The organism is Streptomyces griseoloalbus, from assembly GCA_014650015.1.
GTDB classification, from domain to species: Bacteria; Actinomycetota; Actinomycetes; order Streptomycetales; family Streptomycetaceae; genus Streptomyces; species Streptomyces griseoloalbus.
In genome coordinates this window covers 1-57,671 of record BMUD01000028.1, presented here as the reverse complement: position 1 = coordinate 57,671, position 57,671 = coordinate 1, and the positions used below count along the sequence as shown (strand labels likewise).

Sequence of the window (57,671 nt, the reverse complement as noted above, 5' to 3'; positions counted from 1 at the left end):
GTTCGTGGCGACGGGGGCGATCTTCGGCGCCGTGGACGTGGTCACCGTGGCCTTCGCCGAGGAGCAGGGCAGCAAGGCCGCCGCCAGTTTGGTGCTGGCCGTGTACGCACTGGGTTCCTGCGCGGCCGGCGTCGTGTTCGGCCTGCTGCACTTCGCGGGGGCGGCCGAACGTCGTTGGCTGCTGGGCGTCTGCGCCATGGCCGTGAGTATGATCCCACTCCTACTGGTCGGGAACCTGCCGTTTCTGGCCGTGGCGCTGTTCGTTGCGGGTCTGTCCATCGCTCCCACGATGATCACGACGATGTCCCTCATCGAAGAGCACGTACCACGCGCGCAGCTCACCGAGGGAATGACCTGGGTGAGCACCGGGCTCGCGGTCGGGGTCGCGGTCGGCTCCTCCGTGGCCGGCTGGGTGATCGACGCGGCCGGGGCGCGTGCCGGGTACGGGGTTCCGGCGGTGTCCGGGGCCGTCGCGGTCGTGGTCGGTTTCCTCGGGTACCGCCGGCTCAAGCGGCCGGCACCGGGTCGGGGAGGCTCCGTTGGGCAGCACGGCGAGCGCGAGGAACGGCACGTGGCGTAACTGGGGAGGCACCGTCTCCGCCCGCCCCGCGCGGGAGGTCGCGCCCGCCTCCGTCGACGAGCTGGCCGCCGCCGTGCGCCGGGCCGCCGCGGACGGTCTGCCGGTGAAGGCGGTCGGCGCGGGGCACTCCTTCACCTCCATAGCCGCCACCGACGGCGTGTTGATCCGCCCTCATCTGTTGACGGGCATACGTGACATCGACCGGGTGGCCGGCACCGTCACGGTCGAGGCGGGCACCCCGCTCAAGAGGCTCAATGTGGCCCTCGCGCGGGAGGGTCTGTCGCTGACCAACATGGGCGACATCATGGAGCAGACGGTCGCCGGTGCCACCAGCACCGGCACCCACGGCACCGGCCGCGACTCCGCCTCCGTCGCCGCCCAGATCCGGGGTCTGGAGCTGGTCACCGCCGACGGTTCGGTGCTCACCTGCTCCGAGAAGGAGAACCCGGACGTCTTCGCCGCCGCCCGCATCGGCCTCGGCGCCCTCGGCATCGTCACCGCGATCACCTTCGCCGTGGAGCCGGTCTTCCTGCTCACGGCCCGCGAGGAGCCGATGCCCTTCGAGCGGGTCTGCGCCGATTTCGATCAACTGCATGCCGAGAACGAGCACTTCGAGTTCTACTGGTTCCCGCACACCGGTAACACCAACACCAAGCGCAACAACCGCAGCGCGGGTCCGCAGCGGCCGGTGCCGGGGCTCAAGGGCTGGTTCGAGGACGAGTTCCTCTCCAACGGCGTCTTCCGGGCGGTCAACTGGGTCGGCCGCGCGGCGCCCGCCACCATTCCGGCCATCGCGCGGATCTCCAGCAGGGCGCTGTCCGCGCGGACCTACACCGACATCCCCTACAAGGTGTTCACTTCGCCGCGCCGGGTGCGCTTCGTGGAGATGGAGTACGCCGTTCCGCGCGCGGCCCTGGTGGAGACGCTGCGGGAACTGAAGGCCATGGTCGACCGCTCGCCGCTGCGGGTCAGCTTCCCCGTCGAGGTACGCACCGCGCCGGCCGACGACATCACACTGTCCACGGCATCCGGCCGCGACAGCGCGTACATCGCCGTCCACATGTTCAAGGGCACCCCCTATCAGGGGTATTTCACCGCGGCCGAGCGGATCTTCACCGCGCACGAGGGGCGGCCCCACTGGGGGAAGATCCACACGCGCGACGCCGATCACCTCTCCCGGGCATATCCGCGTTTCGAGGAGTTCACGGCGCTCCGGGACCGCCTCGACCCGGAACGCCGGTTCCACAACGACTACTTGCGGAGGGTCCTGGGCGCGTAGAGGATTCGTTCCGTTTCTGGTGGTTGCGTGAAGTTCCCCACGTTCAAGATCGAGGAAGCCGGGTAACGGCGGCCAGGACCCACCTCTTGCCGGAAGTTGGGCGGCGCGCCAATCCACGCACGTGGCCCGAATGGAGTACTGTTGCGAGCCCTGGGTCCGGTCTCCCGTCAGGGTGCTCGGGACCTTTGAGGACCGCCGGGAGGGGGGCTAGTTGCACAGGGTGACACAGTTGGTCACTTAGCGTTGCGAATAGGTAACCGTGCCATAACGGCGTTCCAGGGCTCCCGCCCGACACGCCGGGCAACTCGGCAAGGTTGTGGCAGGCTGCACCCGGGCAGGCCACACTCGACTAGCGGAAGCAGCGACGCACGTGACGTCGGCAGGCACCACCCGGGAGGTCCCCATGCCCGAACTGCGTGTCGTGGCCGTCTCGAATGACGGCACACGGCTGGTGCTGAAGGCTGCGGACAGCACGGAGTACACGCTTCCGATCGACGAACGGCTCCGCGCCGCCGTGCGCGGCGACCGTCCCCGCCTCGGCCAGATCGAGATCGAGGTGGAGAGCCATCTCCGCCCCCGCGACATCCAGGCGCGTATACGAGCCGGTGCGACCGCGGAAGAGGTCGCCCAGATGGCCGGCATCCCCGTGGACCGCGTACGCCGCTTCGAGGGCCCCGTCCTCGCCGAGCGTGCCTTCATGGCCGAGCGCGCCCGCAAGACTCCGGTGCGCCGGCCCGGTGAGAACTCCGGTCCCCCGCTCGGCGAGGCCGTGCAGGAGCGGCTGTTGGTGCGCGGCGCGGAGAAGGACACCGTCCAGTGGGACTCCTGGCGCCGCGACGACGGCACCTGGGAGGTGCTGTTGGTCTACCGGGTCGCGGGCGAACCGCACTCGGCGAGCTGGACGTACGACCCGCCCCGGCGGCTCGTACAGGCCGTCGACGAGGAGGCGCGCTCGCTGATCGGCGAGTCCGACGACCTCGCCGCGCCCGAGCCCAGCTTCCCGTTCGTGCCGCGCATCGCCCGGCTGCCGCGCGACCGCCCGCTGGACCGTCCCGGCGACCGCGAGCGACCGGGCCTGCCCGCGCAGGCGTCCGAGCCCACCGAGGAGTCGGTGACGGCCACGGCGTCGAGTGAACGGGACTCGCTGACCAGCCTGCTGGAGGCGGTGCCGAGTTTCCGGGGCGACCTCGTGGTCCCGGAGCGCACGCCCGAGACCGCTGCCGAGGAGCCGGATCCCGAGCCCGAGGTGGAGGAGCCGCCGGCCCCCGCGGCCTCGGCCGGGTCCGCCTACGCGGACGTCCTCATGCCGCGTTCCGTCGGCAGCCACCGGGACCGTCTCATCGGTTCGACCGATCGTCAGGCCGAGGCGGACGGCGTCCGTCCGGGCCGTCGTGCGGCGGTGCCGAGCTGGGACGAGATCGTGTTCGGGACGCGGCGGAAGAAACAGGAGTAACTCGTTCGGGCCGTCCGCGGGATGGCCGATTGACGAGACGTGAGACGTCGAGACGTTGATGCGTTGATGCGTTGATGCGTTGATGCGGGAGGGGCGTTCGCCGCGCGGTGAACGCCCCTCCCGCGCTTCCGGAACGATCCGGCCGCCGTTCTCGCTGCCGTTCTCGCTGCCGTTCCGCTCCGGACTACTGCGGGTCCGGTCCCACCGCGACCGGCCGCTCCGGATCCCCCGACCACTCCGACCAGGAACCGACGTACAGCGCCGCGGGGATGCCCGCGACCGCGAGCGCCAGCACCTCGTGCGCGGCGGAGACACCCGAGCCGCAGTACACGCCGACCCGTGCACTCGGCGACACGCCCAGTTCCCGGAAGCGGGCGCCCAGTTCCCCGGCAGGCAGGAAGCGGCCGTCGGGGCCGACGTTCTCCGTGGTGGGCGCCGAGACCGCACCCGGGATGTGCCCGCCGACCCGGTCGATCGGCTCCACCTCACCGCGGTACCGCTCCCCCGCGCGGGCGTCCAGCAGCACCCCCGACCGCGCCAGCGCCGCCGCACCGTCGGCGTCGAGCAGCCCGTCCGCCGCCGGCACCGGCACGAAGTCGCCCTCGGCCGGCTGCGGCACCGACGTCTCCAACGGCCCTTCCCAGGACGGCAACCCGCCGTCGAGGACCCGCACGTCCGGGTGACCCGTCCAGCGCAGCAGCCACCACGCGCGGGCGGCCGCCCAGCCCATGCCTCCGTCGTACACGACCACCGGCGTCGCGGACGACACGCCCGCACGCCGCATCGCGGCGCCGAACACCGCGAGGTCCGGCAGCGGATGGCGTCCGTGCCCGCCGGGCGCGGACGCCAGCTCGCGGTCCAGGTCGACGTAGACGGCGCCGGGAAGGTGACCGGTCCGGTAGGCGGCCCGTCCGTCGAACGGCGGCTCACCGGCCGCCTTGCCGATGCTGAGCTGCCAGCGGACGTCGAGCAGGACCGGCGGCTCGGCGCCCGACAGTGCGCTCGCGAGTTCGGGTGCGGAGATGATGGCGTTCATGGTCACCATCCTCGCGCACGGGGTGGCCGAGTCGTCCGGGTCCGGTTACTCTGCTCGGCCGGGCAGGACCGCTCACAAGGCGTACGTGATCGGGCACATAGTGTGTCGGCGTCGGTACGGGGACGATCCGCCGTGCGGACGCGACGCGACCCCACAGGGGCGAGAGGACCACGGCCACCGCACGGGCGGCCGAGAAGAGAGTGACGATGACCGACGCACGGGGGAACGCCCGCCCGAACGGCGAGGCACCCGCTCGGCACACACCCGGCACACCCTGCTGGGTGAGCCTGATGGTGCACGGACTGGACGCGACCGAGGAGTTCTACGGGGCACTGTTCGGCTGGGAGTTCCGGCCCGGACCCCGGCGGCTCGGATGCTGTGTGCGTGCCCTGCTCGACGGGCGCGAGGTGGCCGGCATCGGCGTCCTGCCGCCGGACCGTCACCGGCCGGCCGCCTGGACGCCTTACTTCCCCTCGGACGACGTGGACTTGAGCGCCGCCGCGGTGCGGTCGTGCGGCGGCACGATCGGCGTGGGCCCACTGGACTCGGCCGACGCCGGACGGCTGGCGATCGGCTCCGACCCCTGCGGTGCCGTCTTCGGCATCGTGCGGGCCTCGGCGCCCCCGACGACCGCCGCCACGGGCACGCCCGGCACACCGGTCTGGAACGAACTGACGACCTACGAGGCGGCCGGCACGGCCAAGTTCTACCGGTCCGTCCTCGGTTACGAGGAGGGCTCGCCGGCCGCCGCCGGACCCGACCGCGTCACCCTGCACCTCGACGGCCGTCCCGTGGCCGGTGTACGCGGGGTGGGCAACGCCCTGCCCCGGGACCGAGGGCCCCACTGGACGACGTACTTCGCCGTGACCGACGCCGACGAGGCGGCGGACCGGGTCCGCGACCTGGGCGGCCGGGTCCTGGAGCCGGCCCGCGACGGTGACCGCGGCCGTGTCGCCACGGTGGCGGATCCGGAGGGGGCACGGTTCGCACTTCTGCGGAGCCCGCGCTGACCGCGCCCCCGGACACCTCGGCCGCGGGACAGATCGCCGCTGCCGCACCGGGCGCGCGGGGTCCTGCTCCCGCTGGGTGAGCCCGACAAGCCGTGGGGTGGGGCGGGCCGCTCCGTTCGCCGGTCGCGGGAGACACGGGCGGCCCTGGCGGTCTTGCCTTCGTCCCGTAGCGGACGGTGGCGGACAGCGCAACGGCGGCAGCCGAGGTCAGGGCCGGTGGCGATCAGGCGGGGGCCACCGGCAGGACGTCCGGCGAGAGCGCGACGGCACGTGCGGAAACGCTTGTCATCCGACGCCGGTGGTGACGTCGGCACAGCACCTCGTAGCCCACCTCCGCGGTGGGGCCGTTCACGTCACCGACGACGACCTGCTCACCCTCCACCACCATCTCGCCGCCCACCGTACGGGCGTTGTGCGTGGCGCGCGCCCCGCACCAGCACATCGCCTCGACCTGAAGGGTCTCCAGGCGGTCCGCCAGCTCGATCAGCCGCTGCGAACCCGGGAACAGCTTCGTGCGGAAGTCGGTGGTGATTCCGAAGGCGAACACGTCCAGGCCCAGGTCGTCCACCACGCGCGCCAACTGGTCGATCTGCTCCGGCGCGAGGAACTGCGCCTCGTCCACGATCACGTAATCGACCCTGCCGCCCTTCGACAGCTGGTCCACCAGGTAGGCGTGCAGATCCATGCCCGGAGCCGCCTCGATTGCCTCCGTCACCAGGCCCAGCCGCGAGGAGATCTTCCCCTCCCCCGCACGGTCGTCCCGCGTGAAGATCACACCCTGCAGTCCGCGCGCCGACCGATTGTGACCGATCTGCAGAGCAAGTGTCGACTTCCCGCAGTCCATCGTTCCGGAAAAGAACACCAGCTCGGGCATGAGGGGATGGGCACCTTTCGGCAGCGGGTCGGGGCGGGCGGATCCTGCGGATCGTCAGGAGCGTACTTCGAGCAGCGGGACCAGCTGCTCGGCAGGGGTCATCGAACCGTGGTTGCCGACCATCGCCGACTCCCTCGGCTCCCGCTCGGAGGCGATCAGCAGGACGTCGTCCCGCGCGGCCGCGACCACGTCGCCGATCCGGTGGTACACGCGTTCCTCGACTTCCGGCCCGAACCAGCCCGACTCGATCGCCTCGTCGCGTGAGGCCACCCAGAACTGCTCGCCGAGCACCTCGCGCCAGCAGGTCAGCACGTCGTTCGCGGCGCCGGGTACGGCGTAGACGTGCCGGGCGCGGCCTTCGCCGCCGAGCGCGGCGACTCCGGCGCTCAGCTCCCAGTCCTCGTCGAAGTCGATGCGGTGCTGCTCGTCGAAGGGGACGTCGATCATGCCGTGGTCGGCGGTGACGTAGAGCGCGCTGCGCGGGGGCAGTTGTTCGGCCAGGCGCTGGACCAGGCGGTCGACGTACATGAGCTGGCCGCGCCAGGTGTCGGAGTCGACGCCGAAGCGGTGGCCCGCGCCGTCGACCTCGGCGTAGTACGTGTAGACCAGGGAGCGGTCGGCGGCGGCCAGCTGCTCGGCCGCGAGGTCCACCCGCTCCTCGCCGGACAGCCGTCCGTGGAAGGCGCCGCCGCTGAGCGCGATCTTGGTCAGCGGGGTGTTGGCGAAGGTCGGGGAGGACACCTGGGCGGCGTGCACGCCGGCGCGGTGGGCCAGCTCGAACACGGTGGGGTACGGCTGCCAGGCGCCGGGCGGGGTCCAGGGCTGCCAGCGCAGCTGGTTCATCAGGTCGCCGGTGTCGGGATTGCGCACGGTGTAGCCGGGCAGGCCGTGCATTCCCGGCGGCAGACCGGTGCCGACGGAGGCCAGGGAGGTGGCGGTCGTCGCCGGGTACCCGGCGGTGATCGGACGGCCGGTGCCGCCGCGCGAGGCGGCCAGCAGGGACGTCATGAAGGGGGCTTCCTCCGGGTGCGCCCTCAGCTGCTCCCAGCCCAGCCCGTCGATCAGGAACACGCAGTTCCGGTCGGCGGCGGTCAGCTCCCCGATGCCGGCGGTCATGCCGGGGACGCCGAGGCCTGCGGCGAGGGTGGGCAGCAGGTCGGCGAGGGAACCGGTGCCGTACTCGGGCACGGGGGCGGAGGCGACGGGAAGCGGTTCCGGATATGCATCCCAGACGGCGGACTGCACCATCAGCGGGCGGAGTCCGCGGTCGCCTCGGAGAGGGCCTGCGCGAAGGTGAGCGCCTGGCGCACCGTCTCCGGCCCGTCTCCGGCCTCGCTGACGCGCAGGCTCAGGTCGTCGGCCGTCGAGTTGCCCGTGTAGCCGTGGTCGGCCTCGCAGTTCGGGTCACCGCAGGCGGCCGGCTCCAGGTCGATGCGGGAGACGGCGCCCCAGCCGATGGTGAGCACGATCTCGCGCGGCAGCGTGCCCGGCGTGTACGACTCCGGGTTGGCGACCACGCGGCTGACCACGATCGACGAGATCCGGCTGAGCTTGACCGACTCCGTGGACGTGGTGGCGTACGGCGTCGGGGAGGTGTTGTCGGCGGCCTGCTCGTCGGTGTGGCTGACGATGAACCGGTTGCCGGTGAGCACGAGCACGGTCACGTGCCGCCGCACCTCGTTCTGGTCGAACGTCGTCTCCTGGTGGACCAGGTACGACCGGACGGGCTCGCCGCCCACGGCGGCCTCCACCGCCTCGGCCACGAGGGCCGGGTAGTAGCCGCTGCGCTCGATCGCCGCCCGCAGCCCCTGGGTCGTCGTACTGGTCTTGGCCATGACGCCCATCCTACGGGGGCCCACTGACTCCGAGGCACCGCTCATCTCACTCCGCGAGCGCGACGGCGCCGTCCACGCCATCGTCCTCAGTACGCCGGAAGGGTCCGCGGGCCGAGGTCGTCGCGGGCGGGGGGCGGGGCCAGGCGTACGGAGGCGCCCAGGACGCTCACGCCGTGCGGGGCGACGACGACCGGCTCCAGGGTGACCGCGACGACCTCCGGATGGTCGTCGACCAGCCTCGACACCCTCAGCAGCAGCTCCTCCAGGGCGGGGGTGTCGACCGGTGCCGAGCCGCGCCAGCCGAACAGGAGCGGGGCCGTCCTGATCGATCGCACCAGCGAGGTCGCGTCCCGGTCGGTGACCGGGATCAGCCGGTGCGCCGTGTCCCCGAGCAGCTGCGAGGCGGCCCCGGCGAGCCCGAAGGACAGCACGGCTCCGACCGCCGGGTCGATCACCGCGCGTACGACGGTGTCGACGCCGCGCGGTGCCATGCGCTGCACCACGGGGCGCAGCTCCTGCGGCGCGCCGAACAGCTCGGTCAACTCGGCGTAACCGCGGCGCAGTTGCTCCTCGTCCGCGAGATCCAGGCGTACGCCTCCCAGGTCGGCGCGGTGCCTCAGGTGCGGGGCGGTCGCCTTGAGGGCCACGGGGTAGCCGAGGGTGCGGGCGGCTTCCGCCGCGTCGTCGGGGGTGGGTGCGGGCAGGGCCCGGTGCACGTGGATGCCGTACGTGCCGAGCAGGTCGCAGGTCTTGTCGCTGCCGAGGGTGAGGCCCTGCCCGCGCGAGAGCAGCCCGTCGATGAGGGCGGCGGCGCCCCTCACGTCGATGTCCTCGTACTCGGGCACCTTGCCGGGGTCGGCGGCATCCTGACGCCACTGCGCGTACGCGACGGCCTGCGCGAGCGCGCGCACGGCCCGTTCGGCGGCCGGGTAGGCGGGGATGAGGTGGGCGTCCTCGGGGGGTGCGACGGGGGCGAGCGGGTCGCCCCCGTCGGCCGCGGTGCGCGCGTGGGCCGGCGCGGGGCCGCCGGTGGGCGGTGTGGCTGGAGGGGTGCGGGTGGGCGGTGTGGCAGCGAAGGCGTCCGCGGGGTGGGGCGCGGAGGTGTGCGGTGGTGTGACGCCGGGCGGTCGGGGGGTCGCGCCGGCCGGTGTCCGCGGTGCGGCGGGCGGCCCGGACCGGGGCTCCGAACCCGCCGCCCCCTCCCGTGCGACATGCGACCCCGGAGCCGCCGGCTCCTCCGGTGCGGCGCTGTCTTCGGGGCGCGGTGGCGCACTCGCCCCCGCGCGGGGTACGGCGCCCGAGGCCGCCTCCGGTGCGCCGCTCGTCGGTGGCTGCGGTGCCGTGCTCGTCGCTGCGGAGAGCGCCTCCGCGAGGCCGCCCAGTTCCACGTGGACCACGAGGACCGGCTTGGAAGGGGTCGCGGCGGCGGCCGAGCGCAGGGCCCTTGCCAGTGCCGCGTCGCCCACCGACCCCTCACCCACCGCCGGGATCGCGGTCACCACCACCGCGTCGCAGGTGTCGTCGGCCAGCGCGCGCGAGAGCTCGGTATGGAAGTCCGCCGCCGATGCCGCGGTGGTGAGGTCCAGCGGGGGATGCGGGCGCAGGCCCTCGGCGAGACAGGCGTCGTAGGTGAGCAGGCCCAGGGACTCGGAGTTGCCGAGGATCGCCACCCGGGGCCCGGCCGGCAGGGGCTGGCGCGCGAGCAGCAGACCCGCGTCGACCAGTTCGGTGATGGTGTCCACCCTGATCACCCCGGCCTGCCGCAGCAGCGCGGAGACCGTCGCGTGGGGCAGCCGGGTCGCCCGTACGGCGTGTCCCCGGGGGCCTGCTCCATGGCGTGCGCCCTGGACCACGACCAGCGGCTTCGCCGCCGCGGTCCGACGGGCGAGGCGGGTGAACTTGCGGGGGTTGCCGATGGACTCCAGGTACATCAGGGCGACGTCGGTGTCGGGATCCTCGTACCAGTACTGCAGGACGTCGTTGCCGGAGACGTCGGCCCGGTTGCCGGAGGAGACGAAGGTGGACACGCCCGTGACCCCGGTCACTCCGCCACCGCGCCGGTGCAGGCGCGAGAGCAGGGCGACGCCGATGGCGCCGGACTGGGCGAACAGCCCGATGCGGCCCGGGCGGGGCATCTCGGGCGCGAGTGAGGCGTTCAGCCGTACGTCCGGGGAGGTGTTGATGACACCGAACGCGTTCGGGCCGATGATCCGCATGCCGTACGCGCGTGCGTGCCGTACGAGGGCGCGCTGGCGTTCGCGGCCTTCGGGACCGGACTCGGCGTAGCCGGCGGAGACGACGACGAGCCCCTGCACGCCGTGTTCGCCGCACTCGGTGACGATCTCGGGGACGCGCTCGGCGGGCACCGCGACGACCGCGAGGTCGACCGGCCCCTCGACGGCCCGGACGGAGCGGTACGCGGGCACCCCGTCGAGGTCCTTCAAATCCTGTGGGAACGCCTTGTTCACGGCGTGGAGCCGCCCGGTGAAGCCGGCGTCCCGGAGGTTGTCGAGGATGCTGCGGCCCACGCCGCCGGGGGTGCGGCCGGCACCGACGACGGCGACCGAGCCCGGCGCGAGCAACCGTTGCACCGAGCGTGCCTCGGCGCGCTGTTCGCGCGCGTGCTGCACGGCCAGGGAGCGGTCGGTGGGTTCGAGGTCGAACTCCAGGCGGACGACGCCGTCCTCGAAGCTGCGTTTCTGGGTGTACCCGGCGTCGGTGAACACCTTGATCATCTTGGTGTTGGCGGGCAGCACCTCGGCGGCGAAACGGCGGATGCCGCGCTCCCGCGCGACGGCACCGATGTGCTCGAGGAGGGCGGAGGCGACGCCCCGGCCCTGGTGGGCGTCCTGTACGAGGAAGGCGACCTCGGCCTCGTCGGCCGGCGCGGACGCGGGCGTCCCGCCGGCGCCGATCCGGTCGTAGCGTACGGTGGCGATGAACTCGCCGCCGACGGTGGCCGCGAGTCCCACCCGGTCCACGAAGTCGTGGTGCGTGAAGCGGTGGACGTCCTTGGCGGACAGGCGAGGGTAGGGCGCGAAGAAGCGGTAGTACTTCGACTCGTCCGACACCTGCTCGTAGAAGCTGACCAGGCGCTCGGCGTCATCAACGGTGATGGGGCGGACGCGCGCGGTGCCGCCGTCGCGCAGCACCACGTCGGCCTCCCAGTGGGCGGGATACTCGTGCCGGTCCGACGAGGTCTGCATGGGCCCCAGAGTACGGCTCGCGTCCGACAACGGCGCGAGGCAGTCTGTGGTGGACGAGAGCCGGACCGAGGCCGCGGTCCGGCGGTCACCGGGAGCGGGAGCGGATGCCGCTCCGGGCACGTTTCACGATGTGGGAAACTGGTCTAGACAACCCTGAACAGTGAAGGGCAGCAACACATGGCTGAGCGCCGCGTCAACGTCGGCTGGGCCGAGGGTCTCCACGCCCGCCCCGCCTCCATCTTCGTCCGAGCCGCCACGGCCGCAGGCGTCCCGGTGACGATCGCCAAGGCCGGGGGCGACCCCGTCAACGCGGCTTCGATGCTGGCTGTTCTGGGCCTGGGCGCCCAGGGCGGTGAGGAGATCGTCCTCGCTTCCGACGCCGAAGGTGCGGACGTCGCCCTCGACCGTCTGGCGAAGCTGGTCTCCGAGGGGCTCGAGGAGCTCCCCGAGACCGTCTGAGCCCCCGTGTGACAGCCGCGGAGCCGCGTCGTCCCTTTCGGGCGGCGCGGCTCCGTCGTTTTCGGGCGGCGCGGCTCCGTCGTTTTCGGGCGGCGCGGCTCCGTCGTTTTCCCCGGCCCACCGGGTCCGCCTGATTCATTCCCTTGCACTCTTGCCCGCTTGGCCGCGATTTCCGTGCGGGCACGCGAAAAGCATGCGGTGGCGAATTCGCCGCGCGCTTGGAAAAGGGCAGCGGAATGGCGTCGGAACCGATTGCTCTTCTTTGTATACGGCCCTTGTGTTAATGCCGCAGACTCGGCATGTTTACGGGATGTTGCGAGTTCCTCACACGATCCGTGCGGCCGGCGCGATCGGCACCCAGGGCGAAACGCAGGCGGTGCGCGGCGCTCGCGCGCTCGGTGTGCAGCGCCGTGACGGCCCGCGCGCGCTCGCCGTCGCCGCGCGCCACGGCGTCCACGATCGCGCCGTGTTCCGCCCAGTACTCGACCGGGTCGAGCGGCCCCTCGCTGGCGTACATCCAGGCGATCTTGTGCCGCAACTGGGTCAGCACCGACGCCAGCGCCGGGCTGCCGGAGGCCTGGGCGAGCGTCTCGTGGAACCAGCCGCCCAGGGAGCGCAGGTCGTCGCTGTTGCCCTGACGGGCGCGTTCCTGCCCCAGCCGGACCAGACCGCGCAGCACCTTCAGATGGGCCTCGGTGCGGCGCTGGGCCGCGCGGGAGGCGCCGAGCGGCTCGAGGAGCAGGCGCATCTCCAGCAGGTCGGCGGCCTCCTGCTCGGTGGGTTCCGCGACGCACGCCCCCGCATGCCGCCGGGTCACCACGAAACCCTCGGCCTCCAGGGTGCGCAGGGCCTCCCGGACGGGGACGCGGGAGACGCCGTACCGGCGGGCGAGGAGTTCCTCCGTGAGCCGGCTTCCGCGCTCGTAGACACCCGCGACGATGTCGTCCCGGATCGCCGTGCACACCGAGTGCGCGGGAATACGCATGACCGACCTCCGGCTTAATCCCCGTGAAACGTCGAAGATTGACGTGTGTTCCGTGACTCTATTGCAATCAGCGGGATTTTCCGACGGAGGTCCGGAATCCATGAGTATTTTTTGGACAAGCGGCCCCCTGAAACGCCGAAAGCCCCGGCTCGGGAGCCGGGGCCACGGGAAGCGAGGGCGCCCGCCACGTCGGCGGCCGGCGCCCGCATGTGTCAGAGGTTCACGCCGTGCGCGCGGAGGTAGGCGACGGGGTCGATGTCGGAGCCGTACTCGGCGGTCGTGCGGGCCTCGAAGTGCAGATGCGCGCCCGTGACGTTCCCGGTCGCGCCGGAGAGGCCTATCTGCTGGCCGGCGGTGACCTGCTGGCCCACCGAGACGCCGATGGACGACAGGTGACCGTACTGGGTGTACGTGCCGTCGTTCATCCTGATGACGACCTGGTTGCCGTACGAGCCGCCCCAGCCGGCCTCGACGACGGTGCCGATGCCGACCGACTGGACGGGGGTGCCGCTCGCGGCGTGGAAGTCGACACCGGTGTGGCTGCCGGAGGACCAGACGGCGCCGCCGCTCTTGTAGCCGGTCGACACGTAGGAGCCGGGGATCGGGGAGACGAAGGTGTTGAGGCGCTTGCGCTCGGCCTCACGCGCGGCGCGCTCCTTCTCCGCGCGGACCCTCTCGGCCTCCTCGGCGGCCTTCTCGCGCGCGGCCTCCTCGGCGGCCTTCCGCGCGGCGGCCTCGGCGGCCTCTCGTGCGGCCTCGTGCTGGGCGGCCGCCTGTGCGTCGATCCGGTCGGCGACCACGTCGCCCAGGGTGACGACGGGCGTGAGACCGGTCTGCGCGGCGGCCGGTTCGGCGGCCAGCGCGGGGGCCGTGAGGGAGCCGACGACGCCGGTGGTGGCGAGCGCCGCGACGCCCGCCGCACGGGCGGTGCCACGCTGTGTCCGGCTGGGACGGCGGTGCTTCCCGGAGGCGCGGGTGAACGCCATGTACAGGCTGGTCCTTTCCTTCCCTCTCGCCTACCGGGTTAGCTGACGGGTTCGGAGCAGGAAGGTCTCCTACGGACTCCCTCGCGACACGCGCGGGCGTCCGATTCACCCCAGGGACTACAGGTGGGTCCCCGGCTCCCCTGGCTCGCGCCGTACGGGGACTCGGCGATGGCTGTCCGCTGCCGCGGATGCGGCGCACTGCCCGACGAACAGCCCGGAAGACGCTAAGCGGGAGGTCTTCCCTTCCTCAAACAGATCCCGGTTTTTGTAGCGCATCCCACAGGGCAGACAGGCAGCCTCCGCCTCAATTCGGACATAACGAGGCCCTGATGACTCTCGTGTCACCAGGGCCCCACGCGCGCGTGCGCCCGCGCGCCTCGCTACTCGGCCGTCACGACGGTGACTTCACCGATCCCGAGGGCCTCGACGGGCGCCTTGATCTGCGCCGCGTCCCCGACGAGGACGGTGACCAGACGGTCCACCGGGAAGGCGTTCACGACCGCCGCGGTGGCCTCCACGGTGCCGGTCGCGGCCAACTGCCGGTACAGATCGGCCTGGTAGTGGTCGGGCAGGTGCTGCTCGACCTGGTCGGCCAGGGTGCTCGCGACGGCCGCGGCGGTCTCGTACTTGAGCGGCGCCACGCCGACCAGGTTCTGCACGGCGACGTCGCGTTCGGCGTCGGTGAGCCCCTCCGCGGCGAGGGTGCGCAGCACCGTCCACAAGTCGTCCAGGGCGGGGCCGGTGTTCGGGGTGTCGACGGAGCCGCTGATGGCCAGCAGTGCCGCACCCGTGCCGTCCGGGGCGGACCTGAGGACCTGCCCGAACGCCCGTACGCCGTAGGTGTAGCCCTTCTCCTCGCGCAGGACGCGGTCCAGACGCGAGGTGAGGGTTCCGCCGAGGCAGTACGTGCCGAGCACCTGGGCGGGCCACACACGGTCGTGCCGGTCGGGACCGATACGGCCGAGCAGCAGCTGCGTCTGGACGGCGCCGGGACGGTCCACGATCACGACCCGGCCGGTGTCGTCGGCGACCACGGCCGGAATGGGGCGCGGCCGGCCCGCGGAGCCGGTCCAGGTGCCCAGGGTGTCGCCGAGCAGCGCGTCCAGGTCCACGCCGGTGAGGTCACCGACGACCACCGCGGTCGCCGTGGCGGGGCGGACGTGCTGCTCGTAGAAGGCGCGTACGGTCGCGGAGTCGATGCCGGTGACCGTCTCCTCGCTGCCCTGGCGCGGGCGCGACATGCGCGAGCTCGCCGGGAACAGCTCCTTGGAGAGCTCCTTCGCGGCCCGGCGGGAGGGGTTCGCCAGCTCGTGCGGGATCTCGTCGAGACGGTTGCGGACGAGCCGTTCGACCTCGCTGTCGGCGAAGGCGGGCGCCCTGAGGGCGTCGGCGATCAGCCCGAGGCCCTTGGCGAGCCGTGAGGCCGGGACCTCCAGGCTGAGGCGGACGCCGGGGTGGTCGGCGTACGCGTCCAGGGTGCCGCCGCAGCGCTCCAGTTCGGCCGCGAACTCCTCGGCGGAGTGCTTGTCGGTGCCCTCGGAGAAGGCCCGCGCCATGATCGTGGCGACACCGTCGAGACCGGCCGGCTCGGCCTCCAGGGGCGCGTCGAGGAGCATCTCGACGGCGACGACCTGCTGGCCGGGGCGGTGGCAGCGCAGCACGGTCAGGCCGTTGTCCAGCGTGCCGCGCTCGGGGGCCGGGAAGGCCCAGGGCTTGGCCTCGCCCGCCTGCGGCTGCGGGTGGAAGTCCATCGTGGCGAGCTCGGTCACTTCGCCGCCTCCTCGTTCTCGTCGGTGCCGGCGACTGCGGCGGCTTCCTCGGTGTCCTCTGCCTCGGCGGCGACCGGCTCGTAGACGAGTACCGCGCGGTTGTCGGGGCGCAGGCGTGCCTTGGCCACCTCCTGCACCTCCTCCGCCGTCACCTCCAGGACACGCTGTACGGCGGTCAGGGCGAGCTGCGGGTCACCGAACAGCACGGCGTACCGGCACAGTTCGTCGGCGCGGCCCGCTACCGTGCCGAGCCGGTCCAGCCACTCGCGCTCCAGCTGGGCCTGGGCGCGCTCCATCTCCTCGGCCGTGGGGCCCTCCGCGGCGAACCGGGCGAGCTCCTCGTCGATGGCGGCCTCGATGACCGGGACCTCCACGTCGCCGGACGTCTTCACGTCCAGCCAGCCCAGGGAGGGCGTTCCGGCCAGCCGCAGCAGGCCGAAGCCGGCGGCCACGGCCGTGCGGTCGCGCCGTACCAGCCGGTTGTAGAGCCGGGAGGACTCGCCGCCGCCGAGGACGGTGAGGGCCAGGTCCACCGCGTCGCACGCGCGCGTGCCGTCCTCCGGCAGCCGGTAGGCGGCCATCAGCGCACGCGCGGGGACCTCCTCCTCCACGATCTCGCGCAGCTGGCCGCCCATGACGTCGGGCAGCGTTCCATCGCGCGGCGCGGGCTTGCCGTCGTGGGGCGGGATGGAGCCGAAGTACTTCTCGATCCAGGCGAGCGTCTGCTCCGGGTCGATGTCGCCGACGACGGAGAGCACGGCGTTGTTCGGCGCGTAGTACGTGCGGAAGAACGCGCGGGCGTCCTCCAGGGTGGCCGCGTCCAGGTCCGCCATCGAGCCGATGGGCGTGTGGTGGTACGGGTGGCCCTCCGGGTAGGCGAGCGCGGTCAGCTTCTCGAAGGCCGTGCCGTAGGGGACGTTGTCGTACCGCTGGCGGCGCTCGTTCTTGACGACGTCCCGCTGGTTCTCCATGGACTCGTCGTCCAGGGCGGTCAGCAGGGAGCCCATGCGGTCGGCCTCCAGCCAGAGGGCGAGCTCCAGCTGGTGGGCGGGCATGGTCTCGAAGTAGTTGGTGCGCTCGAAACTGGTGGTGCCGTTGAGGGAGCCGCCGGCGCCCTGGACCAGCTCGAAGTGGCCGTTCCCCTTCACCTGGGCGGACCCCTGGAACATGAGGTGCTCGAAAAGGTGAGCCAGGCCGGTACGTCCCTTGACTTCGTGACGCGAACCCACGTCGTACCAGAGGCACACCGCGGCGACCGGGGTCAGGTGGTCCTCGGAGAGCACCACGCGCAGGCCGTTGGCCAGGCGGTGCTCGGTCGCTGTCAGGCCGCCGGAGCCTGCCTGGGCTGTGGCCGTGTGACCCATGGGCATGTACGTCCCTTCGATCGCGGAGGCGGTCGTCGATACCGCCGTTTCTGCCGGTCCTGCCACTGTATGCAAGCGCGCGGAGCACCCGCGAAGTTCCCGGCCCGGGCCAGGTACGCCGAGAGCGAGAACCTGATGGGGGAAGTGGTGCGCGGGTGACCCATGGGTCACAGGGGGCGTCCCCGCGTCCCGCACCGGACGCCGCATCCCGGCGGGCCGCACCTCCCCCGCGGACAGCGCGGCATCCCGCGCGGGGCCTTCGCGCCACGCGCGGGGCCTCGCGTCACGCGCAGGGCACCGGGAATCAAGCTGGGAGCGCTGTGGATCAGGCGTGGAGCACCCGGGACCAGGCCCTGGGCACCGTTGATCACGTGCAGAGCACCGCGGAACGTGCGAAGAGCACCGTGGAACACGCACAGAGCACCGCGGAACGTGCGAAGAGCACCGTGGAACACGCACAGAGCACCGCGGAACGCGCGAAGAGCACCGTGGAACACGCACAGAGCACCGCGGATCACGCGAAGAGCACCGCCGATCACGCAGCGAGGACCTCGGATCACGCGCGGGACCGCTCGAAGTCCCGGCACGGGGCCTCTCGCCCCCCGGCCCGGAACCGCCGGCCTCGCGCACCCGCCCCTGGCATCCTCCGGGGCCCCCGACCACAGCGCGACCCACGCCGGTTCCACCCACCTCGGTGATGGCGTCACCCGCACGGGCCCCGAGCGCCCGCGCCGGACTCCGCGTCGTCGCACCGAACCGTCGAGCCCCCACGCGCCGGTCGCAGGGTGACTCCGCATCGGCTGTGGAACGGTCCCGCCGGTCCCGCGCGTTGGATCGGTCGCGGGTGCGCGTAGCCTGCTTCGCGCCGTGGCCACCCGGCCGCGTCGGACGGCCGGAGCCTGGTCCTGGTCCCGCTTGTCAGTGCGACGGTCCACAATGGTCCGCGTCAGATCCCGTCACATGCTTCAGCAAGGAGCCGGCAGCGATGGCCCGCCGCAGCACGAAGACCCCGCCGCCCGACGACTCGTACGAGGAGAGGATCCTCGACATCGACGTCGTCGACGAGATGCAGGGCTCCTTCCTCGAGTACGCGTACTCGGTCATCTACTCGCGCGCCCTGCCGGACGCGCGCGACGGCCTCAAGCCGGTGCACCGCCGCATCGTCTACCAGATGAACGAGATGGGGCTGCGGCCGGAGCGCGGCTACGTGAAGTGCGCCCGCGTCGTCGGCGAGGTCATGGGCAAGTTGCACCCCCATGGCGACGCGTCGATCTACGACGCCCTGGTACGCATGGCCCAGCCGTTCTCGATGCGCGTCCCGCTGGTCGACGGCCACGGCAACTTCGGCTCGTTGGGCAATGACGACCCGCCCGCCGCCATGCGGTACACCGAGTGCCGCATGGCCGAGGCCACGAGCCTGATGACGGAGTCCATCGACGAGGACACCGTCGACTTCGCGCCCAACTACGACGGCCAGGAGCAGGAACCGGTGGCGCTACCCGCCGCCTTCCCGAACCTCCTGGTCAACGGCGCTTCGGGCATCGCCGTCGGTATGGCCACCAACATGCCGCCGCACAACCTGCGCGAGGTCGTCGCGGCCGCACGCCACCTGATCAGGCACCCCAACGCCGACCTCGACGCCCTGATGAAGCACGTCCCGGGCCCCGACCTGCCCACCGGCGGGCGGATCGTCGGCCTCTCCGGCGTCCGGGACGCGTACGAGACGGGCCGCGGCACATTCAAGATCCGCGCGACGGTCACGGTGGAGGACGTGACGGCGCGCCGCAAGGGTCTGGTCGTCACCGAGCTGCCCTTCACGGTGGGCCCCGAGAAGGTGATCGCCAAGATCAAGGACCTCGTCGGATCGAAGAAGCTCCAGGGCATCGCCGACGTCAAGGACCTCACCGACCGCGAGCACGGTCTGCGTCTGGTCATCGAGATCAAGAACGGTTTCGTGCCGGAAGCGGTGCTGGAGCAGCTGTACAAGCTGACGCCGATGGAGGAGTCCTTCGGCATCAACAACGTGGCGCTGGTGGACGGCCAGCCCCTCACCCTGGGCCTCAAGGAACTCCTGGAGGTCTACCTCGACCACCGCTTCAACGTCGTACGCCGGCGTTCGGAGTTCCGCCGCACCAAGAGGCGCGACCGGCTTCACCTGGTCGAGGGTCTGCTGACGGCCCTGTTGGACATCGACGAGGTCATTCGCCTCATCCGCTCCAGCGAGAACTCCGCGCAGGCCAAGCAGCGTCTGATCGAGCACTTCTCCCTCAGCGAGGTCCAGACCCAGTACATCCTGGACACACCGCTGCGCCGCCTCACCAAGTACGACCGGATCGAGCTGGAGGCGGAGAAGGACCGGCTGAACGCGGAGATCGAGGAGCTGACCCGGATCCTGGACTCGGACGCGGAGCTGCGCAAGCTGGTCTCGGCCGAACTCGCCGCGGTGGCGAAGAAGTTCGGCAACGACCGTCGTACGCTCCTGCTGGAGTCGGCCGGGGTCCCCGCCGCCGTGCCGCTGCAGGTGGCGGACGACCCGTGCCGCGTACTGCTGTCCTCCACGGGTCTGCTGGCCCGTACGGCGACCGACGAACCGCTCGCCGATGCCGCCGGCGCCAAGCGCGTGAAGCACGACGTGATCGTCTCGGCGGTACCGGCGACGGCCCGCGGCGAGATCGGTGTCGTCACCTCGGCCGGCCGCCTGCTCCGGTTGAACGTCGTGGACCTCCCGCAGCTCCCGGAGACGATGCCGACGCCGAACCTCTCGGGCGGGGCGCCCCTGGCCGAGTTCGTGTCGCTGGAGGACGACGAGCAGGTGGTGTGTCTGACCACGCTCGACGAGTCGTCGCCCGGCCTGGCGCTCGGCACGGAACAGGGCGTCGTCAAGCGCGTGGTGCCCGATTACCCCTCCAACAAGGAGGAGCTGGAGGTCATCACGCTCAAGGAGGGCGACCGGATCGTCGGCGCGGTCGAGCTGCGCACGGGCGAGGAGGACCTGGTCTTCATCACCGACGACGCGCAGTTGCTGCGCTACCAGGCAGGGCAGGTGCGCCCGCAGGGCCGCCCCGCCGGCGGTGTGGCGGGTATCAAGCTCACCGAGGGCGCGAAGGTCATCACGTTCACGGCGGTGGATCCTGCGGCGGACGCGGTGGTGTTCACGGTCGCGGGCTCGCGCGGCACGCTGGACGACTCCGTGCAGACGACGGCCAAGGTGACCCCGTTCGACCAGTTCCCGCGCAAGGGCCGGGCCACCGGCGGCGTGCGCTGCCAGCGGTTCCTGAAGGGCGAGGACTGTCTGTCCCTGGCCTGGGCCGGCCCGACCCCGGCCCGTGCCGCGCAGAAGAACGGCGCCGCGGTGGACCTCCCGGAACCCGACCCGCGCCGGGACGGTTCGGGCGTGTCCCTGGCGAAGACGGTGTCGGTGGTGGCGGGCCCGGTCTAGGTGTGCTGTCCCGGGACGTTGGTGACACGCGTGCTGGGTGCTTGAAAGGGTGAGGGTCTTCTGGGTTCGGTGTGGATTGCGAGATCTACGCCCGACCGCAGGAGGCCCTCGTGTCCCACCGTAATGCCCCGCTGACGCCGACCGGCAGGCTGCGTCTGGCCCGGTGTGTCGTGGACGACGGATGGCCGTTGCGGCGGGCCGCGGAACGTTTCCAGGTCAGCCACACCACCGCCGCCCGCTACCGGCAGCACGGCGAGGCCGGGATGCAGGACCGCTCCAGCCGCCCGCACCGCCAGCCCCACCGCACCCCGGCCGCCATCGAGGCGCAGGTTCTGCGGCTGCGACGCCAGCACCGCATCGGTCCGCTGCGGCTGGCGGCCCGCACCGGTATCGCCGCCTCCACCGCCCACCGCATCCTCGTCCGGCACGGCCTGCCCGCCCTGGCCGCCTGCGACCGGGCCACGGGCGAACCCGTGCGCCGCTACGAGCGAGCACGGCCCGGTGAACTGATCCACATCGACGTCAAGAAGCTCGGCCGTATCCCCGACGGCGGCGGCCACAAGGTCGGCAAGGTCGAACGCTTCCACCGCACCCTGCTCGAAGAGTGGGCCTACCAGCGGCCCTACACCTCAGACCGCGAACGCCAGGCCGCGTTTCCCGACTGGCTGGACTGGTACAACTACCACCGACCCCACACCGGCATCAGCGGCCAACCACCCGCCAGCCGCGTCACCAACCTGTCCGGTCAGCACACCTAGGCCGCGGGGTCCTCGGCCTCCTGCACATAGCGCAGAACGCCCCACATACCGTGCTCGTCGGCGTGTGGGGCGCTGTCGCTCCCGCACGCCTCCAACTCCGCGCGGAGAGCGGCGGCGTCGATGCCCGTCCCGATGAGCACCAGCTGCGTGAGCCGCTCCGCGTCGGGTGTCCAGGGCTCGGGGTAGAACCGCAGGAACCGCCCCACGGCATGCACGGCGTACCGGTTGCGGACGTCGTGCGGGCCGAAGTCCACGTATCCCTTGATCCGGTACAGCCCCGCGGGCCGGCTGTCCAGGAACCGGATCAAGCGCCGTGGGTCCAGCGGGCGCCCCGAGACGAAGGAGAGGCTGTCGTACGCGGAGTGGAGATGCGCGGTGTGATCCCCCTCCTCGTGGTCGTGGCGGTGCAGGTCGTCGAACGACAACTGCCCGATACGCTCTTCGCCGGGCCTGCAGTCGAAGAGGAACTCCGGATCGACACGACCGTACGAGGCGGGCACGACCGCGGCACGGTCGACAAGTGACCGGACGAGCCCCAGCACACGCTCCGCGTCCGTCACCCGGTCGAGCTTGTTCAGGACGACGAGGTCGGCGAGGGCGAGGTGCCGGTCGATCTGCGGGTGCCTGGCCCGGGTGTCCTCGAACTCGGCGGCGTCCACGACCTCGACGAGTCCGCCGTAGACGATCCCCGGATGTTCGCTGGCGAGCACCATCCGCACGAGCTCCTGCGGTTCGGCCAGGCCGCTGGCCTCGATGACGATGACGTCGATCCCGGCGGAGGGCCGGGCCAGCCGTTCCAGGTACACGTCGAGTTCGCCGCTGTCGACCGCGCAGCACAGGCAGCCGTTGCCGAGCGACACGGTCGAGTCCCCGAGGGCACCGGCCACGGCCATGGCGTCGATCTCGATGGCCCCGAAGTCGTTGACGACGGCACCGATGCGACTGCCGCCGCTGCGGTGGAGGAGGTGGTTGAGCAGGGTGGTCTTCCCCGAGCCGAGGAATCCGGCCAGCACCACGACCGGAATCTGCCGACCGCTGCTCCGCACCACCACGCGACCCCTCTCACACCTGGGCGTACCCCGGCTCACGGCTGCGTGCGAGCCCGAGGACTGACTGACGCCCCAGGATACGAGCCGTGCGAACGGCGGCGAAGTGAACGATTGTCAGCAGCATTCGCGGGGCAGACGTCGGGCAAGGCGCCGGTTTGCGCGACCCTCGCTTCCCTCCGCGCGCCTCAAGGGACGTAACACACCAGGCGGCTCTTCCATCACCCATGAGGGTGGATTACGCGCGCGGCAGTGATACGTCCGCGCGAATCACGGAAGACCCCGAAGAAGCGATCAAGGGATCGCCCTTCAGGCCTTCGCGGCCTTCAGGCACCCGGCACCGCCACCGGCGCCCCCTCCCCGACATACCGGGCCACCGGCCTGATGATCTTCGAGTCCTCCGCCTGCTCGAGGATGTTGGCGCTCCATCCCACCACCCTCGCCGCCGCGAACGTCGGGGTGAACATCTCGCGCGGTACGCCGCAGAGTTCCATGACGACGCCGGCGTAGTACTCCACATTGGTGTGCAGCGCCCGGCCCGGCTTCAGCTCCGCCAGAATCGCCTCCACATGGCGTTCGACCTCCACGGCGAAGGCGACCCGGGGCCCGCCGAACCGCTGCGCCACCTCGCGCAGCATCCGCGACCGGGGATCCTCGGTGCGGTAGATCGCGTGGCCGAAGCCCATGATCCGCTCGCCCGCGAGGACGTGCTCACGGACCCAGGAGTCGATGCGCTCCGGCACCCCGATCGCGTCCAGTGTGTCCAGCGCCCGGCTCGGCGCACCGCCGTGCAGCGGACCCGACAGTGCCGCCACCGCCCCGGCCAGGCATGCCGCCACATCCGCGCCCGTCGACGCGATGACCCGTGCCGTGAAGGTTGACGCGTTGAAGCCGTGATCAATGGTGGAGATCAAGTACTGCTCGATCGCCCGCACCCGCTCCTCGTCCGGCTCCTTCCCCGTCAACATGTACAGGTAGTTCGCCGCGTACGACAGATCCTCACGCGGCTCCACCGGCTCCAGCCCGTTGCCCAGCCGGTACAGCGCCGTGAGCAGTGTCGGCACCGCCGCGGTCGCCTCCAGCGTGTCCCGCCTGCGCCGGTCGGCGTCGATGTCGTACACCGGCCGGAACCCTTTCGCGGCGCCGAGCAGGGACAGCGCCGTCCGCATCCCGGCGAGCGGGCCCGAGCGCCCGCCGGCCGCCGCGACGACGGGCAGCGCCTTCCGCACCTCGTCGGGCAGCATCCGCAGCGCGGCGGTCTCGGCGGTGAACGCCTCGGCGCGCCGCGCGTCCGGCAGTTCGCCGTGCACCAGCAGATGCCATACGTCCTCGAACCCGCGCGAGCGCGCCAGGTCGACGGCCGAGTACTGCCGGTAGTGGTAGAAGCCCTGGTCGCCCCGGACGTCACCGATACGGGTGTCGGTGACGACGACTCCCGCCAGCCCACGGGGCACCTCGACACGTGCCGCTACAGCCTCATTGACAGACATGACTTCCTCCTCGAACTTGATTCGACTGTCTATCCTTGACTGGAAAGCTGTCAACATTGATTGCATCAATGCTTCAGTCCGTGTGAGGCAGGACGGATACCGTGACCCCATGCGCGATCAAGACCTCTCCCCCGTCGGCTCGGACCGGCGCCTGAGCACCAAGGAGGCCGCCGAGCTGCTCGGCGTGAAGCCGGAGACCGTGTACGCGTACGTGAGCCGTGGCCAGCTCAGCAGCCGGCGGGCGCCCGGCGGCCGGGGCAGCACCTTCGACGCCGCGGAGGTGGAGACGCTCGCGCGGCGCAACAGACGCGGGAGCGCGGGCAGTTCGAGCGGTCCGGGCAGCGAGTTGTCCGTGCGGACCCGCCTCACCCTGATCGACAGCGACCGGTACTACTTCCGAGGTGTCGACGCCGTCGAACTGGCCACCCGGCACACCTACGAGGAGGTCGCCGAGTGGCTGTGGACGGGCCGGCTCCGCCCCGGTGCCGCATTCGGCGCACCCGAGGCGTCCGTCGCCGTGGCCCGGCGCGCCGTCGACGCCCTGCCCGAACACGCCACGCCCACCGACCGCCTGCGGGTCGCGGCCATCGCCGCGGCGACCGCCGACCCGCTGCGCTTCGACCTGTCCGAGGAGGCCGTACTCGGCACGGCCCGGTCGCTCATCCCCACCCTCGTCGCCGCCCTCCCCGCGGTCCCCCCCGGCCACCGCGACTCCGGTCCGCTGGCCCACCGCCTCTGGGCCCGGCTCACCGGGTGGGAGGCCGACGAGGCGCGGCTGCGCGTCCTGGACACGGCCCTCGCGCTCCTCGTCGACCACGACCTCGCCGCCTCCACGCTCGCCGTCCGCGTCGCCGCCTCCGCCCGCGCACACCCCTACGCGGCCGTCTCGGCGGGGCTGGGCGTGCTTGAGGGCCCGCTGCACGGAGCGGCCGGCGGCCTCGCGCACAGGCTGCTGCTGGAGGTTCTCGACCAGGGGGACGCGACCCCCGTGGTCGCCGACGAACTGCGGGCCGGCCGCCGCATCCCGGGACTCGGCCACCGCCTCTACCCCGGTGAGGACCCACGCGCGCGTGCGCTCTTCGCCCTCCTGGAGGACATCCCGCACGCCGGCCCCGCCCTGGCCGCCGCACGCGACATCGTGGCCACCGCCGCCCGCCACACCCCCCTGCACGCCAACGTCGACCTGGCTCTCGCCGTCTTCACTGCGTCCTCCGGCATGCCGGCCACGGCAGGCGAGACGATCTTCGCCGTCGCCCGTACGGCCGGATGGATCGCCCACGCCCTGGAGGAGTACGGCGAGCGCCCCCTGCGTATGCGCCCCAGCGGGCAGTACGCGGGGCCGAAGCCACCACGGCCGCTGCCCGAGCCGGACGCGGGTGGGGTGACACGTCACTCCTGAGCAAGTCAGGTTAGGCTCACCTCTGTGAGTACGTGCACAACCGTCTCCCGCACGCTCGACGAGCCGGTCGCGGGAACCGCGGCCACCGCGAGCACCTGGCTGCTGCTGGAGCAGTCCGGCCCCTGGGGTGCCAAGGCGCTCACCTCGAGCCATCTCGACCCCGCGCTGGGCCGCGCCCTGGAGACGGCCGCGAAGGGCACCGGGGTGCGCATCGCGCTCATCCGCCGCCCCGGGCGGCACGCGGACTGCCGGGTGCCCGCCACGCGACAGGTGTATGTGGCCCACACCGTTCCGGGCAACGTGTGGCTGCGCGCCGCCACGACCGCGGAGCCCGAACGGCTGCTCGACCTCGATTTCGCCGCGCTCGGCAGGGGCGAGCCCGACACGTTCGACACGGTGCTCGGCGGGCGGCCCCACGAGGGCGACCCGCTCGCCCTCGTCTGCACCAACGGCAAGCGTGACCGCTGCTGTGCCCTCCTCGGCCGCCCTCTGGCGGCCGAACTGGCCGCTTCCGGGGTCAAGGGCGTCTGGGAGGTCACCCACCTGGGTGGTCACCGCTTCTCCCCCACGGTGCTCGTCCTGCCGTACGGCTACGCCTACGGCAGGGCCGAGGCACATCTCGTCGAAGAGGTGCTGCACAGGGCGCAGGAGGGCCGGATCGTCGTCGAGGGGTGCCGCGGCAGGTCCGCCTGGGAGCGGCCCGGTCAGACGGCCGAGCTGGCCGTCCGGCACGCGGTGGGCGAGTACGCCGCGGAGGCCCTGAGCGTCGTACGGACGGACGGCGCGGCGTCCCGCTGGGAGGTGACCGTCGCCCACGTGGACGGGCGCCGGTGGCTGGTGGAGGTCGCGCAGGGGGCCTCGCTTCCGCCCCGTCCGGAGAGCTGCGGGTCGGTGCTCGGTTCACCCGCGCGGATGGACGTGATGGCGGTCCGCGAGATGACCGTGGCGGCGCTGGCCGGCTGACCGTCCCGCGCGGCCACAGAGCCCCGCGCGGTGCAGTGATGGGCAGGCCCCACAGGCGTCCCCCGTGCCGGTCGGTCCCGCACGCGCGTGAGCCGCGTCCCGCCCGCGCGCCCGGGAGATCCCCGCCACACCCCTGCGGCCCCCCGCGCCCACCCACGTACCGTCTTGGGTATGAGTCCCACTCCCCCCGCACGCCGCCTGCGCCTCGGCCTGCCGCGGCGGGTGTTCTCGCAGGTCCTGCTGATGCAGCTGGCGATCGCCGCGGGAGTCGCCGTGCTCGCCACCGGACTGTTCCTCGCGCCGCTCGGCGACCAGCTGGACGACCAGGCGATGCGCCGCGCCCTCGCGATCGCGCAGACCACCGCCCAGCAGCCGCAGCTCGCGCACGACCTGCGCGGCACGGCACCGTCCCCGGACGGACCGGTGCAGCGGGACGCGGAACGGATCCGGAGAGCCACCGGTGCCGAGTACATCGTGGTGCTGGACCGGCGGGGCGTGCGCTGGTCCCACACCGACCCGCGGCGGATCGGCGGCAGGGTGTCGACCGACCCCGGCGAGGCACTGGCCGGACATGACGTCATGGAGATCGACGAGGGCACCCTGGGACGCTCCGCACGGGGCAAGGTGCCGCTGCGCGACGACGACGGCGAGATCATCGGGGCGGTCTCGGTCGGCATCGCCTACGACAGCGTCCGGGCCCGGCTGATCCACGCCATCCCGGGGCTGTTCGCGTACGCGGGCGGCGCCCTGGCCGTCGGCGCGCTCGCGGCCTGGCTCATCTCGCGGCGGGTGCACCGGCAGACCCGCGACCTGGCCTTCTCGGACATCGCGGCGCTGCTCGCGGAGCGTGAGGCCATGCTGCACGGCCTCCGGGAGGGCGTCGTCGCCCTGGACCGCACCGGGCGCGTCCGCCTTCTGAACGACGAGGCGCAGCGCCTGCTGGGGATCGGTGAGGAGGCCGTCGGCCACTCCCCCGACGAGGCACTCGGCGCGGGACGCACGTCCGATGTGCTGGCCGGACGGGTGACCGGCACCGATCTGCTCACCGTCCGCGGACCGCGCGTCCTGGTCGCCAACCGGATGCCGACCGACGACGGCGGCGCCGTGGCGACCCTGCGCGACCGCACGGAGCTGGACCGGCTCGGCCGGGAACTGGATTCCACCCGTGGGCTGATCGACGCGCTGCGCGCCCAGGACCACGAGCACGCGAACCGCATGCACACCCTGCTGGGGCTGCTGGAACTCGAGATGTACGACGACGCGGTGGAGTTCGTCGGCGAGGTCGTCGGCGACCACCGGGCGACGTCGGAACAGGTCACCGAGAAGATCCGGGATCCGCTGCTGGCGGCGCTCCTGGTGGGCAAGGCGACGGTCGCGGCCGAGCGTGGAGTGGCGCTGTGGGTCTCGGACCGGACCCGGCTGCCGGACCGGCTGATCGACCCGCGGGGACTGGTCACCATCGTGGGTAACCTGGTGGACAACGCCCTGGACGCCGTCGCCGGGACACCGCACGCGCGCGTGGAGGTCGAACTGCGCGCCGAGGGGCGCGCGGCGGTACTGGTGGTGCGCGACACCGGGCCCGGAATTCCGCCGGAGCAGCGCGAGTTGATCTTCACAGAGGGCTGGTCCACCAAGGAGCCGCCGGCCCACCGCGAGCGGGGGATCGGACTGCCCCTGGTGCGCAGGCTGGCCGAGCGGCAGGGAGGCAGCGCCGGTGTGGGCGAGGCGCACGGCGGAGGGGCGGAGTTCACCGTGGTCCTGCCCGAGGCCCTGACCGAACCGAGCACGCAGCCCGCTCTCGCCGGGGCGTCCGGCCCGACCGCCGACGAGGAGTCGCGGACCGTCAAGGAGGAGTCGCGGTGATCGAGGTCCTGGTCGTGGACGACGACATCCGGGTCGCGCAGGTCAACGCCGCGTATGTCGAGAAGGTGCCCGGCTTCCACGTCGCCGGGGAGGCGCACAGCGCGGCCGAGGCGCTCGGCTGCCTGGAGACACTGCCCCGGCTGGATCTCGTGCTCATGGACCACTATCTGCCCGACGAGACGGGGCTCGAGGTCGTCCAGGAGATGCGCCGGCGTGGCCACCAGACCGACGTGATCATGGTGACGGCGGCGCGTGATGTGTCCACCGTCCAGGCGGCGATGCGCCATGGCGCCCTGCAGTACCTGGTCAAGCCGTTCGCCTTCGCCGGTCTGCGCGTCAAGCTGGAGGCGTACGCGGAACTGCGGCGCACCCTCGACGGCGGCGGCGAGGCGGAACAGGCGGAGGTGGACCGCATCTTCGGCGCGCTGTCGGCGTCGGCCGAACACCAGCTGCCCAAGGGGCACTCCCCCACCACCGCCGAACTCGTACGGCAGTCGCTGATGAACGCCGACGGCCCGCTGTCGGCCCAGGAGATCGCCGAACGCACCGGGGTGAGCCGCCAGACCGCACAGCGCTATCTGAAGCTCCTGGAACGCACGGGACGGGCCAGGCTGACCCTGAAGTACGGCGACGCGGGCCGCCCGGAACACCGTTATGTGTGGGCGACCCGCGCCTGAGGACACGGCCCATGGGGGCGGGGGAAGGAACCGTGCCCTCCCTCCATACGGACGACGGCGCCGTCCGTCTCGACCGGGCCGTTACACGGCCCCCGCGCCGGTCAGTGAGCGCACCTCGGCCTCCGCGTGCCTGGCCTCGTCGGGAACCTCGGTCGAGGTGACCGTGCCAAGCCAGCCCGCGAGGAAACCCAGGGGGATGGAGACCAGCCCCGGGTTCTGCAGCGGGAAGAGCTGGAAGTCGACGCCGGGAAAGAGGGACGCGGGGCTGCCCGAGACCACGGGAGACAGCAGCACCAGCACCACGGCCGGGACCAGACCCCCGTAGACGGCCCACACGGCGCCGCGTGTGGTGAAGCCGCGCCAGAACAGCGAGTACAGCAGCACGGGCAGGTTGGCGGAGGCCGCCACGGCGAAGGCGAGGCCCACGAGGAACGCGACGTTGAGGTCGCGGACCAGCAGACCGAGGACGATCGCGAGCAGGCCGATGCCGACCGCGGCGACCCGGGCCACGGCCACCTCGCTGCGCGGTTCGCCGCTTCGGCGCCGCAGGGAGGCGTACAGGTCGTGCGCGACGGACGCCGAGGAGGCGAGCGTGATCCCGGCGACCACGGCGAGGATCGTGGCGAAGGCGACCGCGGCGACGATCGCGAACAAAATCGTTCCGCCCGTGGAACCGGCGCCGCCGCCCAGGTCAAGCGCCAGAAGGGGCACCGCCGTGTTCCCGGACGCGTCGGAGGCGCGGACGGCGTCCGGTCCGATGAGGGCGGCCGCGCCGAAGCCGAGCACGATCGTCATCAGGTAGAAGCCGCCGATGAGCCCGATCGCCCACACGACCGAACGCCGTGCCGCACGGGCGGTGGGGACGGTGTAGAAGCGGGACAGGATGTGCGGCAGCCCGGCCGTGCCGAGCACGAGCGCGAGACCCAGGCTGATGAAGTCGAAGCGCGCGGTCCAGTCCCCGCCGTAGGCGAGCCCGGGCGCCAGGAACGCTTCTCCGTGACCGCTGCGCTCGGCCGCCGTGCGCAGCAGTCGGTCGATGTCGCCGTGGAACCGCAGCAGGACGAGGACGGTCAGCGCGATGGTGCCGCCGAGCAGCAGGACCGCCTTGACGATCTGGATCCACGTGGTGGCGCGCATCCCTCCCAGCGACACATAGATCACCATGAGCACACCGACGCCGATGACCGTCCACGCCCGCACGGCCTCGCCGGTACCGCCGAGCAGCAGCGCGACCAGGCTGCCCGCGCCCACCATCTGCGCCACCAGGTACAGAACGGACACCGTGACCGACGAGGTTCCCGCCGCGATGCGCACCGGCCGCTCCCGCATGCGGGCCGCGACCACGTCGGCGAGCGTGAACCGCCCGCAGTTGCGCACCAGTTCCGCGACCAGGAACAGGACCAACAGCCAGGCCACGAGGAAGCCCACCGAGTAGAGCATCCCGTCGTAACCGACGAGCGCGATGAGTCCGGAGATGCCGAGGAAGGAGGCGGCCGACATGTAGTCGCCCGCGATGGCAAAACCATTCTCCATCGGCGAGAAGAGCCGGCCGCCCGCGTAGAACTCCTCCGCCGAACCGTGCCGGTGGCGGCTCACCCAGGTCGTGATGCCCAGCGTGACCGCGACGAACGTGCTGAACAGCAGCAGTGCCGACGTCCGGTGATCGACCGTCATGACGCACCGCCTCGTCCCCGCGCCAGCTCCTGGGTGTCCCAGCGCAGTTCCAGCGCCGCACGGTCCCTGCGCAGCCGTGCGTGCCGTACATAGGCCCAGGTGAACAGGAAGGTGGTCAGGAACTGGCCGAGCCCCGCCAGCATCCCCAGGTTCACGGCGCCCGCGACGGGCCGTGCCATCAGCTCCGGCGCGGTCGTGGCGGTGACGACGTACGCCACGTACCAGGCGAAGAAGACCACGACCGCCGGGACCACGAACCGCCGGTACCGGCTGCGCACCTCCTGGAAGGCCGCGCTGCGTTGCACTTCGAGGTAGACGTCGGCGGCTGCCGCGGCGCCGTTCCCGCGGCGCGCCGGCGGCACCCCCGTGTCGGCCGACTCGCCCCAGCCCGAAGCCAGGGCGTCGTACCAGGGATCGTCGTACCTCACGTCCCCCGAGTTACTTGGCTGCATGTCCAAGGATGGACAGAACGGGAAGATCCCTGACTCTTCTTCCCGTTCCTCTTCACTCCATCAGGTGACCCGCCCCACCGTGAGCACGTCCGGCGCAGCCGCTACGCGTCGATGCGCGACCGGTCCAGCGTCGCCGCGGAGCTGGAGATGAACTCCTTGCGCGGGGCGACGTCGTTGCCCATGAGCAGGTCGAAGACCTGCTCGGCGGCCTCCAGATCGGTGAGGTTGATCCGGCGCAGGGTGCGGTGACGGGGGTCCATGGTGGTCTCGGCCAGCTGGTCGGCGTCCATCTCGCCGAGTCCCTTGTAGCGCTGGATCGAGTCCTTGTACCGGACGCCCTTGCTCTGGAACTCCATGAGCTTGTCGCGCAGCTCCCGGTCCGAGTACGTGTAGACGTACTTGTCCTGGCCCTTCTTGGGCTGGACGATCTCGATCCGGTGCAGCGGCGGCACCGCCGCGAACACCCGGCCGGCCTCGACCATGGGCCGCATGTAGCGGTGGAACAGCGTCAGCAGCAGCGTGCGAATGTGGGAGCCGTCGACATCGGCGTCGGTCATCATGATGATCTTGCCGTAGCGCGCCGTGTCGATGTCGAAGGTCCGCCCCGACCCGGCCCCTATGACCTGGATGATCGCGCCGCACTCGGCGTTCTTCAGCATGTCCGTCACGGACGACTTCTGAACGTTGAGGATCTTTCCGCGGATCGGCAGAAGCGCCTGGAACTCGGAGTTACGGGCGAGCTTCGCCGTGCCGAGCGCGGAGTCGCCCTCGACGATGAACAGCTCGCTGCGGTCGACGTCGTCGCTGCGGCAGTCGGCGAGCTTGGCGGGCAGCGACGAGGACTCCAGGGCCGTCTTGCGGCGCTGCGCGTCCTTGTGCTGACGGGCCGCGATGCGGGTGCGGGCCGCCGCGACGGCCTTTTCCATGACCACCCGGGCCTGCTGGGCGGCGTCGCGCTTGGTGGAGGTCAGGAATGCCTTGAGCTCCTTGGCGATCACGTTGTTCACGATGCGGCGGGCCGCCGAGGTGCCGAGGACCTCCTTGGTCTGCCCCTCGAACTGGGGCTCGGCCAGGCGGACCGTGACCACCGCGGTGAGACCCTCGAGGGCGTCGTCCTTGACGATGTCGTCCTCGGCCACGCGCAGCATCTTCTTGGCGCGCAGCACCTCGTTCATCGTCTTGGCGACGGCCTGCTCGAAGCCGGCGACATGGGTGCCGCCCTTGGGGGTGGCGATGATGTTGACGAAGGACCTGAGAGTGGTGTCGTACCCGGTTCCCCAGCGCATCGCGACGTCGACGCCGAGCTCGCGGGTCACCTCGGTGGGCGTCATCTGGCCGTACTCGTCGAGCACGGGGACCGTCTCCTTGAAGGTGCCCTGACCGGTGAGGCGCAGGGTGTCACAGACGGGCCTGTCGGTGGCCAGGAACTCGCAGAACTCGCTGATACCGCCGTCGAAGCGGAAGGATTCCTCGCCCTTGCTGCCCCCCTCGCCGAGCCCGAACTCGTCACGGACGACGATGGTCAGGCCGGGCACCAGGAACGCGGTCTGGCGCGCGCGCTGGTGCAGCGTCTCCAGGGCGAGCTTGGCGTCCTTGAGGAAGATCTGGCGGTCGGCCCAGTAGCGCACGCGCGTGCCGCTGCGGGCCTTGGGGATCTTCTTGGTCTTGCGCAGCCCGCTCCCGGCCTCGAACTTCGCGTCCGGCCCCAGGGCGGCGAAGGCACCGGGGACCCCGCGGCGGAAGCTGATCGCGTGGGTGTGCCCCCCGCGGTCCACCTCGACGTCCAAGCGTGCGGAGAGGGCGTTGACGACGGACGCGCCGACGCCGTGCAGACCGCCGGAGGCGGCGTACGAGCCGCCTCCGAACTTGCCGCCGGCGTGCAGCTTGGTCATGACGACCTCAACGCCGGAGAGGCCGGTCTTGGGCTCGACGTCGACCGGGATGCCGCGGCCGTTGTCCCGGACCTCCACCGAGCCGTCGTCGTGGAGGACCACGTCGATGTGGTCGCAGTAGCCTCCGAGGGCCTCGTCCACGGAGTTGTCGATGATTTCCCAGAGGCAGTGCATCAGACCGCGGCTGTCGGTCGATCCGATGTACATACCGGGGCGCTTCCGCACGGCCTCGAGCCCCTCGAGGACGAGCAGGTGCCGCGCGGTGTAGTTGGAACCGTCCCGGTCTGCTCCTGCCAGCAGCGCTGTGGACGGCACGGACGTCTCGGCGGTCACGCGGTTCGCTCCTCGCTGAATTTCGAATGGGGCCCTCATGGGTAAGGGCGTGGCTTCAGTCACCGGTGAGAGGGTACCGAGGCCTGGTAGAGCCGTTGTAACGCCACCCTCGTCTGCGCCCACCCTAGTCGAGGGTCGTATGTCTGTTCGATCCCTCGATGGAGTGAAGCACACATCACGTTCCCTTCCAGGCATGAACCATTTAGGCTCCGGGCACGTCCTCATGAACAACCGGCAACCCAGCCGGGAGGGCCGACCACCGATACGACGCGAATCCGTACGACACAGAGAAACGCACTACGGCACATTCGCCGCCAACCGGCAACAGCCACCCACCTCGGAAAGATTTTTTCGGAGAGAAGCCACGAGCGGGAACGTTTTGGGGCTGGTTGGATGTTGACCCTGGTACGACAGCTCGTCGAGCTAGAGAAGAGGCGACGTGACTACTGTTCTGACCCCCGCGAGCCCACTGACGGCCGCCGATCGCTGCGACCGCTGCGGCGCCCAGGCATACCTGCGCGTCGTCCTGCTGAGCGGCGGAGAACTGCTCTTCTGCGCCCACCACGGCCGCAAGTTCGAGCCGGAACTCAAGAAGATCGCCGCTGAGATACAGGACGAGACGGAGCGGCTGACCGCCCCTCCGGCGACCACTTCCGACGAAGAGCGCTGACACCTCGCGTCCGACGACGAGCAGCCCGGCACAGGCCGGCGAACGGGCGGCTGCCTCCGAAGCAGAGGCAGCCGCCCGTCTCTTCCTACCCGGACGCGCCCGGGACCGGGCCGGATCCCTCCGTTCCGACCCCGGGTCACTCCGGACCGACCCCGAGCCCCCAGGCCGACCCTGAACCCGGAGCCGCGCTTCTGATCCCCTTCAGGCCTGCGGCCACCCAAGGGCCCGCAGGATCTTGGAAACACGTGTATACACCCCTGGGCTGCCCGCCCAGCCGCACCCTGCCCCCCACGACACGAGGCCTATGAGCCGCCCCTGGGCCACCAGCGGCCCGCCGCTGTCCCCCTGACAGGCGTCACGGCCCCCTGCCGCCTCCCCCGCGCACAGCATCGTCTCGGCGCGGTAGGTGCCCTCGGAACCGCCCGGATACGCGCTCTCGCACACCGCGTCGGGCTGCACCCGTACGCGCGCCGCGTGGAGACTTCCGGCATAGGCGCCGGACCCCGTGGTGTCCCCCCACCCGTAGACCGTGGCGGTCGTACCTGCCCGGTAGGCGGGGTCTCCCGTCCCCGCCATGGCTATGACCGAGCTCGAGGGGAGCGGCTCGGCCAGGGTGAGCACGGCGAAGTCACCGACGTTGGTGGCACTGTCGTAGCCGGGGTTCACCCAGGCGTCACGTACGGCGACCTCCCGGCCGCGGTCCGAGAGCAGTTCCGTGCGCCCTGTGATCACCCTGAGATCCCGCACGCGGTCCGGTGTCGCCCCCAGCACCTCCTCGTCCATGCAGTGGGCCGCGGTGAGCACGGTAGTCGGGCCGACCGCCACACCCCCGCAGAACTGTCCCGCTCGCGTACCGCCGAACCGGTCACGACTGGAGAGGGCCACCGTCCACGGACTGTCCGACACATCGACGGGAAAACCGCCCACGACGATGCTGTCGGCGGCCGCCGGGAGAGCCGAGGCCAGCGGTATGACGGTCCCGGCGGCCGCGAGGGCCAGCGGCCGGGCCAGCGCCCGGACAAGAAGACGTCGCATGCGCGCTCCTCACACTGGGGTGATCCTGAAACACCCAGAGTGAGCGAGCCCACCCGAGCCCGCACCCGCGCGCCGGCATGGAGGCCCGGCTCCCGACAACGGGACCCAGGGCCTTGACGGACGGGCGCACGCAGGTTCGTCGTGGCAGCCCCGGACCAGTCGAGGTGGTCCCGTCCGAGGTGCAGAAGCAGCTGCGGCGCGGCGTCGGCCAGGTCGGCCTGAGTGCCGGGACGCACCTGGTGCCTGTTGCCGTGCCGGTCGTACGCGCTGCGGCGAAGTCCCTTCCCCGCCGGCTCAGCCGCCCGCGTCGGCCTCGCATACGAAGCGCCCCCGGCCCGCAAAAAGCAGGTCAGGGGCGCCAGGTGGTGATGTGACTCAGTCGAGGTAGTCGCGCAGCACCTGGGAGCGCGACGGGTGGCGCAGCTTCGACATGGTCTTCGACTCGATCTGACGGATGCGCTCGCGCGTGACGCCGTACACCTTGCCGATCTCGTCGAGGGTCTTCGGCTGACCGTCGGTGAGACCGAAGCGCATGGAGACGACGCCCGCCTCGCGCTCGGACAGGGTGTCGAGGACGGAGTGCAGCTGCTCCTGGAGCAGCGTGAAGCTGACCGCGTCGGCCGGGACGACCGCCTCGGAGTCCTCGATGAGGTCACCGAACTCGCTGTCGCCGTCCTCGCCCAGCGGGGTGTGCAGGGAGATCGGCTCGCGGCCGTACTTCTGGACCTCGATGACCTTCTCGGGGGTCATGTCGAGCTCCTTGGCCAGCTCCTCCGGGGTGGGCTCGCGGCCCAGGTCCTGGAGCATCTGGCGCTGCACACGCGCCAGCTTGTTGATGACCTCGACCATGTGCACCGGGATACGGATGGTGCGGGCCTGGTCAGCCATCGCGCGGGTGATCGCCTGGCGGATCCACCAGGTGGCATACGTGGAGAACTTGTAGCCCTTGGTGTAGTCGAACTTCTCCACCGCGCGGATCAGACCGAGGTTGCCCTCCTGGATGAGGTCCAGGAAGAGCATGCCGCGGCCGGTGTAGCGCTTGGCCAGGGAGACCACCAGCCGGAGGTTGGCCTCCAGCAGGTGGTTCTTGGCGCGGCGCCCGTCCTCGGCGATGATCTCCAGCTCGCGCTTGAGCTTCGGCGCCAGCTTGTCGGAGTTCGCCAGCTTGTCCTCGGCGAACAGACCCGCCTCGATGCGCTTGGCGAGCTCGACCTCCTGCTCGGCGTTGAGGAGGGGCACCTTGCCGATCTGCTTGAGGTAGTCCTTGACCGGGTCCGCGGTGGCGCCGGCGGCGGCGACCTGCTGGGCGGGCGCGTCGTCCTCGTCCTCGTCCGAGAGCACGAAACCGGCGTTCTCGGCGCCCTCGGGCTCCTCCGCGGCCTTGGTCTCCTCGAGGACCTCCTCGTCGACCAGCTCGGCGTCGTCCTTCTTGGCCGTGGTCTTCTTGGCGGCCGTCTTCTTGGCCGTGGTCTTCTTCGCGGGCGCCGCCTTCTTGGCGGCGGTCTTCTTGGCAGCCGCCTTCCTGGCGGGCGCGTCGTCCTCGGCGGCGGGGTCCCCGGCGGGCGCCGTCGGCCCGGCGGTGGCGGTGGTCTTCCGGACGGTCGCCGTCTTGGCCGCGACCGTCTTGGTGGCGGTGCGCTTGGCGGGACTCTTCGCTGCGACGCTCTTTCGGGTGCGCTTGGGCTCTGCGGCACTGACCATCAGCGTCACACCCTCTTCCTCGAGGATCTGGTTGAGGCTGCGCAGTACGTTCTTCCACTGAGTGGCCGGAATCTGGTCAGCTTCGAAGGCCCGACGCACGTCATCGCCGGCGATCTGCCCCTCAGCCTTTCCCCGCTCAATGAGCGCCATGACAGAGACGGACTCGGCGATCTCCGGCGGGAGCGTACGGGATGTGCTGGCCGACACGAACAACCTCTCGGAACGTTGGAAAACGGCTTCCGGCCCCTTCCACAGTGGACAGGAGCCGACCGCCGGCTTGCGGATGGGCCGACGGCGCGGGCGGGTGCCGGGAAGATGCACAGCGCCATGAACGGCGTCCGTATTCCTTCCGCGGCTGTCACCTCTTAGGTCATCGCGTTCTTCCCAGGAGCGTTACGCCCAATCCGCGTGGCCCGAGTCACACCCCGTAAGTACCCATAAATGGTCAGACAAGACAAACGCACCCACCGGGGGCGGTGAGGTCACCTCTTCACATCTCGCCTGCCCGACTTGCCGTCGGACCCCGCGGGATCGTCGATGATCCCACGGGGTCCGACGCGGGACGGCTCAGCGGTGGGGCGCCGCCACAGGAGGGGGATGGCGTGCCGGACCGCGCCGTCCGCGGAACGCGGTCAGTGCTCGCGCGGGGCGGGCACCACACGTTCCACCTCGGGGTGGACCGTCAGAAGTTGGCGCATGGCCGCCTCGGCCGCCGCGCCGTCGCCGCCGGCGATGGCGTCGACGATCCGGCCGTGGTGCCCGAGCGATGTCTCGTTCGGCCGCTCACAGCCCGTGACCGGACCGCCCGAGACCTGGAGCGCGGCGGACACGATCCCGGAGAGGTGCTCCAGCATCCGGTTGCCGGCGATCTGGATGAGCACGGAGTGGAACTCGGCATCGGCGCGGGCGAACGTGAGAGCGTCACCCTGCCCCAGCGCGTGGCCCATGATCTCCACCATGTCGGACAGGCGCTGCTGGACGTCCTCCCGCCCGTGGCCGGCCGCCAGGCGGGCGGCGAGCGGCTCGATCGTCCAGCGGAGCTCGCTGAGCTCACGGCGCTGGTCGTCCCGCTGCGGCCCGAAGGCCCGCCACTCGATGATGTCCGGATCGAGGAGATTCCAGTCACTGACGGGGCGCACGCGCGTGCCGACGTTCGGCCGGGCGCTGACCAGGCCCTTGGCCTCCAGGACACGGAGCGACTCGCGGACGACGGTGCGGGAGACCTCGAAGCGCTGGCCGATCTCCTCGGGCACCAGGGGGCGGTCGGCCCCCAGGTCCCCTGAAACGATCATCTGACCCAACTGCTGGACGAGTTGGCCGTGCAGTCCGCGCCCGCGGTTGCCCGTGGCGCGCCGGCCCACACGGCCCAGTTCCGGATCCGCGCTTTCCCAGACGGGGGCCCCGACGCGGTCGGCGGCGGGCGCCTCGGCATAGGGGTAGCGGTCGAGTTCGCCCGGGCTCGCGAGGCCGGAGTCTGCGGAGCGGGCGGCGGTCATCATGGTGTGCGCAAGGGTACTCACGCATCCTTTGTCGGCGCCGCTTCCAACTCCCTTGAGGTCTTTGGTGAAAAGCACACGAAAGGGTGATCGCTCACCCCGTCGCAATTGACGCCTTATCGGAAAGAAATGGGCTTTCTGCTGGGAGTTGCAGGCAAGGACGGTCCGAAGCGCTCACGGACGGTCATCATCGGACTCGGCTTCGCAGATTGGTGAGCAGGTACGCGCAGAGCAGCGCCGCCAGCGACAACGCCAGGGCGCCTCCCACGGGTTGGGCGACCAGCCGCAGCACCGCGTCGAGATGGTGCTCACCGCCGAAGGGCCACCGGAACGGCAGCCCGTCACGCGACCGCGCCGAAACCAGTGCCGGGGTGCGCACCGACGGCCCATCCGTCGCCTTGCGCACGAGGGGCACGACGACCAGGGGCACGGCGACGACCGCGGCGAGACCTGCGGTCGTGGACCGGAACACGCCCGCGGCCAGCACGCCGGCACAGGCGCACCCCGTCACGAGCCCGAGCCAGCCGGCACTCAGCGGGAGCCAGTCGGCGGGAGCCTCGACGACCTCCCGTCCGTAGACGAGATAGAGCACTTCGGCATCGCACCCGACGGTCAGGACGGCCAGCACCAGTGCGGTGAGCGAGGCGACGAGGAGTTTGGCGGTCAGCAGCCCCAGCCTCCGGGGCACGGTGCCGCGGTCCGCCGCCAGCGCGGGGTGACGGAACTCGTCACCGAAGGCCAGCGCGCCGAGCAGCCCCGCGCCGAGCGCCGCGGGCGGCAGCGGCAACTCCCTCGGCCAGGCGGCCAGCAGGCGCGGCTGCGGGGTGTGCCCGACGCGTGCCAGCAGTACGGCGGTGAGCGCGGACACGAAGAGCACACCCGCCCCGATCAGGAACCCCGTGCGGACGCCCGTGGCGCGGCGGATCTCGTAGCGCAGGGGGCGCAGGGGCCTGGGCGCGGGACGGACGGCGATGAGGGGTGGCAGCCTGTCCCCCGTGTCGGCCCTTCCCCTGGCCCGGCGCGACCGGGCGCCGACGGCCGGCCGGGCGTCCTCGGCGGCGGAGTCCTCCTGCGCTTTACCGTCGCGGGGCACCGACATGGGTGTGCCCGCGCCGCCGGCGGGAACACCGGGGTGGCGCTGCGGTTCGGTGGCGGGGGCCGGTTGCGGGTCGGCCGTCGCGTGCCGCGGTGCGCCGGCGGGGGGCGACGGTGGGCGCGTGGTGGACGACGCGGATTCGTCGGCGCCAGGTCCGGTGCTGTCGGCCGGGGTCGCCTCGTCGTCCGCCGCCCGGTCGGTCACCCCGGCGCCGGGACCCATGTCCGCGACCTCGTGCGCCAGTTGGTGGACGACGATGCCGTTCCGGAACGCGGTCTCGCCGACGTCCGCGCAGGTACTGCCGTAGACGCAGAGGCGGTTGCCGCCCTCCCGCACGACCTCCACGGACCGCTGTGCGGCGCGGGCCTCCTGCGCGAGCAGCGCGGCAAGGCGGGCGGCATGCGGGCTGCGGACGGCGACGCGGGGGCGCAGCCGGGTTCGCGAGAAGTCCGCGGCCTCCTGGTCGGCGACGAGTCTTCCCGACTCCAGCGTGACCACGCGATCCGCGACACGGGCGGCCTCCTTGGGGTCGGCCGTCGTGCACAGGACCGTGCCGCCCTGGTCCGCGTGCGCCCGGAGCATGCCGTACAGCCAACGGTTCTCCCGGACGGAGAGGCCTCGCGCGGGGTCGTCGAGCACGAGTGTGTGCGGGTCCGGCAGCAGCGCGCAGGCCAGTCCCAGGCGGCGGTCCATGCCACGCGACAGGGTGCCCAGGCGTTCGTCGCGCAGGCTCACGAGCCCCACCGCTTCGAGGACTTCGTCGGCACGGCGCCCCGGGACTCCCGCGGCGGCGCACAGCATGCGCAGGTGCCCGCGGACGGTGCGGGCGGGGTGCCCCGGCACAGCGCCCAGCAACACGCCGACTTCGCGGGCGGGATGGGGGATGCGGTGCAGGGGGCGGCCTCTGAAGTAGGTGATGCCACGGCCGCGTTGGAGTTCGAGCATGAGCCCGAGCGCCGTCGTCTTGCCGGCGCCCGGTGCTCCGAGCAACACGGTGACGCGGCCAGCGTGCGCCTCGAAGGAGACGTCGTCGACGGCGGGCGGGAGCTCTTTGCGGGTGCTGCTGGTCAGTCCGATGGCCTGGATCACCCGATGCAAGATAGCGTGCCATATCGGGTTTTTCGGGCACCCAAGGCTCGCTGCCGGACGGGGCGTGCGGGCTGCCGGGCCCGTCGGTCGATCCGGTCGCCCCCGTGTCAGACCTCGGGGCGCAGCATCGGGGGGTTCAGCAGGGTGGCTCCGCCGGCCCTGAAGAGCTGGGCGGGACGGCCGCCCTGCCGGGTGGTCGTGCCACCGGTGGGTACCAGGAAGCCCGGTGTGCCCGTCACCTTGCGGTGGAAGTTGCGGGGGTCGAGCCCCACGCCCCAGACCGCCTCGTAGACACGGCGCAGCTCGCCCACGGTGAACTCGGGTGGGCAGAAGGCCGTCGCCAGCGACGAGTACTCGATCTTGGAGCGGGCGCGCTCCACTCCGTCCGACAGGATCTGGGCGTGATCGAAGGCGAGCGGCGCGGCCGCTTCTCCGTCCCGGCCGTAACCGCCCTGCTGCAGCAGTTCCCCGACGGGTGCCCAGCGTGCGTTGCTGGCGTCACCGCCCGCCCGCGGGGCGGGCAGGTCGGGGGCGAGGGCCAGGTGAGCGACGCTGACGACACGCATCCGGGGATCGCGTCCGGGATCGCCGTAGGTGGCGAGCTGCTCCAGGTGAGCGCCGTTGTCCTGGGCGGGGACGGCCGGGTCGTGCACCCGCAGCCCCGTTTCCTCGGCCAGTTCCCGGGCCGCGGCCTGCGCCAGATCCTCGTCCGCCCGCACAAACCCGCCGGGGAGTGCCCAGCGCCCCTGGAACGGAGGTTCGCCCCTGCGTACCGCGAGCGCACACAGAGCGTGGCGGCGCACGGTCAGGACGACCAGATCCACGGTGACGGCGAAGGGTGGAAAGGCTGACGGGTCGTAAGGCATGCCGCGATCATAGTCGTCTGCCTGACGATAAACACTCCGCTCGCCGGTCGTACCGATGGCTGATCCGCTTCGGTTCGGCACGGCTCTCACCGCGCTCGCGCGGTCTCCGCATGCACCCGCCCGCTCGCCCTGTGCGGCTCCCTTCCACCAGGTCACACCCCCAGCTGCAGTCCGTCGGCGGCTTCTTCGACCATGGCGAGACCGAGCCGGCCGACCCGTACGGCGAAGGGGGCGCCCGCGACGCGCAATCCCGTGAGAACGACCTCCCCCAGGGGAGCGCTGCGCACCGGTCGCAGCGTGACCGTTCGGGCCGGGGCGTCGGGGCGGATCCCCGCGAGGGTGGTCAGCAGCAGGACTGCGGAGGCCGCCGCCGTGGCCGCGGGGCGGCAGGCCGCCGGGTGCGGGAGCGGGGCGCCGCCTTCGGTCCGCGGCTCTCCGGCGTACATCTCGGGCAGCCGGTGGCCGAAGGCCTCGGCTGCCGCGAGAACGCCCCGCAGCAGCGACGCCGCCTCCTTCTCGTAGCCGGCGGCGGCGAGTCCCGCGACGGCGAGCGCCGTCTCGTGGACCCGCACGGCGCCGGTGCGGTGACCGAACGGGTTGTGGCCCGCTTCCTTCACGCCCAGTCCGCGCAGCCCCCAGCCCGAATCCAGGTCGGGGCCGCCCAGCAGCCGGGCCAGCCGCTCGGTGCGCACCTGGTCGAGGAGGCCCGGCGCGAGGCCGCCCCCGCCCAGCAGTCCGGTGTCGAGGAGGTGCGCGACCGGGGCGCCCAGATGGGGGACGAGGCGACCGTCCGGGGCGCGGGCTGCCGCCGGCCGGTCTCCCCGCAGGTCGTCGATCCAGAAATCGTCGCGGAACGCCCCGCGCAACGCCTGCGCCCACTGCCGCAGTCCGGTGCCGCCCGGTCTGCCGTACGCGTCGAGCAGGTCGGCTCCGAGCAGCGCCGCCCTGTGGGCGTGGGCCTGTGTCTCACAGCGGACGGCCCCGCCGGGTTGCGGGTCGGGCAGATAGACTCCGTCACCCACCGTGGTCCGCAGCCAGGTCAGACACCGTTCGGCGGCCGGGAGCAGTTCCTCGGTCTCGCGTTCGGGGAGCCCCCAGCGGCGGGCCTCGGCCAGGAGGACGGGGAAGAGCAGCGTGGCCTCCGTTCCCGTGCAGCCGGGGGGCAGATGCGGGCCGGCGTCGCGGCGGGGGCCGGGGATCATGCCGGACTTCGGTCCGGGTCCGGCGATCTGGGTGCGGGCGAGCGTGCGCAGGGTGCCCGCGGCGAGACCGGTGCCGAGGGGCAGTGCCATCCGGGCCGCGGCGAGGGCCTCCGCCGGGGCGAGTCCGCAGCGCCAGGGCACGCCGGCCGCGAGGTGGAGGTCGGCGGGGTGCGCCGCGTCCCGCAGCAGAAGGGCCCGGAGGTCGTCGACGCTCGTCCGCAGCAGGGCGGGGACCCGGGGGTCGTCTCCCGTCGCACACGCCGGGGCGAGCGGGCTGGTGGCGGCGCTGCCCACGGCACGCAGCGGTGCCGATCCGTCCGGCCGTACCCGCAACTCGACGCTCGCGCTGCCACCCGGGGGGAGGTCGAACTCCCATCGCAGCAGCCCGGCCGAGGCCAGCGCCTCGGTGGGCGGCGGTGCGGCCGTGACCGACACGCTCCCCTCGGCACCCGACCAGCGCAGGCCGCCGTCGCGGACGACGGCGGGCAGTTCGGGCCCCGCACGGCCCGAGGCGATCGCCCCGAGGGTGGCGAGATCGGTGCCCAGGGCCACCTCGAGCGGCAGGCGCAACGGACGCAGGGCCGCGCTGTGGAGCGTGATCCGTTCCGTGCCGTCGGCGCAGCGCGTCCGCTCGACGACCACGTCCGGGTCCGGGCCGCGTCCTTGCGGGGACACGCGCAGCGTTCCCACGAAACGGGCTCGGTCGGCGGCCTGCATCCGGGCCTGGACCGCGAGCGGTTCCCGCCCGGCGACACGGACCTGGCACCGGGACAGGAGGCGCCGTCCCGCGCGGTAGAACCCTTCCAGCCCGCTGCCCGTCTGCTGCCCCTGTTCCGCCGAGATGGCGAGGCCGGGAAGGGCGACGCAGATCAGGAGGGTGTGCGTGGGCGGCAGCTCGGCGAGCCGGTGACGGGCAGGGTGGTGCTCCCGCTGCGGTGAACGCGGAGCGCGCGGGGCGACGGCGGTGGGGCGAGGGACGCGGTCGGCGCGGGGGGCGTCCACCAGGGCTGCGGCAAGGTCGTCGGCAAGGGAGGGCGGAGCCTGCTGGTGCATGGGAGGGCTTTCTCTGCGCTCTGTGTGCCTCGGGTGGGCCCGGAGCCGACAGGCTTCGACCGGGCGGGTGCGATTCGGCGTCACGACCCGTCCGGCCGTTCCGCCACTCAGGTGAACGGCCCCGGCCGCCTCCTGGTCACGGCCAGGCCCGCCACCCTCGTGGCCGCGCGCCACGGCCCCTGTCCGCCCCGCCGCCCTCGCCGCCGTGATCACCACGGCTCACTCCTCCCCGTCACCGGTCTGCCGACCGGCCTGTGTCGCGCCGCCCCGCGAGACACCGCGCCGACGCCCGGTGCCCGGACCCACCGTGCCCGGACGCGACGTGCCCGGACGCGCCCCGCCGGGACGCGCGCCGCCGGGGCGGGTCCCTCGCTCGTCGCCGGCGCTCGGGCGTGCACCGCCCGGCGCGCCGCCTCCGGGGCGTGTGCCGCCCGCCGACGCACGCGGATACGGGAGCCGCCCGCTCGGCCGGTCTGCCTCCGTCCGCGTCTGGCGAGGGGAGCCGCTGTCGCTGCCGGTACCTGACGCACGCGTGCGGCATCGGCGGGGCAAGGGGGCCGCCCGCGGGCAGGGAACCGCGGGTTCGACGGCCGGCGGCTCGTCATCGCCCTCCTCGCGCAACTCGCTTCCCCCGGCCGGCTCGTCGGGCGTCCCCTTCCCGCGGCCCTCGCGTTCCGTTCGCAGGCACCGGCGGATGGACTCGGGGTCGAGGCCCTCGTTGCACGCCTGGTGCAGCAGACGGGCGAAGAGGTAGTCCGGGTCTGCTCCCAGCGCCATGGCGAGTGCCTCGCGGGCTTCCAGTTCGTCACCGGCCGACCAGGCGACCCACCCGGCGAGCGTGAGGGGTGCCGCGGCGTGTTCGCCGTACGGTCCGACGCAACGGCGCGCCAGGGCCCGCCACAGGCGAAGGGCCGGGCCGGCCTCGTCGCCCTCCATCCACTCGGCCGCGCGGTCGCGGGTGGTGCGGTCCTGGAGGCCGAGGATCAACGTCGCGGCCTCGTCGTGGCCGAGCAGTTCGTCGTCCCGCAGATCCGCCGGAAGCGTGCCGGGGGCGGGCGGTGCCTCGGCGAAGCGGCCCATGATCCGCTGGGCCAGCCCCAGTGTCTCCTCGGCGACCTCGTGCCGGCCCGCCGCGTCGAGGATCTTGGGGACGAGCGTCATGCCGGCGGCGTCCAGGGCGACCTCCTGTTCGACGGCGGCGGAGTGCTCCCACGGCAGGAGCCTGGCGCGCAGCTCGCGCAGGGTGCCGCGGACCTGGAGTCCGGCGTACGTGGCGGCGGCGGCCAGGACCGAGGTGCCGGGCAGGCCCATCGGTGTCCCCTCGGCCGGGCAGCAGCCCTGGTCGTCACAGCAGTACGACCAGAAGCGGCCGTCCGAGATGCACAGCGCCTCCACCACCGGGATGTCCAGGGCACCGCACTCCAGGCGCAGCGTGTGGGCGAGGGGCCCCAGCCGTTCCTTGACCTGTCGGCCGGTTTCGCCCCGGCCCGGCTCGTGGCAGAGGAAGACGACCATCTGCTGGGGGCGGGTGCCCCGGCGCTCGCTGCCCTTCACCAGGCCGTGGACCAGCTGACGGGCGGCGGAGGGCCAGTCGTCCGCGTGGGCGGGGATACCGAGCCGGGCACGGCCGCCGAACCGGCCCTTCCCGTCCTTTTCGTGCAGGGCGACCAGCACGATGCTGTCCTCGGGGCGGTAACCGAGCAGGTAGGGCAGGGCGTCGGCGAGCTCGGCGGGGCTGCGCAGGGTGACCTGCTGTTCGTCGCCGTGGCTGTCGTACGCGGTGCAGGTGGGGTTCTCCGGGCGCGGCGCGCGGTCCTTCCCGCCGCCGTTCGCCGAGGGATCGGTGGACTCGGGGCGGCCCGCGCATTCGTCCGGCTGCGGGGTGCCGGCACGCTCATGCCCGTCGCGCCCGGGGATGCCACTGTTGTCGGGGTGTCCGGTCGTCTCGCTGTGGTTCGTCATGCGAAGACGATCTCTCGGATTGCGACATTCCGCTTCACCCTGTGGATAAGTCCGATCAGGGACATGCCACTGATGTCGGGGCGTGCCCGGAGATCGACGGCCGCACTCGCGGGACGCTCGACCGGGCGTCCCCGCCGAGCACCGGCAGGAAGGGTTCGTGGCCCGGTCGACGCGACCGCATGGTGCGACTGCCCCGGAGTGAACACCCGGGACCTGCCGTCCCTCCGCCTGGGCGGCCCGCGCCTGACGCCCACACGGGGTTCGTGAGCACGACCTCGGGGCCGGCCGGCGTGCGCGGCACGCCGTGCCGGCCGGTCCCCGGGCTCGCGGGGGCGCTCCTCACGCCTCGGCCGGGCAGCACACCCAGGGGACGGGGAGGCTCAGCCTGCCGAAGCGAGGACCAGCGGCAGGACGTCCGCGCCGCCCGCCCGGCGGATCATGCGGGCGGCGACCGCGAGGGTCCAGCCCGAGTCGGTGAAGTCATCCACGAGCAGGACGGGGCCGGGCGAGCGCGCCAGGGCGCCGGCCAGTTCCTCGGAGACCGTGAAGGCGCCCGACAGCGCCCTGAGTCGCTGGGCGGAGTTGCTGCGGCGCGCCGCGTGCGCCCCGCCCGACCCGGTGTACGTCAAGGTGCCCAGGAAGGGGAGACGGCCGATGGCCGCGATCCCCTGGGCGAGCGAACCGACCAGCTGCGGGCGGGCCAGGGACGGCACGGCGACGACTCCCACCGGCCGGGCGGCGGCCTCCGGGTCGTTCGACGCCCAGCCGCCGGGAGAGCGTGCCCAGTCGGCGAGGACGGCCACCGCGGCCTGGAGCACGTCGTCGGGAACCGGGGCGTCGGGCGCGTTCTCGGCCAGCAGCGGGCGCAGCCGGTTGCCCCAGCCGATGTCCGACAGCCGGCCCAGGGCACGCCCGGTGGAGCACTGCTCCTTGGCCGGGATACGTCCCTTGAGGTCGACGCCCAGCGCGGGCATTCCCGTCGGCCACATCCGGCGCGGCTCGACCTCCACGCCCGGGCGGTCGAGTTCCTTCGTCGCTCCCGTCAACGCCTCGGCCGAAACGAAGGAATCGGTCCAGGCCCCCGCGCAGTTGTCACAACGCCCGCACGGGGCCGCGCCCTCGTCGTCCAGTTGCCGGCGCAGGAACTCCATCCGGCACCCGGACGTGCCCACGTAGTCGCGCATGGCCTGTTGCTCGGCCGCGCGCTGCCGGGCGACCCGGGCGTACCGCTCGGAGTCGTAGGCCCACTGCTCGCCGGTGGAGATCCAGCCGCCCTTCACCCGCTTGACCGCCCCGTCCACGTCGAGCACCTTCAGCATGGTCTCCAGACGGGTGCGCCGGAGATCCACCACCGCCTCCAGGGCCGGCACGGACAGCGGCCGGCCCGCGTCGGCGAGGGCCGTCAGGGTCTGGCGGACCTGCGCCTCGGGCGGGAAGGCGGTGTCGGCGAAGTAGCGCCAGACGGCCTCGTCCTCCCTGCCGGGCAGCAGCAGCACATCGGCGTGGGCCACACCACGCCCCGCGCGGCCGACCTGCTGGTAGTAGGCGATCGGCGAGGACGGCGAGCCGAGATGGACCACGAAGCCCAGGTCCGGCTTGTCGAAGCCCATGCCCAGCGCCGATGTCGCGACCAGCGCCTTGACCCGGTTCTCCAACAGGTCGGTCTCGGCCTGCAGCCGGTCCGCGTTCTCCGTGCGCCCCGTGTAGGAGGCCACCACGAAGCCGCACTGCCGCAGGAAGGCGGTGGCTTCCTCGGCCGCGGCCACCGTGAGCGTGTAGATGATCCCCGAGCCCGGCAGCTCGTTCAGATGCTCGGCGAGCCAGGCCAGGCGATGCGCGGCGTCCGGCAGCCGCACCACCCCCAGCCGCAGGCTCTCGCGCTCGAGCGGGCCGCGCAGCACCAGGGCCTCACCCACGCCGGTGCCCAGCTGCTCGGCCACGTCCGCGGTGACCCGCGCATTGGCCGTGGCGGTGGTGGCCAGCACCGGCACGCCGGGGGCGAGCTCGGCGAGCATCGCCCGCAGCCGCCTGTAGTCGGGGCGGAAGTCGTGGCCCCAATCGGAAATGCAGTGCGCCTCGTCGACCACCAGGAGACCGGTCGTGGCCGCGAGCCGGGGCAGCAACTGCTCGCGGAAATCCACGGAATTGAGGCGTTCCGGACTGACGAGGAGAATGTCGGTCTCACCACGCTCGACCTCTCCGTGGATCGACTCCCATTCCTCGGGATTGGCCGAGTTGATCGTGCGCGCCCGGATACCGGCCCGCGCCGCCGACTCGACCTGGTTACGCATCAGCGCCAGCAACGGCGAGACGATCACCGTCGGGCCCGAGCCGCGTCGGCGCAGCAGGGCGGTGGCGACGAAGTACACCGCCGACTTGCCCCAGCCGGTGCGCTGCACCACCAGCGCGCGCCGGCGCTCCCGCACCAGAGCCGCCACGGCCTGCCACTGATCCTCCCGCAACCGGGCCGCACCCGCCGGGGCACCGACGAGCTCGGCGAGGATGGCATCGGCTTCGGTACGCAGCTCCAGGTCGTCCATGCCCCCATGCAACCCGATGACAGGGACAATCGGCCACTTCACCGCACGTGACACCCGCCTCGCCCCCCATCGGCGGGGCCGAGGGTTCGCCGTACCCAACGGGTGGGGATATTAGCCGTGGAACATCCGATATCGGTCTGCTGTCCCAATTGCTCGTTGCCGCATCCCAGTTCGACAGGAAGAATTGAAGTCCGCACCCGCACGGCACGCCCCGCCGATCAGGTTGGGCTCCGTTGCGTGCGCGCTCCCCCGAATCCGACCCCGCCCGTAGTCTGGGCGTAGCCGAAGGGAGGACCGTGACCTTCGGATTCGCTCCGTCCTCGGCGGCATCGCTGTCGACGCCCGCCGCTTCCGCCAACCGCGTGCTCGAACCCGCGGAGTGGGCCGCCGCGGGAATCCCGCTGCTGCGCAGTCCGCGCGAGGTCGTCAGCGGCCTGCACGCCCGGCACCGTCCCGGGCCGGCGACGGCGGTCGTCGCCGTGCTCGACCCGGACGAGCGGCTGCGGGCGAGCGCTTCGTTCACCCGACGCAGCGCGTCGGCGGACGGCTGGATGCTCCGCAACGCGCTGCTGGCCCAGTTGCGCCGGGTCATCCCGCACGACCTGAGGCGCCGCACACCGGTGCGCACCGCCGTGCTGCTCTACTGCCGTGACGGCGACGCGCGTTGGACGGAGGAGGACGGCGCGTGGATGTGGGGGCTGCGGGACGCCTGCACCCTGCACGGGCTGCGCTGCGGGGCGTACATCACGCTGACCCGTGACGGCTGGCAGGTGCTCGGCGAGGGGCGTGGTGGCCGCCACCCCAGTGCCGGCTCGGCCCCGGAGCCGTTCGCCACGTCCGAGGCACCGCCCCGGATCCCGCGCACCGGCGGCGCCGCATCGGAGGTTCTGCGCCGCGCGGCGGCACGCTGACGTCACACCCGTGCCGCCCCGGTCCCCCATGTGTGGCTCGGGTCGCGGAACGGCACAACGCGTCCGCCGCACACGACGTCGGGCCGGCCCGGCACGGGCAGGGCGGCCGAGACACCCGCACTACGGCACCTCCGGCCCCGGGCACGCCGAGTCGCCGACCGTGCGGACGCCGCGACCGCGGCGCTCACGTCCCTTCGGCGTCCGTCCGGACGCCGTGGTGTCGGCTCAGACGCCCGCGCCCAGCACCGAGTTGACCCACTGCGGGTCGCCGCAGACGATCAGCAGGGCGCCGGCCCGGGCCTGAGCCACCGACAGGGCGGAGGCGGCCACGGACTCCGGACCGCCGTTGACGGCGACCACGACGACGGGCCGCACGCCGACACGGTCCGCGACCTGGGCGTCCGTGTAGAAGACGTCGTCGCCGGCGTCGTGCTGGGCCCAGTAGGAGGCTTCACCGAAGGACAGTTCGTGGGTGGCCCACGGGTGCGGCTCGCCGGTGGTGATCACCAGCACGTCGCTGGGGGCACGGCCCGCGTCCAGCAGCAGGTCCACGGCCTCTTCGGCGGCGTCGAGCGCCCCCTGGGCCGAGGCCGGGATCAACTGGAGCTGCGGGGTGGCCGCGGCGGGCGCCGACGGGCCGGGCTTGGCCGCGTCGCGCGACGCACGCTGCACCGGCGGCGCGGGCCGCGGCGGGCCGGGACGGCCGGGACGCGACGGAGCCGCGGGGCGGGGACCGGGTACGGGGCGGGGGGTCGGCGCGGTGCGGCCGCTGGCCGGCGTGGCGCGGGGACCCTGGGCACTCTCGTGAATCTGAGGCTCCTCGGGAATGAGAGGCATGAGCTGATTTTTATCAAACACTGGTACGGCTCGCACCGGCGGGTGGCACATGAGTGCGAGCGGTTCGTCAGAAGTCGAAGCCGAGCTGACCCTCGATTTCCGGAACGCGCGCGTCCGTCCAGCTGCGGACCTTCTTGAGGTGCCGCCACTGGGGCAGCGCATCAAGATACGCCCACGACAACCGGTGGTACGGAGTGGGTCCCCGGACCTCCAGTGCGGCCTTGTGCACGGGAGACGGATACCCGGCGTTGTCCGCGAAACCGAAGTCTGCATGGTCGATGCCCAGTTCGGCCATCATTTTGTCGCGCCGGACCTTGGCGATCACCGAGGCCGCCGCGACGGCCACGCACGACTGATCGCCCTTGATCACCGTGCGGACCTTCCAGGGGGTTCCGAGGTAGTCGTGCTTGCCGTCGAGTATCACCGCGTCCGGACGGACCGGCAGTTCCTCCAGCGCACGCACCGCCGCCAGCCGCAGGGCTGCCGTCATCCCCAGGTCGTCGATCTCCTCGGGAGAGGCGTGCCCCAGGGCGTAGGACGTCACCCAGCCCTCGAGCACCTCGGCGAGCGCGGTGCGCCGTTTGACGGTGAGGAGCTTGGAGTCGGTGAGACCGTCCGGGGGCCGGCGCAGTCCGGTGATCGCCGCGCAGACGGTGACAGGGCCGGCCCACGCGCCGCGCCCCACCTCGTCGACACCTGCAATGATCTTCGCCCCGGTCGTGGCGCGAAGGGAGCGCTCGACGGTGTGAGTAGGTGGTTCGTACGGCATGGCGCCCTTAGCGTACGCCGCCGGGAACGACCCGCAACACCCCGGTTCCCCGAGTGACGTCGGCGTCTCCCCCGCTCTCCGATCAGGAGCCGCCCTGCCGCAGCAGCGGAACCATCAACTGGTCGATCATTTCCTCCAGATCGACATCCAGCCATTCACTGCCGCACATCTTGGAGCGGTACATCATCATCGCCGGGATGGCGTCGAAGACATATCCGTTCGCCGCGTCGGCACGCACCTCTCCCCGCTCGATTCCCCGCTCAATCACCTCGCGCAGCATCTTGATGGTCGGTTCCACGACACCCTCGAAGATGACGGCATGGAAGCTCTCCGCCTGCGCGGCATCACATTCGTAAATCACCGAACGCACGGCGGATCCCGACGGCGAGAACATCGCGTCGCGCGCCCGCCGGCACAGGTACAGCAGATCCTCACGCACGCCCCCGAGGTCCGGTACCGCGTCGAAACGCGGCAGTCCGGCCCTCAGGGCATCCGCGACCAGATCTTCCTTGGACGGCCAGCGCCGGTAGACGGCGGCCTTTCCTGTCTGGGCCGCCGCGGCGACGCCCTCCATCGTCAGGCCGCTCCAGCCGACCGTGCTGAGCTGCTCCAGGGCGGCATCGAGGATCGCGCGTTCCAGCACGGCACCGCGGCGACGGGAAGCGGCCGTCTGAGCCTGGGCGGCCACCCAGCTCGAAGTAACCATCTGACTCTCTCCAACGAGCAGTGGAAGCGGGCATTTCCGGGGATGTGGCACGCGCCGCGCGGCGACTGAGGGGGACGCACCGAGCGACGCCACATTAAGTGAACGCTTGCGTTCACTGTCGGGGACTCATACCGTTGACGCAACAGTGAACGCGAGCGTTCACTGACGCACTCGTGGGGGACCCATAGTGACAACCTCTTCTTTGATTCAGGACCGGAAGCCAGGTGCGGCCCGCCGGGACGGACATCCCGGCATCGCGCTCACCGTCATCGCGGCCTGCCAACTCATGGTGGTACTCGACGCGACGATTGTGAACATCGCGCTGCCGCACATCCAGAACGCTCTCGAGTTCAGCACCACCGACCTCACCTGGGTGGTCAGCGCGTACACCCTGACCTTCGGTGGCCTGCTGCTGCTCGGCGGCCGGGCGGGCGACATCCTCGGCCGCCGCCGTGTCTTCATGACCGGCATCCTGCTGTTCACCCTCGCCTCGCTGCTCGGCGGGTTCGCCCAGGAGCCGTGGCAGTTGCTGGCCGCGCGCGTACTGCAGGGCGTGGGCGGTGCGATCGCGTCGCCCACCTCGCTGGCGCTCATCACCACCACGTTCCCCGAGGGACCCGAGCGCAATCGGGCCTTCGGTGTCTTCGCGGCGGTCTCCGCGGGCGGCGGCGCCATCGGCCTGCTCGCCGGCGGCATGCTCACGGAGTGGCTCGACTGGCGGTGGGTGCTCTTCGTCAATGTGCCGATCGGCCTGCTGATCGCCGTCCTCACGCCGATGTACATCAACGAGTCCGAGCGGCACACCGGCCGTTTCGACATCGCGGGTGCGGTGACCTCGACGGCCGGTATGGCCTCCCTCGTCTACGGCTTCATCCGCGCGGCGGAGGAGGGCTGGCGGGACAGTCTGACCATCGGCTCCTTCGTGGCGGCCGTGGTCCTGCTGGTGGCCTTCGCGCTGATCGAGTCCCGGGCCAAGGAACCGATCACCCCGCTGCGGATGTTCGCCGACCGCAACCGCTCGGGCACGTATGTGATCATGCTCAGCCTGGCCGCGGCGATGTTCGGCATGTTCTTCTACATCGTTCTCTTCGTGCAGAACGTGCTCGGATACAGCCCGATCGAGGCCGGTCTCGCCTTCCTGCCGGTGACGGTGGTGATCGCACTCGGGGCGGGCCTGTCGCAGCGGTTCCTCCCCGTCTTCGGCCCCAAGCCGTTCATGCTCATCGGTTCGGCGCTGGCCGCGACCGGACTGGCCTGGCAGGCGCTGATCAGCTCCGACAGCTCCTATGTCAGCGGCATCCTCGGCCCGATGCTGATCTTCGGCTTCGGTATGGGCCTGAACTTCGTGACGCTGACGCTCACCGCGGTCTCCGGGGTGGCCCAGCACGAGGCCGGCGCGGCGTCCGGCCTGCTCAACGCGACCCAGCAGGTGGGCGGGTCGGTGGGCCTGGCCCTCCTGACGACGGTGTTCGGCACGGCCGGCCGGGACGAGGGCGAGAAGCAGATGGCGAACTTCCTCGCCGAGGGGACGCCGGAGCAGAAGGCGGAATTCGCCCAGACGCACCAACTGCCCGCCCCCTGGGGCCACGAGGTGCTCGCACAGGGCATCTCGACGGCCTTCATCCCGGCTGCCGCGATGGCCGTTCTCGCTCTGGCCACCGCTTGGTTGGTCATCCGGGTCCGCAAGAGCGACCTGGAGGCGCTGTCCGGCTCGGCCGGCCCCGGCATCGGCTGAGAAGGAGGCACCGCGGATCCGGCCCGGCAGTTTCCCGGCCGACGTCACGGGCGTCGGCCGGGAAGCGCCGGGCCGACCCGCGAGCCGCAGCACCACGGCTCCCAGGGCGAGCGGAACGAAGAACAGCCTTTTCACGATCACCCCCCTCCCCTCCCGACGACGCTCTGGCACGCCGCCCTCTACACGTGTGAGGCCTCATGCCTCACACAGTGGCTGCTTCGACAACGAGCGGCCGGTTACGGAGAGTTCCCGGGATACACAGAGAGTTCTCGATGCCGGCATCAGTCTGTCGTCTGACGGCCATCTCTCGTCAGTCCCAGGAGTTGAAGAGCACTCCGCCCAACGTGGTGATGCGGTAGGCGCGAACCGCGCGCCACTCGACCCGGGTCAGGACCGAGGTGTCGACATCCGAGAGGGGCATAGTGAGCTGGGCCCGATTCAGCACTGTGAATCCCAGGTCACCGAAGGTGTGGGCCCAAGGTGGCGGTGCCAGGAACTCCTCGGTGTACCAGTCCCGGCGTTCCTGAGCGAATGCGATCCAGGGGTGGTAGGCGTGACACAGGATGACGCACTCGCCTGTGTCGTCCAAGACCGTCGCGGTGTGAAACGTGCGCGGATACGCCTGATCCTCCAGCTCACCCACCTTGCCTCCGACAGCGCGGGCGGCTGCGTACACCGCGGTGCGAAAGGTTGAAAGATCGGTCTCGGGAAGCGGGCCGTCCTTCGGGCGGAAGAAGCCCGACGCTCCCCGCGGAAGAGTGAAGCCCGCGTTGTCGTCGTTGAGCATGTGCTCATGTTGAGCATGTGCTCATCTTGCCCATGCGTCTGGGCGGGCTGAGCTGTGGCGTCATGCAGTGCGGCGTGGCTCTGTTCCTGACTTGTGGTGCGCTGGGCGGGCGTATGCCCCGCCGCCAGGACGCGTCCGACATCGTGGCGTGGTGCCGCTCGCCGGTTCTTCGGACCGGAACCTTGAACGACGAGCTCAGACCGCGGTCGGCATCCAGTCAGGCAGCGGCTCGACCCGGTCGGCCCACTCGGCGGGCGGCGACCCCGCCTTACCGGCCGCGACCACCCCGCCCACGATCGCGCAGGTCGTGTCGACGTCCCCGCCCACCTGCGCCGTGGTCCAGAAGGCCCGTTCGTAGTCGCCGAGGGCCCGGGCTGCCGACCAGAGCGCGAAGGGCACGGTGTCATGCGCCGTGGTGCGCCGTCCGCAGCCGAGCACGGCCGCGACGGTGGCCGCGTCTGCGTAGTCCAGCATGTCCCGGGCCCGGCGCAGCCCGGCACCGACCGCGCTCCTCGCGGGCACGAGCGCGATGACACCCCCGAGGAGGGCGTCCGCACCGGGCGGCCCACCGGGGGCGGCGGCGAGCGCGGCTGCCGCGGCGACGGCCATGGCACCGACCACGGCCTCGCGATGCTGGTGGGTGGGGTAGGCGGAGATCTCGGCCTGGTGGGAGGCCTGCTCGGGGTCGTCCGCGTACCAGGCGCCGAGCGGCGCGATCCGCATCGCGGCGCCGTTGCCCCATGACCCCTGTCCGTTGAAGAGCGCGGCGGCGAGCTCGCGCCAGTCACCGCCCTCACGGACCAGTCGCAGCAGCCGGCCGACCGCGGGGCCGTACCCCCGGTCGAAGTCCTGATGCCGGGCGAAGGACTGGGCGAGGGCCTCCTGGTCGATCCGGTGATGCGTGGCCAGGACGGCGACGACGGAGCACGCCATCTCCGTGTCGTCGGTCCACTGCCAGGGTGCGGGAGGCAGTTCGCGGCGCTTGAGCAGCGGGTAGTTCACCGGCACGAAGAACTGCGAGCCGAGCGCGTCCCCCACCGACAGTCCGCGCAGGCTCGCCAGGGCGCGGTCCATGCGCCCGGCGAAAGAGGAATCAGTGGTCATCGCCCTGCCACTCTATCCGGTGACTCCCTGTCATCCGGTGATCCCGTACGGTTCCGGATCTCGCCACCGTTTGAACCGTCGATGGAGGCAAGGGCACCGTTGCCATCCGGTGCCGAGGGCTCCGTCAGCAACAGCTCCGGCATCACCGTGCACCGTACCTGCAACGCCACCTTGTCGGGTCCGGCAGCGCCGTCCCGGGAAAGCCGGCCAATCGCCCCATCACGGCTTCCAGGCCACCAGTCGCCCCCCACTTGACCCAGTGGTTCATCAGGGTCGTGTAGGGCACTGAAGTCCCCAGATCGCGCCAGGGCACGCCGGTGCGGGCCTTCTCCAGGAAGGCCGCCAGTACATCCCGCGACGAGTAACGCGGCGAGAACCTGGGCACGATGTCCTCCACCTTCGCCCACGCCACATCCGTGAGAAGCGGAACGTCCAGGCCGCGCTCGACGAAGAACGCCATCGCCCGGCAGGGGCGTCCCGACGGGCGCGACGGCACCTCGCCCAGGATCACGATCTCGGCGCGCAGGAGATTGAACAGCTCCGCCTGCTCCTCCAGCGTCTTGTCCGCAAGGCGGACCCGCGCCTTCTCAGCCAGGGCGCCGAGCTGCTTCGCGGTGTCCTCGGCATCGACGCTGGTCTCTTTCCAGCTCTCGATCTCCATGCGCTGTTTGTGGAGGTCCGCCAGATCGGCATTCGGCTGAGCGGTCATCCTGGCGACGTACTTCTCGGCCTCCGCCCGGGACAGGCGTCGGGAGGCCGCCTGCTGCGTAGCGGCCATGAGCATGAGATCGATGGACTCTTCCAGCTCGGCGATGCGCTTGCCCAGGTCCTTCAGCCTGCTGTCGAAGTCGGCACCGGTCTCGGTCCTCTTCGCCAGGGCCTCCGTCGCCAGACGCTCCAGTTCCACCGGGTCCTCAAGGAACTCCCGCACGAGACGCCACGCCTCCCGCTCCACCGGCTCTACCCGGATGATCGGGCAGGTGCAGCGCCTGTCCTTAGGGATCTTGCTTCCGGCACCGCTACAGCGCATGGCCTTGAAGGGACTGCGGCCGTGCTGGTCGCCCTGACGGGACTTCCCCGCCCCGACGTACACGAGACCGCACGGGCTCGCGATACGACCGCCCAGGGTGTACACGAAGGTCTTCGGGGTCCGACGCCGAGGGCGCTGTGCTTTCGTCTCGGCAAGAGCCGCCAGTTCCCGCGAGGTGAGAACCGGCTTCAGCTTGATCTCGACGGCGGCCCCGTAACGGGGGCTCCCCGCCTTGTCCAGGACGACGTCCCGGGATCCGCGATGCACGATGACCGCTTCCAGAGTGGCCCGCGAGTTCAGAAGGTTGTGAACGGATCCGTAGTCCCACAGGGCACCGCTCTTACGGCGGTATCCGGCAGCGTTCAGGTCGCCGCCGGTCGTGTCATAGGACCGCGTGGCCACGAACCGGGACACCGCCAGGTGCAGGCCGTCGGCCTCGTGAAGGCCTACACATCCGCCGACGCAGTCGCACTCGTCGGGCTCCAGGCGGCTCTCGCCCTTCACAGGGCCTTCGTCCCGCGATGGGCAAGTCCTCGCCCATCTTCACGGCCATGGGCAAGCGCCTGGTGGCCGTCGGCTGCGGAAGGTACAAGGTCGGTCCGGGCCCGGTGCTCGGTCAGGCCGACGTGGACTCGTACGAGGCCTGGCAGAGGTCCTGCGGATTCACCGGATCGAGTGCCAAGTGGCCTCCAGGACCCACTTCGTGGGCCAAGCTCAAGGTCCCGAAGATCTGACTCTCGTACCCCACCCGTGGTGTCTCTCTGGCGAGAACGCCAACGCCCCCGGTCTCCCTCGTGGAGATCGGGGGCGTTTTCGTGTGTCTAGCTGGGGTTCTGGTTCTTGCTCTCCAACCACTCCGTGTAGTTGTACGAGGCACTGCTGCCCTGTTTGCCAGGGGAGATCTTCATGATCGCCTGGTTCTTCTCGGGGTTACCGCTGAGGTACGCCTCGGTGAGGACGTAGGGCAGGCCGTCCACCCGGAATCGGATACTTCCGTCGGGGTAGGCACTGACGCGAACCCTCCGGCCGTCGGGCAGGGTCACGGTCTCGGCGAAATGCGCCTTGAGGGGCTGATCAGCCATACAGACCTCCAGGTCTTACAGGCTCGACAGGAGCGGTCAGCGTATCGTCAGGCCCAGTTGGCCGAAAGGCAGTTGTCAGTCATCCAGGTCGATGACGAAGTCCGCCGCGGTGGTGTCGCCCAAACACCGTTTCCACTACTTCAGCGGCAGCTCGGCCAGCATGACCGCATACACCGGGGAGTCCGGGAACGGCTGGCGTTCACCGACCTTCCGGAAGCCCCAGGACTCGTACAGTTCCTGGACCTTGGGGTGCTCCGTGTCGACGAGCAGGACCGCGAGGTCCTCGTCCCTCCCGCCCAGCAGAGCTCGGCTTACCAGCTCAGCCATGCCCATCTTCCGATACTTCTTCCGCACTGCCAGTTCCGAATAGGAGAAGGTCCGGGACTTCTCGGGGGCAGGTTTCACATGTTCGCGCCACCACTCGCGCTCCGGGGCTGCCGGGGCGCCGTACGCGAAGGCCGTCGCCTCGTCGCCACCCCAGGCGATTACGCAGTCGAAGTCCGCGTTGCCGCCCCAGTGGTCGACGAACCAGGGGAAGCGCTGGTTGAACTCGTCATCCATCGCATCCGCGTAGGCGTCCGCATGGATGTCGATCAGCGTCTGGCGGATCTGCGGCAGGTCGCCATGCGTGTAGCGGCGGACGACCAGATCAGCGGCACTCAAGATCGGCTCCATTCGGATCGGAAGCGGTCTCCCCACTCTCGTGCGGTCCCGGCGTCCGGCGCAAGGGTGATCAAGTCCCGGTAGAAGTCACCGAGCAGGGAGCGCATCCGGCCCGGGAGGGGGTACCCCTCCATCAGGTCGAACACCGTGGACGCGGTGGCACACGCCTGATCGATGTCCCGCTGGTGGAGCTGGGCCAGGGAGAGCCGTCCCGTGGCCAGAGCGCGATTCCGGCGGAACTGCTTGGGGATGCTGGCCAGAGCCCGGTGGGAGGCGGCCTCAGCCCGGACCGGGTCTCCGATCCTGTCCCGGACGATCGCGGTAATGGCGGTCAGCTCGGCACTCCCGTAGAAGGCCACCCAGCTCGGCCGGGGCTCTTCGAAAGACACCTTCTCCAGGGCTTCGTGGGCGTACCCCAGTGAGGTTCCCCCGCTGCGTGGGAGTGGCTGACTAGCAGGTCAGGGCGGTTTGACGTGGTTTCAGGTTCACTGGTTCGGTCGCTGCCTGGCTGGCGT

47 protein-coding genes and 1 riboswitch (1 of these 48 running past the window's edge) are annotated in these 57,671 nt (G+C 71.7%); of the genes, 16 read left to right on the top strand and 31 right to left on the bottom strand.

The features are described from left to right. The 3 genes from IE178_RS30815 to sepH all read left to right on the top strand — a co-directional run. Window positions 1-580: the end of an MFS transporter gene (locus tag IE178_RS30815; RefSeq protein WP_193514534.1), read on the top strand. Its footprint begins 659 nt before the window's first position; only the last 580 of its 1,239 coding nucleotides appear in the window; its start codon lies beyond the left edge, outside the window; its stop codon occupies window positions 578-580. Then, window positions 540-1,859 carry a D-arabinono-1,4-lactone oxidase gene (locus IE178_RS30810; RefSeq protein ID WP_193514533.1) on the top strand — a complete coding sequence of 440 codons (1,320 nt, stop codon included), beginning with the start codon at window positions 540-542 and terminating at the stop codon, window positions 1,857-1,859. Before IE178_RS30815 ends, IE178_RS30810 begins: the two co-directional genes overlap by 41 nt. Window positions 1,860-2,262: 403 nt before the next feature. Continuing rightward, on the top strand, window positions 2,263-3,312 hold the full coding sequence (gene sepH / locus IE178_RS30805; RefSeq protein ID WP_184761755.1) for a septation protein SepH: 1,050 nt from the start codon (window positions 2,263-2,265) through the stop codon (window positions 3,310-3,312). Window positions 3,313-3,496: 184 nt separating this feature from the next. Here the strand turns inward: sepH and IE178_RS30800 are convergent, their stop codons facing one another. Continuing rightward, window positions 3,497-4,348, bottom strand: coding sequence for a sulfurtransferase (locus IE178_RS30800; protein ID WP_193514532.1), 852 nt, complete (start codon window positions 4,346-4,348; stop codon window positions 3,497-3,499). 206 nt (window positions 4,349-4,554) lie between these two features. On the opposite strand from IE178_RS30800, the gene IE178_RS30795 reads away from it, so the two are divergent. Beyond that, window positions 4,555-5,358: a VOC family protein gene (locus tag IE178_RS30795; protein WP_193514531.1), complete on the top strand. Its 804-nt coding sequence runs from the start codon at window positions 4,555-4,557 to the stop codon at window positions 5,356-5,358. A gap of 223 nt (window positions 5,359-5,581) precedes the next feature. Here the strand turns inward: IE178_RS30795 and IE178_RS30790 are convergent, their stop codons facing one another. From IE178_RS30790 to IE178_RS30775, 4 genes are all read right to left on the bottom strand, one after another. Then, a complete protein-coding gene (locus IE178_RS30790; protein WP_193514530.1) occupies window positions 5,582-6,232 on the bottom strand; it encodes a thymidine kinase in 651 nt (216 codons plus the stop codon). 54 nt (window positions 6,233-6,286) lie between these two features. Continuing rightward, on the bottom strand, window positions 6,287-7,480 hold the full coding sequence (locus IE178_RS30785; RefSeq protein ID WP_193514529.1) for an alkaline phosphatase family protein: 1,194 nt from the start codon (window positions 7,478-7,480) through the stop codon (window positions 6,287-6,289). Further along, window positions 7,480-8,067 (bottom strand): DUF5998 family protein, encoded by a 588-nt coding sequence (locus tag IE178_RS30780; RefSeq protein WP_184765916.1) that lies wholly within the window; start codon window positions 8,065-8,067, stop codon window positions 7,480-7,482. The genes IE178_RS30785 and IE178_RS30780 overlap by 1 nt, the downstream gene beginning before the upstream one ends. Window positions 8,068-8,153: 86 nt before the next feature. Then, window positions 8,154-11,273, bottom strand: coding sequence for a GNAT family N-acetyltransferase (locus IE178_RS30775; RefSeq protein ID WP_193514528.1), 3,120 nt, complete (start codon window positions 11,271-11,273; stop codon window positions 8,154-8,156). 177 nt (window positions 11,274-11,450) lie between these two features. Here IE178_RS30775 and IE178_RS30770 point away from each other — a divergent pair, with 177 nt between their 5' ends. Continuing rightward, entirely contained in the window at window positions 11,451-11,732 is a 282-nt protein-coding gene (locus IE178_RS30770; RefSeq protein ID WP_184765914.1) for an HPr family phosphocarrier protein, read from the top strand. Between the two features lie 280 nt (window positions 11,733-12,012). On the opposite strand, the gene IE178_RS30765 is transcribed toward IE178_RS30770, so the two are convergent. From IE178_RS30765 to IE178_RS30750, 4 genes are all read right to left on the bottom strand, one after another. Beyond that, window positions 12,013-12,717: a GntR family transcriptional regulator gene (locus tag IE178_RS30765; protein WP_193514527.1), complete on the bottom strand. Its 705-nt coding sequence runs from the start codon at window positions 12,715-12,717 to the stop codon at window positions 12,013-12,015. A gap of 212 nt (window positions 12,718-12,929) precedes the next feature. Next, the gene (locus tag IE178_RS30760; protein WP_184765912.1) at window positions 12,930-13,703 is read right to left on the bottom strand and encodes a M23 family metallopeptidase; all 774 of its coding nucleotides are present in this window, start codon (window positions 13,701-13,703) and stop codon (window positions 12,930-12,932) included. 12 nt (window positions 13,704-13,715) lie between these two features. Then, window positions 13,716-13,881: riboswitch (cyclic di-AMP (ydaO/yuaA leader) on the bottom strand. 202 nt (window positions 13,882-14,083) lie between these two features. Beyond that, window positions 14,084-15,472 (bottom strand): M16 family metallopeptidase, encoded by a 1,389-nt coding sequence (locus tag IE178_RS30755; RefSeq protein WP_184765911.1) that lies wholly within the window; start codon window positions 15,470-15,472, stop codon window positions 14,084-14,086. Next, entirely contained in the window at window positions 15,469-16,842 is a 1,374-nt protein-coding gene (locus IE178_RS30750; RefSeq protein WP_184765910.1) for a M16 family metallopeptidase, read from the bottom strand. Before IE178_RS30750 ends, IE178_RS30755 begins: the two co-directional genes overlap by 4 nt. 149 nt (window positions 16,843-16,991) lie before the next feature. Between IE178_RS30750 and IE178_RS36655 the strand changes: the two genes are divergently transcribed. From IE178_RS36655 to IE178_RS30735, 3 genes are all read left to right on the top strand, one after another. Then, the gene (locus IE178_RS36655; protein ID WP_369075357.1) at window positions 16,992-17,534 is read left to right on the top strand and encodes an alanine-zipper protein; all 543 of its coding nucleotides are present in this window, start codon (window positions 16,992-16,994) and stop codon (window positions 17,532-17,534) included. A 287-nt stretch (window positions 17,535-17,821) separates the two neighbouring features. Further along, window positions 17,822-20,275, top strand: a complete 2,454-nt coding sequence (locus IE178_RS30740; protein WP_184765909.1) for a DNA gyrase/topoisomerase IV subunit A — start codon at window positions 17,822-17,824, stop codon at window positions 20,273-20,275. A 110-nt stretch (window positions 20,276-20,385) separates the two neighbouring features. Further along, window positions 20,386-21,033 carry an integrase core domain-containing protein gene (locus IE178_RS30735; RefSeq protein ID WP_193514525.1) on the top strand — a complete coding sequence of 216 codons (648 nt, stop codon included), beginning with the start codon at window positions 20,386-20,388 and terminating at the stop codon, window positions 21,031-21,033. Here the strand turns inward: IE178_RS30735 and IE178_RS30730 are convergent. Together IE178_RS30730 and IE178_RS30725 are read right to left on the bottom strand one after the other, a co-directional pair. Beyond that, complete coding sequence (locus IE178_RS30730; RefSeq protein ID WP_193514524.1) at window positions 21,030-22,085, bottom strand: CobW family GTP-binding protein; 1,056 nt, start codon at window positions 22,083-22,085, stop codon at window positions 21,030-21,032. The genes IE178_RS30735 and IE178_RS30730 overlap by 4 nt on opposite strands. 320 nt (window positions 22,086-22,405) lie before the next feature. Beyond that, window positions 22,406-23,569, bottom strand: a complete 1,164-nt coding sequence (locus IE178_RS30725; RefSeq protein ID WP_193514523.1) for a citrate synthase/methylcitrate synthase — start codon at window positions 23,567-23,569, stop codon at window positions 22,406-22,408. A gap of 109 nt (window positions 23,570-23,678) precedes the next feature. Between IE178_RS30725 and IE178_RS30720 the strand changes: the two genes are divergently transcribed. The 4 genes from IE178_RS30720 (at window position 23,679) to IE178_RS30705 (ending at window position 28,471) form a co-directional block, all read left to right on the top strand. Further along, window positions 23,679-24,968, top strand: a complete 1,290-nt coding sequence (locus tag IE178_RS30720; RefSeq protein ID WP_193514522.1) for a citrate synthase — start codon at window positions 23,679-23,681, stop codon at window positions 24,966-24,968. A 24-nt stretch (window positions 24,969-24,992) separates the two neighbouring features. Beyond that, entirely contained in the window at window positions 24,993-25,931 is a 939-nt protein-coding gene (locus IE178_RS30715) for a ferredoxin family protein (RefSeq protein WP_193514521.1), read from the top strand. 171 nt (window positions 25,932-26,102) lie between these two features. Further along, on the top strand, window positions 26,103-27,794 hold the full coding sequence (locus IE178_RS30710; RefSeq protein WP_193514520.1) for a sensor histidine kinase: 1,692 nt from the start codon (window positions 26,103-26,105) through the stop codon (window positions 27,792-27,794). Then, window positions 27,791-28,471 carry a response regulator gene (locus IE178_RS30705; RefSeq protein ID WP_184765903.1) on the top strand — a complete coding sequence of 227 codons (681 nt, stop codon included), beginning with the start codon at window positions 27,791-27,793 and terminating at the stop codon, window positions 28,469-28,471. Before IE178_RS30710 ends, IE178_RS30705 begins: the two co-directional genes overlap by 4 nt. 81 nt (window positions 28,472-28,552) lie before the next feature. Here the strand turns inward: IE178_RS30705 and IE178_RS30700 are convergent, their stop codons facing one another. The 3 genes from IE178_RS30700 to IE178_RS30690 form a co-directional block, all read right to left on the bottom strand. After that, on the bottom strand, window positions 28,553-30,145 hold the full coding sequence (locus tag IE178_RS30700) for a monocarboxylic acid transporter (RefSeq protein WP_193514519.1): 1,593 nt from the start codon (window positions 30,143-30,145) through the stop codon (window positions 28,553-28,555). Next, entirely contained in the window at window positions 30,142-30,597 is a 456-nt protein-coding gene (locus IE178_RS30695; RefSeq protein WP_184765901.1) for a DUF485 domain-containing protein, read from the bottom strand. The genes IE178_RS30700 and IE178_RS30695 overlap by 4 nt, the downstream gene beginning before the upstream one ends. A gap of 101 nt (window positions 30,598-30,698) precedes the next feature. Beyond that, entirely contained in the window at window positions 30,699-32,822 is a 2,124-nt protein-coding gene (locus IE178_RS30690; RefSeq protein WP_184765900.1) for a DNA gyrase/topoisomerase IV subunit B, read from the bottom strand. Between the two features lie 439 nt (window positions 32,823-33,261). Between IE178_RS30690 and IE178_RS30685 the strand changes: the two genes are divergently transcribed. Then, window positions 33,262-33,492, top strand: a complete 231-nt coding sequence (locus IE178_RS30685; protein ID WP_184765899.1) for a DUF7455 domain-containing protein — start codon at window positions 33,262-33,264, stop codon at window positions 33,490-33,492. 201 nt (window positions 33,493-33,693) lie between these two features. On the opposite strand, the gene IE178_RS30680 is transcribed toward IE178_RS30685, so the two are convergent. The 8 genes from IE178_RS30680 to IE178_RS30645 form a co-directional block, all read right to left on the bottom strand. Next, window positions 33,694-34,527: a S1 family peptidase gene (locus tag IE178_RS30680; RefSeq protein WP_193514518.1), complete on the bottom strand. Its 834-nt coding sequence runs from the start codon at window positions 34,525-34,527 to the stop codon at window positions 33,694-33,696. 375 nt (window positions 34,528-34,902) lie between these two features. Further along, on the bottom strand, window positions 34,903-36,435 hold the full coding sequence (locus IE178_RS30675) for an RNA polymerase sigma factor (RefSeq protein WP_184765897.1): 1,533 nt from the start codon (window positions 36,433-36,435) through the stop codon (window positions 34,903-34,905). 425 nt (window positions 36,436-36,860) lie between these two features. Further along, window positions 36,861-37,748 (bottom strand): FadR/GntR family transcriptional regulator, encoded by an 888-nt coding sequence (locus IE178_RS30670; protein ID WP_184765896.1) that lies wholly within the window; start codon window positions 37,746-37,748, stop codon window positions 36,861-36,863. A 163-nt stretch (window positions 37,749-37,911) separates the two neighbouring features. Continuing rightward, entirely contained in the window at window positions 37,912-39,909 is a 1,998-nt protein-coding gene (locus IE178_RS30665; protein WP_193514517.1) for an ABC transporter ATP-binding protein, read from the bottom strand. Window positions 39,910-40,016: 107 nt separating this feature from the next. Continuing rightward, entirely contained in the window at window positions 40,017-40,775 is a 759-nt protein-coding gene (locus IE178_RS30660) for an NUDIX hydrolase (RefSeq protein WP_193514516.1), read from the bottom strand. 152 nt (window positions 40,776-40,927) lie between these two features. Beyond that, entirely contained in the window at window positions 40,928-43,030 is a 2,103-nt protein-coding gene (locus IE178_RS30655; protein ID WP_193514515.1) for a glycogen debranching N-terminal domain-containing protein, read from the bottom strand. 219 nt (window positions 43,031-43,249) lie between these two features. Then, entirely contained in the window at window positions 43,250-44,992 is a 1,743-nt protein-coding gene (locus IE178_RS30650; RefSeq protein ID WP_193514514.1) for a DUF4192 domain-containing protein, read from the bottom strand. Window positions 44,993-45,372: 380 nt separating this feature from the next. Further along, entirely contained in the window at window positions 45,373-47,532 is a 2,160-nt protein-coding gene (locus IE178_RS30645) for a RecQ family ATP-dependent DNA helicase (protein ID WP_193514513.1), read from the bottom strand. A 296-nt stretch (window positions 47,533-47,828) separates the two neighbouring features. Here IE178_RS30645 and IE178_RS30640 point away from each other — a divergent pair, with 296 nt between their 5' ends. Continuing rightward, window positions 47,829-48,443 (top strand): hypothetical protein, encoded by a 615-nt coding sequence (locus IE178_RS30640; RefSeq protein ID WP_184765890.1) that lies wholly within the window; start codon window positions 47,829-47,831, stop codon window positions 48,441-48,443. Window positions 48,444-48,668: 225 nt separating this feature from the next. Here IE178_RS30640 and IE178_RS30635 read toward each other — a convergent pair whose 3' ends face one another. From IE178_RS30635 to IE178_RS30625, 3 genes are all read right to left on the bottom strand, one after another. Continuing rightward, entirely contained in the window at window positions 48,669-49,280 is a 612-nt protein-coding gene (locus IE178_RS30635) for a hypothetical protein (protein WP_193514512.1), read from the bottom strand. Window positions 49,281-49,347: 67 nt separating this feature from the next. After that, window positions 49,348-50,049, bottom strand: coding sequence for a ribonuclease HII (rnhB, locus tag IE178_RS30630; protein ID WP_184765888.1), 702 nt, complete (start codon window positions 50,047-50,049; stop codon window positions 49,348-49,350). Between the two features lie 82 nt (window positions 50,050-50,131). Beyond that, window positions 50,132-50,755, bottom strand: coding sequence for a TetR/AcrR family transcriptional regulator (locus IE178_RS30625; RefSeq protein WP_184765887.1), 624 nt, complete (start codon window positions 50,753-50,755; stop codon window positions 50,132-50,134). 187 nt (window positions 50,756-50,942) lie between these two features. Here IE178_RS30625 and IE178_RS30620 point away from each other — a divergent pair, with 187 nt between their 5' ends. Then, on the top strand, window positions 50,943-52,490 hold the full coding sequence (locus IE178_RS30620; protein ID WP_184765886.1) for an MFS transporter: 1,548 nt from the start codon (window positions 50,943-50,945) through the stop codon (window positions 52,488-52,490). 310 nt (window positions 52,491-52,800) lie between these two features. Here the strand turns inward: IE178_RS30620 and IE178_RS30615 are convergent, their stop codons facing one another. From IE178_RS30615 to IE178_RS30605, 3 genes are all read right to left on the bottom strand, one after another. Beyond that, a complete protein-coding gene (locus IE178_RS30615) occupies window positions 52,801-53,277 on the bottom strand; it encodes a hypothetical protein (RefSeq protein WP_184765885.1) in 477 nt (158 codons plus the stop codon). Between the two features lie 195 nt (window positions 53,278-53,472). After that, entirely contained in the window at window positions 53,473-54,381 is a 909-nt protein-coding gene (locus IE178_RS30610; protein WP_184765884.1) for an ADP-ribosylglycohydrolase family protein, read from the bottom strand. Between the two features lie 142 nt (window positions 54,382-54,523). Then, on the bottom strand, window positions 54,524-55,915 hold the full coding sequence (locus tag IE178_RS30605) for a hypothetical protein (protein WP_193514511.1): 1,392 nt from the start codon (window positions 55,913-55,915) through the stop codon (window positions 54,524-54,526). A gap of 17 nt (window positions 55,916-55,932) precedes the next feature. On the opposite strand from IE178_RS30605, the gene IE178_RS30600 reads away from it, so the two are divergent. After that, complete coding sequence (locus IE178_RS30600; RefSeq protein WP_438874424.1) at window positions 55,933-56,145, top strand: peptidoglycan-binding protein; 213 nt, start codon at window positions 55,933-55,935, stop codon at window positions 56,143-56,145. 87 nt (window positions 56,146-56,232) lie between these two features. Here IE178_RS30600 and IE178_RS30595 read toward each other — a convergent pair whose 3' ends face one another. From IE178_RS30595 to IE178_RS30585, 3 genes are all read right to left on the bottom strand, one after another. Then, the gene (locus tag IE178_RS30595; protein ID WP_184765882.1) at window positions 56,233-56,493 is read right to left on the bottom strand and encodes a hypothetical protein; all 261 of its coding nucleotides are present in this window, start codon (window positions 56,491-56,493) and stop codon (window positions 56,233-56,235) included. A gap of 135 nt (window positions 56,494-56,628) precedes the next feature. Beyond that, entirely contained in the window at window positions 56,629-57,168 is a 540-nt protein-coding gene (locus tag IE178_RS30590; protein WP_193514510.1) for an N-acetyltransferase, read from the bottom strand. Further along, window positions 57,153-57,575 carry an NsdA family TPR-like regulatory protein gene (locus IE178_RS30585; RefSeq protein WP_498370650.1) on the bottom strand — a complete coding sequence of 141 codons (423 nt, stop codon included), beginning with the start codon at window positions 57,573-57,575 and terminating at the stop codon, window positions 57,153-57,155. Before IE178_RS30585 ends, IE178_RS30590 begins: the two co-directional genes overlap by 16 nt. Between the last annotated feature and the right edge of the window lie 96 nt (window positions 57,576-57,671).

Coding starts and splice junctions, on each gene's coding strand:
- IE178_RS30710 (WP_193514520.1), top strand. CDS start 26,103: ATGAGTCCCACTCCCCCCGCACGCCGCCTGCGCCTCGGCCTGCCGCGG.
- sepH (WP_184761755.1), top strand. CDS start 2,263: ATGCCCGAACTGCGTGTCGTGGCCGTCTCGAATGACGGCACACGGCTG.
- IE178_RS30700 (WP_193514519.1), bottom strand. CDS start 30,145: ATGACGGTCGATCACCGGACGTCGGCACTGCTGCTGTTCAGCACGTTC.
- IE178_RS30650 (WP_193514514.1), bottom strand. CDS start 44,992: ATGACGAACCACAGCGAGACGACCGGACACCCCGACAACAGTGGCATC.
- IE178_RS30785 (WP_193514529.1), bottom strand. CDS start 7,480: ATGGTGCAGTCCGCCGTCTGGGATGCATATCCGGAACCGCTTCCCGTC.
- IE178_RS30750 (WP_184765910.1), bottom strand. CDS start 16,842: ATGCCCATGGGTCACACGGCCACAGCCCAGGCAGGCTCCGGCGGCCTG.
- IE178_RS30595 (WP_184765882.1), bottom strand. CDS start 56,493: ATGGCTGATCAGCCCCTCAAGGCGCATTTCGCCGAGACCGTGACCCTG.
- IE178_RS30800 (WP_193514532.1), bottom strand. CDS start 4,348: ATGAACGCCATCATCTCCGCACCCGAACTCGCGAGCGCACTGTCGGGC.
- IE178_RS30625 (WP_184765887.1), bottom strand. CDS start 50,755: ATGGTTACTTCGAGCTGGGTGGCCGCCCAGGCTCAGACGGCCGCTTCC.
- IE178_RS30740 (WP_184765909.1), top strand. CDS start 17,822: ATGGCCCGCCGCAGCACGAAGACCCCGCCGCCCGACGACTCGTACGAG.
- rnhB (WP_184765888.1), bottom strand. CDS start 50,049: ATGCCGTACGAACCACCTACTCACACCGTCGAGCGCTCCCTTCGCGCC.
- IE178_RS30770 (WP_184765914.1), top strand. CDS start 11,451: ATGGCTGAGCGCCGCGTCAACGTCGGCTGGGCCGAGGGTCTCCACGCC.
- IE178_RS30635 (WP_193514512.1), bottom strand. CDS start 49,280: ATGCCTCTCATTCCCGAGGAGCCTCAGATTCACGAGAGTGCCCAGGGT.
- IE178_RS30795 (WP_193514531.1), top strand. CDS start 4,555: ATGACCGACGCACGGGGGAACGCCCGCCCGAACGGCGAGGCACCCGCT.
- IE178_RS30765 (WP_193514527.1), bottom strand. CDS start 12,717: ATGCGTATTCCCGCGCACTCGGTGTGCACGGCGATCCGGGACGACATC.
- IE178_RS30790 (WP_193514530.1), bottom strand. CDS start 6,232: ATGCCCGAGCTGGTGTTCTTTTCCGGAACGATGGACTGCGGGAAGTCG.
- IE178_RS30610 (WP_184765884.1), bottom strand. CDS start 54,381: ATGACCACTGATTCCTCTTTCGCCGGGCGCATGGACCGCGCCCTGGCG.
- IE178_RS30760 (WP_184765912.1), bottom strand. CDS start 13,703: ATGGCGTTCACCCGCGCCTCCGGGAAGCACCGCCGTCCCAGCCGGACA.
- IE178_RS30615 (WP_184765885.1), bottom strand. CDS start 53,277: ATGCTCAACGACGACAACGCGGGCTTCACTCTTCCGCGGGGAGCGTCG.
- IE178_RS30680 (WP_193514518.1), bottom strand. CDS start 34,527: ATGCGACGTCTTCTTGTCCGGGCGCTGGCCCGGCCGCTGGCCCTCGCG.
- IE178_RS30720 (WP_193514522.1), top strand. CDS start 23,679: ATGCGCGATCAAGACCTCTCCCCCGTCGGCTCGGACCGGCGCCTGAGC.
- IE178_RS30695 (WP_184765901.1), bottom strand. CDS start 30,597: ATGCAGCCAAGTAACTCGGGGGACGTGAGGTACGACGATCCCTGGTAC.
- IE178_RS30590 (WP_193514510.1), bottom strand. CDS start 57,168: ATGGAGCCGATCTTGAGTGCCGCTGATCTGGTCGTCCGCCGCTACACG.
- IE178_RS30655 (WP_193514515.1), bottom strand. CDS start 43,030: ATGCACCAGCAGGCTCCGCCCTCCCTTGCCGACGACCTTGCCGCAGCC.
- IE178_RS30725 (WP_193514523.1), bottom strand. CDS start 23,569: ATGTCTGTCAATGAGGCTGTAGCGGCACGTGTCGAGGTGCCCCGTGGG.
- IE178_RS30780 (WP_184765916.1), bottom strand. CDS start 8,067: ATGGCCAAGACCAGTACGACGACCCAGGGGCTGCGGGCGGCGATCGAG.
- IE178_RS30600 (WP_438874424.1), top strand. CDS start 55,933: ATGGGCAAGTCCTCGCCCATCTTCACGGCCATGGGCAAGCGCCTGGTG.
- IE178_RS30660 (WP_193514516.1), bottom strand. CDS start 40,775: ATGCCTTACGACCCGTCAGCCTTTCCACCCTTCGCCGTCACCGTGGAT.
- IE178_RS30645 (WP_193514513.1), bottom strand. CDS start 47,532: ATGGACGACCTGGAGCTGCGTACCGAAGCCGATGCCATCCTCGCCGAG.
- IE178_RS30775 (WP_193514528.1), bottom strand. CDS start 11,273: ATGCAGACCTCGTCGGACCGGCACGAGTATCCCGCCCACTGGGAGGCC.